The sequence below is a fragment of the Pseudoalteromonas aurantia genome (assembly GCF_005886875.1).
Lineage (GTDB): Bacteria > Pseudomonadota > Gammaproteobacteria > Enterobacterales > Alteromonadaceae > Pseudoalteromonas > Pseudoalteromonas aurantia_A.
Window position 1 is genome coordinate 1 of sequence record NZ_PNBY01000018.1, and the last position, 57,671, is coordinate 57,671.

37 protein-coding genes and 2 pseudogenes (1 of these 39 running past the window's edge) are annotated in these 57,671 nt (G+C 40.7%); 6 read left to right on the forward strand and 33 right to left on the reverse strand.

What is annotated here, in order from left to right; all coding sequences use genetic code 11:
• Nucleotides 1–256 precede the first annotated feature (256 nt).
• The 16 genes and pseudogenes from CWC18_RS03840 to CWC18_RS03890 all read right to left on the reverse strand — a co-directional run bounded on the left by CWC18_RS03840 (nt 257) and on the right by CWC18_RS03890 (nt 27,841).
• The gene (locus tag CWC18_RS03840; RefSeq protein ID WP_138593682.1) at nt 257–814 is read right to left on the reverse strand and encodes a hypothetical protein; all 558 of its coding nucleotides are present in this window, start codon (nt 812–814) and stop codon (nt 257–259) included.
• 38 nt (nt 815–852) lie between these two features.
• Nucleotides 853–999 carry a hypothetical protein gene (locus CWC18_RS20965; RefSeq protein ID WP_171041029.1) on the reverse strand — a complete coding sequence of 49 codons (147 nt, stop codon included), beginning with the start codon at nt 997–999 and terminating at the stop codon, nt 853–855.
• A gap of 15 nt (nt 1,000–1,014) precedes the next feature.
• Nucleotides 1,015–1,179, reverse strand: coding sequence for a hypothetical protein (locus tag CWC18_RS20970; protein WP_171041030.1), 165 nt, complete (start codon nt 1,177–1,179; stop codon nt 1,015–1,017).
• Nucleotides 1,180–1,195: 16 nt separating this feature from the next.
• Nucleotides 1,196–1,360 (reverse strand): hypothetical protein, encoded by a 165-nt coding sequence (locus CWC18_RS20975; protein ID WP_171041031.1) that lies wholly within the window; start codon nt 1,358–1,360, stop codon nt 1,196–1,198.
• A 15-nt stretch (nt 1,361–1,375) separates the two neighbouring features.
• On the reverse strand, nt 1,376–1,540 hold the full coding sequence (locus CWC18_RS20980) for a hypothetical protein (protein WP_171041032.1): 165 nt from the start codon (nt 1,538–1,540) through the stop codon (nt 1,376–1,378).
• Between the two features lie 15 nt (nt 1,541–1,555).
• Nucleotides 1,556–1,720 carry a hypothetical protein gene (locus tag CWC18_RS20985; RefSeq protein ID WP_171041033.1) on the reverse strand — a complete coding sequence of 55 codons (165 nt, stop codon included), beginning with the start codon at nt 1,718–1,720 and terminating at the stop codon, nt 1,556–1,558.
• A 1,002-nt stretch (nt 1,721–2,722) separates the two neighbouring features.
• Nucleotides 2,723–4,852, reverse strand: coding sequence for a winged helix-turn-helix domain-containing protein (locus CWC18_RS03845; RefSeq protein WP_138674747.1), 2,130 nt, complete (start codon nt 4,850–4,852; stop codon nt 2,723–2,725).
• Nucleotides 4,853–5,387: 535 nt separating this feature from the next.
• Nucleotides 5,388–5,541, reverse strand: a pseudogene (atpC, locus tag CWC18_RS03850) (F0F1 ATP synthase subunit epsilon); the annotation flags it as partial.
• A 14-nt stretch (nt 5,542–5,555) separates the two neighbouring features.
• Nucleotides 5,556–5,851: pseudogene (locus CWC18_RS03855) on the reverse strand (ATP synthase beta subunit C-terminal domain-containing protein); the annotation flags it as partial.
• Between the two features lie 211 nt (nt 5,852–6,062).
• Nucleotides 6,063–6,266: a hypothetical protein gene (locus CWC18_RS03860; RefSeq protein ID WP_138589407.1), complete on the reverse strand. Its 204-nt coding sequence runs from the start codon at nt 6,264–6,266 to the stop codon at nt 6,063–6,065.
• 19 nt (nt 6,267–6,285) lie between these two features.
• Nucleotides 6,286–7,899: a cyclic peptide export ABC transporter gene (locus CWC18_RS03865; protein ID WP_138674748.1), complete on the reverse strand. Its 1,614-nt coding sequence runs from the start codon at nt 7,897–7,899 to the stop codon at nt 6,286–6,288.
• 47 nt (nt 7,900–7,946) lie between these two features.
• On the reverse strand, nt 7,947–8,960 hold the full coding sequence (locus CWC18_RS03870; protein ID WP_138674749.1) for a TauD/TfdA family dioxygenase: 1,014 nt from the start codon (nt 8,958–8,960) through the stop codon (nt 7,947–7,949).
• Between the two features lie 22 nt (nt 8,961–8,982).
• Nucleotides 8,983–16,284 (reverse strand): non-ribosomal peptide synthetase, encoded by a 7,302-nt coding sequence (locus tag CWC18_RS03875; RefSeq protein ID WP_138674750.1) that lies wholly within the window; start codon nt 16,282–16,284, stop codon nt 8,983–8,985.
• Nucleotides 16,281–19,658, reverse strand: a complete 3,378-nt coding sequence (locus CWC18_RS03880; RefSeq protein WP_138674751.1) for a non-ribosomal peptide synthetase — start codon at nt 19,656–19,658, stop codon at nt 16,281–16,283. The genes CWC18_RS03875 and CWC18_RS03880 overlap by 4 nt, the downstream gene beginning before the upstream one ends.
• 2 nt (nt 19,659–19,660) lie before the next feature.
• Nucleotides 19,661–25,420 (reverse strand): non-ribosomal peptide synthetase, encoded by a 5,760-nt coding sequence (locus CWC18_RS03885; protein WP_249930079.1) that lies wholly within the window; start codon nt 25,418–25,420, stop codon nt 19,661–19,663.
• Nucleotides 25,421–25,423: 3 nt separating this feature from the next.
• A complete protein-coding gene (locus CWC18_RS03890) occupies nt 25,424–27,841 on the reverse strand; it encodes a penicillin acylase family protein (RefSeq protein WP_138674753.1) in 2,418 nt (805 codons plus the stop codon).
• Nucleotides 27,842–28,008: 167 nt separating this feature from the next.
• Between CWC18_RS03890 and CWC18_RS03895 the strand changes: the two genes are divergently transcribed.
• A complete protein-coding gene (locus tag CWC18_RS03895) occupies nt 28,009–30,153 on the forward strand; it encodes a winged helix-turn-helix domain-containing protein (RefSeq protein ID WP_138674754.1) in 2,145 nt (714 codons plus the stop codon).
• A gap of 1,002 nt (nt 30,154–31,155) precedes the next feature.
• On the opposite strand, the gene CWC18_RS03900 is transcribed toward CWC18_RS03895, so the two are convergent.
• From CWC18_RS03900 to mnmE, 17 genes are all read right to left on the reverse strand, one after another.
• Nucleotides 31,156–34,245 carry an efflux RND transporter permease subunit gene (locus CWC18_RS03900; RefSeq protein WP_138674755.1) on the reverse strand — a complete coding sequence of 1,030 codons (3,090 nt, stop codon included), beginning with the start codon at nt 34,243–34,245 and terminating at the stop codon, nt 31,156–31,158.
• Nucleotides 34,242–35,303, reverse strand: a complete 1,062-nt coding sequence (locus CWC18_RS03905; protein WP_138674756.1) for an efflux RND transporter periplasmic adaptor subunit — start codon at nt 35,301–35,303, stop codon at nt 34,242–34,244. Before CWC18_RS03905 ends, CWC18_RS03900 begins: the two co-directional genes overlap by 4 nt.
• Before the next feature lie 580 nt (nt 35,304–35,883).
• Complete coding sequence (locus CWC18_RS03910) at nt 35,884–36,303, reverse strand: F0F1 ATP synthase subunit epsilon (protein ID WP_040698348.1); 420 nt, start codon at nt 36,301–36,303, stop codon at nt 35,884–35,886.
• Between the two features lie 11 nt (nt 36,304–36,314).
• Complete coding sequence (gene atpD, locus CWC18_RS03915; RefSeq protein WP_138674757.1) at nt 36,315–37,700, reverse strand: F0F1 ATP synthase subunit beta; 1,386 nt, start codon at nt 37,698–37,700, stop codon at nt 36,315–36,317.
• Nucleotides 37,701–37,732: 32 nt separating this feature from the next.
• On the reverse strand, nt 37,733–38,593 hold the full coding sequence (gene atpG / locus CWC18_RS03920) for a F0F1 ATP synthase subunit gamma (protein ID WP_138674758.1): 861 nt from the start codon (nt 38,591–38,593) through the stop codon (nt 37,733–37,735).
• A gap of 58 nt (nt 38,594–38,651) precedes the next feature.
• Nucleotides 38,652–40,193 (reverse strand): F0F1 ATP synthase subunit alpha, encoded by a 1,542-nt coding sequence (gene atpA, locus CWC18_RS03925; RefSeq protein WP_010366186.1) that lies wholly within the window; start codon nt 40,191–40,193, stop codon nt 38,652–38,654.
• Between the two features lie 14 nt (nt 40,194–40,207).
• Nucleotides 40,208–40,741, reverse strand: coding sequence for a F0F1 ATP synthase subunit delta (gene atpH, locus CWC18_RS03930; protein WP_010366188.1), 534 nt, complete (start codon nt 40,739–40,741; stop codon nt 40,208–40,210).
• Nucleotides 40,742–40,755: 14 nt separating this feature from the next.
• The gene (gene atpF / locus CWC18_RS03935) at nt 40,756–41,226 is read right to left on the reverse strand and encodes a F0F1 ATP synthase subunit B (protein ID WP_010366190.1); all 471 of its coding nucleotides are present in this window, start codon (nt 41,224–41,226) and stop codon (nt 40,756–40,758) included.
• A gap of 41 nt (nt 41,227–41,267) precedes the next feature.
• Nucleotides 41,268–41,501 (reverse strand): F0F1 ATP synthase subunit C, encoded by a 234-nt coding sequence (gene atpE / locus CWC18_RS03940; RefSeq protein ID WP_004335261.1) that lies wholly within the window; start codon nt 41,499–41,501, stop codon nt 41,268–41,270.
• A 52-nt stretch (nt 41,502–41,553) separates the two neighbouring features.
• Entirely contained in the window at nt 41,554–42,411 is an 858-nt protein-coding gene (atpB, locus tag CWC18_RS03945; protein WP_138674759.1) for a F0F1 ATP synthase subunit A, read from the reverse strand.
• Between the two features lie 15 nt (nt 42,412–42,426).
• Nucleotides 42,427–42,807 (reverse strand): ATP synthase subunit I, encoded by a 381-nt coding sequence (locus CWC18_RS03950; protein WP_010366214.1) that lies wholly within the window; start codon nt 42,805–42,807, stop codon nt 42,427–42,429.
• A gap of 135 nt (nt 42,808–42,942) precedes the next feature.
• A complete protein-coding gene (locus CWC18_RS03955; RefSeq protein WP_138589423.1) occupies nt 42,943–43,893 on the reverse strand; it encodes a ParB/RepB/Spo0J family partition protein in 951 nt (316 codons plus the stop codon).
• A 15-nt stretch (nt 43,894–43,908) separates the two neighbouring features.
• Nucleotides 43,909–44,694, reverse strand: a complete 786-nt coding sequence (locus CWC18_RS03960) for a ParA family protein (RefSeq protein WP_138589424.1) — start codon at nt 44,692–44,694, stop codon at nt 43,909–43,911.
• Nucleotides 44,695–44,710: 16 nt separating this feature from the next.
• The gene (gene rsmG / locus CWC18_RS03965) at nt 44,711–45,331 is read right to left on the reverse strand and encodes a 16S rRNA (guanine(527)-N(7))-methyltransferase RsmG (RefSeq protein ID WP_138674760.1); all 621 of its coding nucleotides are present in this window, start codon (nt 45,329–45,331) and stop codon (nt 44,711–44,713) included.
• A gap of 15 nt (nt 45,332–45,346) precedes the next feature.
• Complete coding sequence (mnmG, locus tag CWC18_RS03970; protein ID WP_138589426.1) at nt 45,347–47,236, reverse strand: tRNA uridine-5-carboxymethylaminomethyl(34) synthesis enzyme MnmG; 1,890 nt, start codon at nt 47,234–47,236, stop codon at nt 45,347–45,349.
• 432 nt (nt 47,237–47,668) lie between these two features.
• Nucleotides 47,669–48,115, reverse strand: a complete 447-nt coding sequence (locus CWC18_RS03975; RefSeq protein ID WP_138589427.1) for a flavodoxin domain-containing protein — start codon at nt 48,113–48,115, stop codon at nt 47,669–47,671.
• A gap of 786 nt (nt 48,116–48,901) precedes the next feature.
• On the reverse strand, nt 48,902–50,266 hold the full coding sequence (gene mnmE / locus CWC18_RS03980; protein ID WP_138674761.1) for a tRNA uridine-5-carboxymethylaminomethyl(34) synthesis GTPase MnmE: 1,365 nt from the start codon (nt 50,264–50,266) through the stop codon (nt 48,902–48,904).
• A gap of 583 nt (nt 50,267–50,849) precedes the next feature.
• Here mnmE and CWC18_RS03985 point away from each other — a divergent pair.
• The 5 genes from CWC18_RS03985 to CWC18_RS04005 form a co-directional block, all read left to right on the forward strand.
• Complete coding sequence (locus CWC18_RS03985) at nt 50,850–53,219, forward strand: winged helix-turn-helix domain-containing protein (protein WP_138674762.1); 2,370 nt, start codon at nt 50,850–50,852, stop codon at nt 53,217–53,219.
• 703 nt (nt 53,220–53,922) lie between these two features.
• Nucleotides 53,923–55,419 (forward strand): AMP-binding protein, encoded by a 1,497-nt coding sequence (locus CWC18_RS03990; protein ID WP_138674763.1) that lies wholly within the window; start codon nt 53,923–53,925, stop codon nt 55,417–55,419.
• On the forward strand, nt 55,419–56,843 hold the full coding sequence (locus CWC18_RS03995; RefSeq protein WP_138674764.1) for an anthranilate synthase component I family protein: 1,425 nt from the start codon (nt 55,419–55,421) through the stop codon (nt 56,841–56,843). Before CWC18_RS03990 ends, CWC18_RS03995 begins: the two co-directional genes overlap by 1 nt.
• On the forward strand, nt 56,834–57,454 hold the full coding sequence (locus CWC18_RS04000) for an anthranilate synthase component II (protein ID WP_138589440.1): 621 nt from the start codon (nt 56,834–56,836) through the stop codon (nt 57,452–57,454). The genes CWC18_RS03995 and CWC18_RS04000 overlap by 10 nt, the downstream gene beginning before the upstream one ends.
• A 12-nt stretch (nt 57,455–57,466) precedes the next feature.
• On the forward strand, nt 57,467–57,671 hold the 5' portion of the coding sequence (locus CWC18_RS04005; protein ID WP_138674765.1) for a class I adenylate-forming enzyme family protein. The gene runs 1,397 nt beyond the window's last position; only the first 205 of its 1,602 coding nucleotides appear in the window; its start codon is at nt 57,467–57,469; the stop codon falls past the right edge of the window.

The following is a 57,671-nucleotide window of genomic DNA, read 5'->3' on the forward strand; positions in this document are numbered from 1 at the left end:
TGTGCAGCTATTTGATGACACTATTTGGTGGTACTATTTGATGGCACTATTTGATGGTACTATTTGATGGTACTTTTTGATGGCACTATTTGATGGCGCTATTTTATGAAGCTATTTTATGAAGCTATTTTATGAAGCTATTTTATGAAGCTATTTGATGGCACTATTTTATGAAGCTATTTGATATAGCTATTTGAGAGAAGTACCCTAAAGTGTAGCAAATGCAGTTTAGTGTGTTGGTATGTAAAAAAAGTAACTATATATTACTTTTTTTACACTGGCCTTTTTCTAAAAACATACTCATTTGTGCTTGCTTGCTTGCTTTATTTACTCGTTCAAAATCCTTCTGATCCAAGCTTGCTGATAAAAGAACTCTATTATTTTTTATCTCATTAACTAAGAATTTCCAACTCCCTTGATCGTTGCAAACCCACACATGAGAACCAACTAATATAGACGGTAACCCCGTACCCTTGAGGGCTTCATACTTACCAAACACCTCATACAAAGTAACTATAAATAATAGCTGTCCTTTAGATAATGGTTCACCGGCTAATAAGCCTGAAGTCACAAACTCAATATATCCGTCAGATTTAGAATAAAGAGAGCGGCTTTCATTACTATCAAGTACGATATACTCTATTAGCTTTTGCCCTTTAAAAACTTTATGACCCTCTAAAGCCGCACTTTCACTTGTAACTTCACCTGCATCTCTTGCATAGTAAAAGTCACTTGCCGGATCCTGTAATTCTAGCTTTCCATATAAAGGCCCTGTCATCATAGATAACAAAAGGGGCACACTTACAATATTCAACAGTTAACCTCCAATACTCTTATAAATTCCGTTAGTTATTAATTAAGCCCCTGAGGTTTTTTTGATGTAACAGTATCAGTATTATAAGCAGCCCCTCCGATCCGCTTCGTGTGCTTGTTATCTAAGTCTTGAGCACCTAATAGCTTTTTCATTTTTTTTGTTTTTAGCTTTAATGTCAGTTTCATGAGTAAGTGTCCTTCTTATAAATTCTGATAGTTGTTAATTAAGTCCTGAGGTTTTTTTGATGTAACAGTATCAGTATTATAAGCAGCCCCTCCGATCCGCTTCGTGTGCTTGTTATCTAAGTCTTGAGCACCTAATAGCTTTTTCATTTTTTTTGTTCTTAGCTTTAATGTCAGTTTCATGAGGTAAGTGTCCTTCTTATAAATTCTGATAGTTGTTAATTAAGTCCTGAGATTTTCTTGATGTAACCGTATCTGTATTATAAGCAGCCCCTCCGATCCGCTTCGTTTGCTTGTTATCTAAGTCTTGAGCACCTAATAGCTTTTTCATTTTTTTTGTTTTTAACTTTAATATCAGTTTCATGAGTAAGTGTCCTTCTTATAAATTCTGATAGTTGTTAATTAAGTCCTGAGATTTTCTTGATGTAACAGTATCTGTATTGTAACCAGCGCCTCCGATCCGCTTCGTGTGCTTGTTATCTAAATCTTGAGCACCTAATAGCTTTTTCATTTTTTTTGTTTTTAGCTTTAATGTCAGTTTCATGAGTAAGTGTCCTTCTTATAAATTCTGATAGTTGTTAATTAAGTCCTGAGATTTTCTTGATGTAACCGTATCAGTATTATAACCAGCCCCTCCGATTTGCTTTGTTTGCTTGTTATCTAAGTCTTGAGCACCTAATAGCTTTTTCATTTTTTTTGTTTTTAGCTTTAATGTCAGTTTCATGAGTTAGTATCCTTAAGTAAGTCGTTTATTATTTTGTTTCGTTTTTTCGATACCAATACATTAAACAAATTTGACAAATTAAAGTAATTATCAAACCTTATATATTCCACCATAAGGTTTAACTTAAGTATCTGATTTTAAAGTTTATAAAATAAAACCTCGCACAAGGCGACGCTTCGTAATATTCAGATATTGTTTGCGTTCAGAAAAAAAACCTTCACGCTAGAGTTTTGATTGATTAAAGACGACTTAGTATCCATTCAATGTTCTATATGGAGGGGCGTTTGGTGTAATGGCAGGTGATAATCGCTGATAACAGGTTTAATAAACGGTATTTATACGTTACTTGAAGCCTCCTCGGTTTGGCTATCACCTCGCACAATTCACAAAAAAATATATTTATCAATATTTTACAAGGCACTTTGAGCAGTTAACGAAGAGCGTGTCATAAGCAAACAGAGTCCAACTTTACATGCTAAACATCAAATAGCTTCAATTGTACCTTGTAAAATTATGCCCAAGCCATCCCGTTCAAAAGGGGGAATAACCTGCTTAGCAAGCATACTGATGTAACTCCTCCTAAAAATGAAACAGTTCATAAGTAGAATTTTTAGGGGGAGTTATAAATTGGGTGGAGTTACATGAGGTTATAGTGCTGATTAATCGTTGAGCGGTTTTCTTTGACGAGTTCGAGATGAGAAAATAAAGACACTACGATAGATAAATAGGAAAAACCGATGCTATTAGATCATAAATTTGCCTTGTTTACAAAGTGTGATCCCGCCATGCATGTTGACCGCAGCTGTAATTTGACAACTTGTCAGTCTGTGAAAATTATTTTGATTAAAGATATTACCTATCTTCTCTTTCTGGTTCACGTTAGTTCAAGTTGCTTTACAAAGCTGGGCCAAATTAGCCACCGACTTCTCTCACTCACAGCGCATGGTACCCTTTAAAACATATTTCGATCCCGATAGCGCGATTTACTTAAATCGAACTAACTCAGAATATATCAACTTGAAGAAGTTGGTTCTCAGATATTTCTATCATTCCTAAGATAATTTTATTTGTTTTTTCTGAGTATTGCATACTAGCGATATAGTGTTCAGATTGATTTATTGTAAATACCTCTTCAATCATTCCCAAACCATCTCTATTGACTTGGTATACTTTTTCTCCATCAGAGTGGTATATATTGCCTGAACCAATAGTAATAGAGTGTGTGTATTTAGCTTCTGGTAAATCAAACTTCTGTCGTTCTTTACCAGAAAATATATCGTATAGAACGATTTTGTCGTTTGATGCCAACGATACCAATGTAGACTCATCAAGTTGACCTATCCAAACAGACGTAAGCGCAGGCACTTCAACTTGTTTCTTACTCACTATTGAGTATTTAAACGTTTTTGTTTTTATCTTCTTTTCATCAATTACCACATAACCAACTTCATTGTCTCCAAGGAATTCTGCAGATATCACAGCCCCTTTTACGTAAATAACATCCTCTAAGCTTAAATCTGAGTAATTATAAACTTCAATTTTATCGGAATACTGTACTAATAGTTGATTCGTTTCAAAGTTATAACGTATTGATGAATAACGACCTTTAGGTATAGGTAATGGTGTTCGATTTGAACTACCATCGATAAGGTTAATGACTTTTTCACCTCGCTCTCTAGTTAAAAGAAGATATCCGTTATCCACCTCGATACCCATATGATCTTCATGTTCACTTTTTACAATAGGCGTAATTTTGTTGCTATCTAAATCAATCTGATAAGTGTCTAATAAAAACGGGTAACTAACCAATAACAACGATTTACTGTCTATAGCCTGAAAGTTTGCATAGCTTTTCTCAGTTTCAAGTCTCGTTGCCTTTCCGAACTTTCTTTGCGCTAAGTCATATGCATAAACGATATTTTCAGTATTGTCCAACCACACAAGCTGATCAGACACCTCATCATAATTAAGCGCCCAAATTCTGCTCGAAATTTCAAATAATTTCTCTTGGTTTCCCCCATCGGGATCTGTTATGTATAATTCATTTGTATCGTATTGACGTCTTTCAAATAAAATTAGCTCTTTGCTGGGGATATACAATAAAAATCTATCACCATAAGAGTTTAAATTAGGTGATGTAATTTGGAACTCTTCCCCAGTCAACAAGTTCCTATTTGTTAGTGCAGCAAGCTCATCTCTATTTCTATAACCTGTCTTCGAGTAAATAAAGCGACCATTCCCAGCGCCGCCACCTGTCATACTATCGGCCAAGCTACAATCGAAAAGGAACTCATTATTTGAATTAAAATCAGCGTTTAAGCGCCACACTTGGCATTTATCATCAGTGATGGCCCGATAATAAATAGTATTTGAATCGACCGACCACCCTAAAGGTAAATAGTTTATCCCCGGCTCACCAAGCCGCTTTTCATGACCATTTTCAAGGCCTTTAACAACCAAAGAGTTATTCTTGCTTGCATTGGGAATAAACGAAAATGCAATTAATTTATTATTAGGAGACAAAGAAAGCAGTGAATAACGACCAGGTAACCAAGATAGAACACTCTCTTCAATTTTTTTATTTTCTATCGATATATCACTTCTCGGGTAATACTGCTTATAAAAAATACTTGAAATAGCGACTAATGCTAAAAGACCAACAGAGAGCTTGGGCAAAATACCACTCAACTTTGGTCGTGTGATGAGAGTTTCTTCTGTCACTGTACTTTTTTCTACAACAGTGTCCACCGATTGAATTTCAGGTGCAGAAGTTAAAAGCGGTTCTTGATGATAAATTATAGAAGGTTCTAAAAAAAAGCTGTACCCTTTCCTATAATGGGTTTTTACTACTTGACCTTTTTGATTTTCAGACTTTAAAATTTTTCTCAGCTCTGACATTGCTCTATTTATTGCATTGTCATCCACATAATTTTGACACCAAACGTCATCAACTAAGTTTTGCCTAGTGACAATTTTTTCATTATTGATGATAAAATAACACAATAACTTAAATAATAGCGGCTCAAGTTCCCTTTCCACATCACCATCAGATATAGTTTGTTTGGAAAGCTCCAAAACCCAACTTCCAAACTTTACTTCTTTTGCTTGTCGTAAAAATATCACTTCGTTCATGATGAATTGTGCGCAGCCTCAAAAAATGAAGTTAACTCCTTTTATATCAAGTTATATCATAAAAATTTTAAACTATTCCTAATAAAAAAATAAAAATAAAACAATAAAAAATCGCGCTTACCCTCAGTTTACTGGTTATAAATCCGACTACTTATTGTCCTACTTTTGAGACAACACCCAACTATTCTAAATCCGTGGAGCATTAACTACTTATATAGGAGCCAAAAGCTTAGTCAATGCTCAGGACGTAGATATCATAACACCACATTTCATAACAGAAAAGTTGTCACTTTATCAATATTTGCTCTAAAGTGAATAATGTACCCGTAACTCGACAAAACATAATGTATCACTTCTATTAAAGTAGACACAGCATTAGTTAACTATTTTTATCTTAAGAAATATTATTAATGACGAAATTACTTCTTATTGATGACGAAATAAAAAAGCCCACATCAAAAGGTGTGGGATTTTTAAACCAGATATGTTTTTACTTATTTACAAAACTGACGGATAACACGTCGCTGCAGTCTACTTTAGCTAAACAGATCATACTAGGTTTTAGGCCTGTCAGGAGCGAGGCGTGACCTGGGTGAATACCCAACTCATCTTCACTACCTGTTAGCGACGCTACCAGAGAATACATTCTGCTCAGTACTCACTACGTCAAGTCGCCCTGTCATTGCCATAATAACCCCCTAAATTACATGTTTTTTGCTTTATCCACTGCTTCGTCGATAGAACCAACCATGAAGAAAGCTTGCTCTGACAGGTCATCATACTCACTATTTAAGATGCCTTGAAGCCTAAGATAGTGTCGTTCAGTGAAACGTATTTACTTGACTCGCCTATAAATACTTCAGCAACGAAAAACGGCTGAGATAGGTAACGTTGGATTTTACGTGTACGAGATACAACTTGCTTATCTTCACCAGAAAGCTCGTCCATACCTAGAATTGCGATGACGTCTTTAAGCTCCTTATAACGCTGAAGAACTGTCACCCATAAGCAATCTGGAAATACTCTAACTTTCTCTGCCTTGAATATACCGAACCTTGCTATATTGCAACTTTTAACGACTTAAAATAATGGAAGACTATACGTATATTAAATAACATGAGAGTCGTAAATTTTGCTTAAAGTGGTAACTCACCACATAATTTCCACAAAACCAAATGACTCTCAAAATTACCTCGGCGATTTAAAACACTTACACATCCGGGGGGGTTGGGGTTTTTGGTTGTTTTCTTTTTACATCTCCCCCGACAACGACAGAACGCTCCTTAATGACTTTACCCCCTTGCTCAGTGATTGACTCTGTTATCACAGCCTTTTCGTCTGAAACTGTATGCTGAGCCTTAGTGTTTCTTGGAGTTTCTGGCGTTTCTAGTTTAGATTTTATAAATGTAAACATACTTATTCCTTAATTTATATCAGGCAGCTTGATCACTAAGCAACTCTTTAGCGTTGCCTTGGTCAAACTTAATATGGCGATCTGCCAAATGAAAATACTTATCATCATGCGTCACAGCTATCACCGTTTTCCCTTGTGCTTTCAAACGAGGCAATAATTCTTTATAAAACATTGCTCTAAAGTGCGGATCTTGGTCTGCAGCCCACTCATCTAAAACATAAATATCTTTATCTTCAAGTATTGATGAAATAAGTGCCAATCGTTTTCTTTGTCCTTGAGAAAACTTAGTAGCAGTAAATCCAGTCTGGTCGATACTTAATTTGTGACTCAGTTGGAATTGCTCTAAAAGCATGTTCGCTTTTTTAAGGTCAACCGGATGCCCATCACCATCCAATAATTCTTTATATAAATAGAAATCAGGTAAGACCATGGTTATTTTGGATCTATAATCATCAAGGTTTGACTCCGTAACGGCAAAATCATCAACCTTAATAAAGCCATTACTTGGTGAGTACAGGCCTAACAGCAGATGTAAAAATGTCGATTTACCACTGCCATTTCCACCAGTAATAAATAAAACTTCCCCTTTGTTGAGTGTTAAGTTGAGCTTAGGTAAAGAAAAAGCAGCCTCTTCACCATCTGAATCATATGTAAACGACACATCTTTGAAAGTAATATGATCCCACTCTTTAAAAGATTTAGCTTCCAACTTATCAGATTGTTCTACCTGCTCTGCACTCAATTGCAGTGACTCAATCTTTTGCAGCGAGACCTTAGCTCGCGCGATGTTTTGCCATAAATTCATCACATAACCGAATGGTGCTGAAATATATGTCACAATTAAAATATAGCTCATCACCAACTCAGTACTTTGCAAGTACTGATTTACGGCTACGATTGTTCCTAAAGTGATAAAAATAAGCACCTGACTGATATTTCGGTTAATATCCCACGCAAACCCATACTCACGTTCACTGACTCGAAGATCAGACATAACCGGCTGTAAGCGTTGCTCATAAAAATGCTCGCGCCTAACTTTATTCACAGTTAACTGTTTAGCACCATCCAAAATCCCTTTATATCCCTCTATAACATCATCTTGGTGCTCCCTCATAGTATTGGCAGCCCGAGTGATCTTAGCCATTACAACCCGAGTAACCAAAAACGAAACTAGCGCGGTTACCACCAAAATACCAAACATCAATTCCGACAATACAAATAAGTAGCCAAAACACGCTATCAATAAGAAGCTGTTATAAATAAATGCTGGCATTTCTGCCAATGCACCTGAAATCGCATTCACATCGTTTGTTAAAACGTTGTATAGCCTAGCTCGTCCAGCTTTTTCAAGCAGGCCATAATCAGTCCGCAATATTCGTTTAATTAAACTTTGACGCACACTATTAACTGTTCCAGAGCTATACTGCGACAGAAAATAACTTGTTGCCATAGACGCAGCCAATAAAAACACGACTAAAATACCAAATACGACCATCTCCAGTGGTTGAAACCCTGTATGACCACTCTCTCCGATCATATGAAATAAGGCTATTGATGCACTTGCTGTAAATAAGCTTGCAACACCAGATAGAAGCATAATTTTTTTAAATTTCTTAATATAATAAAGCAACATAATCGACCTGCTATTTGGGGCTCGCTAACGCGAGCCTCATGAATAATTTATAGTTCAACTGGCTCACCCATTGATACAACCACTCGTCGATCTCCCTTAAATGGATCTCTCCCATGAGAAACAAGCATATTATCCATGAGTAAGACATCGCCTTTTTGCCATAAAAAGGTCACTGTTGCCTGCTTATAAGCTTCATTTATATGTTCAACAACATCATCAGGAATAATATCGCCATTACCGTATAGGGTATTATAAGTCAGAGCATCTTCACCAAACTGCGACACAAGTTCTTTTCTAATAAGAGGACACAAACTTGATGGGTGCCAAAATGCAGCATGGTTAAACCATACAGCTTCGCCAGTGTGAACGTGCTTATGAATAGCAGGACGAACCTGTCGAGTGCGGATTTGTTCTTCACTAATAATTTCTAACTCAACGTCAGCTTGCTGACAATAATTTTTAACCTCTTCTATATCATCTGTATTGAACGCTTTTTGCCACGTAGGCCCTAATCCATTGCCATAATTTCTAACTAACATCCAACCATGTTCTGCAAATTTAGCTTTCACTGAATCATCAATGAGCTCGTACACTTTTCGCACATCCGCAATGGGTGTAGCGCCCTGCTCTTGGGCAGGAATAAGACAACTAAAAGTAATCCTCATTGGCCACTGTTTAATATAAGAAAGCTCATTATGCTGGGCAATACTTAGCTCTGGTGGAAACTCAGTAGAGGTGTAGGCGCCTTTTCCTAAGTTAGTTCGGGGTGTGGCACCTTCCATATATTTGGCAAGGTTAGGAATAAATGTATTTGCAACCTCTCGAAAATCATTTTCATCCTTAACGTCAAACCCTCGTAACAATATCGCGCCATGTTGTTTAAGGTAAACATCTATTAGCTCAGCATTGTTTTCTACCCACTGTGCAGCACTGTGTGTATGCTGAATATCTTCTACAACAATAGGGAATTGAGGTCCTTCAGGTAAAAACATCGTTTTAAATTCTGATGTTTCATTGGCTGAACTAGGCTGCTCGTTGAAGATGATTGTATCTTTTAACATTGGAATTATCCTTATTAAGTATTTAATTTAGTTTTTTATTTATTAATAATTTAAGTTTGTTAGAACGTAAAATAGAGTGATGATCTGTATTTGCTATACCATGCGCATCACATTGAGATAACAACGCTGACCAACCATTCAATGCCGTAAAATCTTTGGCATAAATTAGATGCGCAATAGACTGTGATGGAGTACATGTATGTGCTACAAACAACGACTGATTTTGGGTGAGTATTTGCCACTGTGCTTGGAGGTCAGCCAAAGTGTAATCTTCAGATACTCGCCCTTGTGATAGACACAATGAATGAACCAGCGTTAATAGCTGTTCGCTTTGCAGGTGTCTTATATCCTCTAAAGATATTCCATCCGTCGAAATGCCGAGCTCAGCAACAAATGCTTCCATGCGCGTCAATTCATCATCGACTATGTTCTGAATTTCAGGCACATAGGAGTCAATCATGATCAATTTTTGTATTTTATTAGGTGCTAAGCCTTGCATGGAATGCCCAATTACGCCTCCCATAGACCAGCCGATTAAACGGTAAGCAGCAGCACCCACTTTAACGTCGAGTAACGCTAAATAATGCTCTGCAAGTGTGGTGATAGATTCAAACTGTTGATTGGTGGACTGCAACCCATAAATTGATGCGTCACTTTTTATGCCTGCCGCTATTTCTGTATAACAAGTCAACTGTCCACCAACGGGGTGAATAAATATAATGGGAACCTGCTGGCTGTCTCCCTCGCGTAAGCACACAAGTTGAGGATCCTCATTCTCATTTATTTTAGAGAGAGTGACTTTGGCAGCTAATGCGGATAAAGTTTGTTGCTGAAATACATCTAACGTACTGACTGTTGTCTCGAAAGTCTTTCTAATAACTCGCGCTAAAGCAACAGCCTGTAAAGAGTTACCTCCCAAATCAAAAAACCGAGAGTCTCTAAATAACACCGTGTTACTAGGCAGCTTTAAAACTGTTCGCCAAATATCAGCCAGTGTATGCTCAGTTGTTGTACTGAGTTCTTCACCAGACATCTCAACCTCGCGCTGCGGTAAAGCTTGTATATCTAGCTTTCCGTTTCGGGTCATAGGCCAATGACTGATAGTGACAAACTGTTGCGGTACCATATAACTGGGTAATTTTAAGCTCAACGCAACACCAATCTCTGAGTAATCAAGTGATATAACGCCTGTAGGTTGTAAGTAAGCTACCAATACTTGCGTACCACCAGCTTGTTGCGAAATAACCACATGTGCTCTCGTGACTTCCGGTAGTGCCATTAATTGTTGTTCTATTTCAGCCAACTCAATGCGATAACCGTTCAACTTTACTTGCGAATCTGCTCGGCCTAAATACTCCAACACCCCGTCTGAAAAGCGAACAATATCGCCCGTTTTATAGAGCAGAGGGTGGCTCTTTTGCCCATGCTTAAACCCATTTTCAATAAAGCTTTGTGCACTAAGCTCAGGCTTTCCAACATACCCTTGCGCGACGCCATCACCACTGATGTAAAGCTCTCCACTCATCCCTTGTGCAACTGGCCTCTGATGTACGTCTAAAACATACAAATTATTATAAGAAAGTGGCTTGCCTATATTAGGGCGAGCACCACTTATGAGAGTCATGGTGGCATTTACAGTACACTCTGTTGGTCCATATACATTAAGAGCAATTCGATCATTGCGACGTTGCCAATCAACCAAACGATGCCATAGCGATTCTGAAATGGCCTCCCCCCCTATGATCAGGTTAGGTAGTTGCTCATCGAGCCCTTCATCTAGCCACATATCTACTAAGCTAGGAGTACAATCCAAAACTGTAACCTGATTAGCACAGAGGTATTCACCAATCAAATGAGGTTCAACCTTTAGGCCTTCCGGAACCGGGGTCAGCGCCGTGCCAGCAATTAATTGCAATAACCCTTGCACCGAAGCATCAAAGACATAATTAGCATTCCATCCCCAATTTTGTTTACCCTGGCAAATCGGCCATGCCTGCATTTCTGTCATTAGCGCCACAGCATTACGATGTGAAACCATTACCCCTTTAGGTTGCCCTGTGGTCCCTGAGGTATACATCACATACGCTAAATCGTCAGCTGATGGCATATGTAATATTGTCTCTTCAGCAATACGTGTTGCTGCGAGTGCTGCCATCGTAGTCGAAGGGCAAATATCATCGGTGTGCTCACACAAATAAAACGGCTGCGAAATAAGTAAACACGCTTTCGCATCAACTAACACATACTCAACACGCTGACGTGGTGCCTTAGGGTCAATGGGTAAATATGCTGCTCCTGAAGCTAAAATAGCCAGTAAAGCAACCACCATATCAGCGCTTTTTTCCATCTGTACTGCAACAGTACGACCTCGGCCAACGCCATGTTCAGAGTGTAATACCTGTGCGCAACACGTAACTTGATGTGCTAATTCCTGCCAAGTCCACGTGTTACCCTGCCAAAACAAAGCGATATCATCAGGTTGGCGAGCCACCGTTTTTGACCAAGTATCCAGTAAGCTCTCTTCTCGCACACCCGTTAATACTGTCGACTTATTTAAGCTGCTAGCCAGCGCCTCTGTCTGAGCAACACTACAAATAACCAAGTCACTCAATGCCGTTGTCATGACATGGCTTTGTGTTGAACGCTCAGCTAACTCACCTAACACTTGTTCCATCTGCTCTGCCAATCGTTCAATACTGCTGACGTTAAACAAGCTGGTATCATATACCCAATGGATCGTTAACTGCTGATGTGAAAGGTCAAAATGAATATCAAGATCGAACTTCGTTGAAATACTTGAACTCGTCTTAGATATAAACTCAACATTGGTAGAATCATCAACTGGCTGCGCCGCGCCAATACGGAAGCTTTCTTCGCTGTCTGTGGTCAACATAATCTGAAAAATAGGACTTATTGCCGCAGTTCTTGTCACATTTAACGCATCAACGACCGAGTCGAATGGCACTAAGTTGTGTGCCTGAGCGGCAATATTTACGTCACGAATATGGGACAAATAGTCACCCAGCGTATCAAAGTCTGTCTTTGCTGTGAGCGCGACTGTATTAACAAATAAACCAACTAAATTTGCTAATTGCTGTTCATGCCGACCAGCTACTGGCGTGCCAATGACACACTGTGAATCACGACCATGCTGAGCAACCACCAAAGACAAAGCTGCATGGGCCAGCATAAATGAAGTCAAATTATGCGCCCCAATAAAGTGCTTAAGCTTCTCTGCTTGCGCCTTAGGTAAGGTCCGAGTTAAGACTGCGCCTACATGGCGTTTCATCTTAGGTCTAGGAAAGTCCAGTTGAATATCATGCTGTGCTGGTGCTTTGCTTAATTGCTCCTTCCAATAAGATAGAGATGCCCGACATGCCTCACTCTTCTGGTACTGTGTTTGCCACACGGCATAATCAATATAGCTAAGGGAGTTGGCTACCAAAGGATTATTTTCCCCTGCTAGTTCGCTGCGATACAGTGACACAAACTCATTAAATAACACGTTCATGGACCAGCCATCAGTGGCAATATGATGTAGGCATAATAGCAATGTGCCGGTACTTTCCGCGGCCACATCAATATATGCTACCCGTAACAGTGGCGCTTTAGTTAGATCAAACCTTCGGCCTAGCCGAGCCTGTACTTTGTCGAGTTCATCGGAGTAATCATCTCTAGTAACACAGCTGTGCTCCAAAACAAAGGCAGACACAGGCTGCACCAATTGAATTTCATCCGTGTCAGTTTCATGGTATGACGTTCTCAATATTTCATGACGTGACAACAAAAGGCTAAATGCTCGTTCAGCCATTGCTACATCAAACTCACCCCGTACTTCAAACTGATAATTTAAGTTATAGTGCGTACTCTCATTATCCAGTTGATCAATAAACCACATTCTGCGCTGTGCTGCTGACAATGGATAACCATCTTCGCAGCTTGATGCTTTGGGTACTGTTAGTGAACTATCAGTATGCTGATATTGTTCTACCAATGCGACAAACTGGGCTAATACGGGGTTTTCAAACAAACACTGGACAGGCACTTGTGACTTCAGTGTACGGTGGATTGTATGTACAACGTTCATGACTAATAAAGAATGTCCTCCCAACTCAAAGAAATTGCTTTGCATCCCAATACAATCAGGAGAAAGTTGCATACTCTCTTGCCAAATTTGAGCGATAGAGTGAGCCAACGGAGAAGTTGGTGGCGTGAGTTTTTCAACTTGATTCTGGGTTTCTCGTACCAAACGATTGCGATCGATTTTACCATTGGCATTGAGCGGCATATCTGCCAACACCACGATATGAGCTGGGAGCATATGGATTGGTAAATAGGATTTCAAAGCAGATTTGAGCTCTTCTGAGCTGCTAACTTGCTGACAAGTAACATAAGCGACAAGTATTTTTTGTGTCGCCTCAGACTCAACCTGAACGGCCACTTCTTTGATATCGGACAACCTCAATAAAGCATGCTCTATTTCACCAACTTCGATACGAAAGCCACGGATCTTAACTTGGTTGTCAGTCCTACCTATGAAGCAAATGTTACCCTGCTCATCCCATTTCACCATGTCTCCAGTGCGATAAAGCCGGGTATGATTGGCTGATGGCACAGCAACAAAACGCTCTGCAGTTGTGTCTACTTTATTCAGATAGCCCCTTGCCAACCCCAAACCACTTAAATACAGCTCTCCAATAACGCCTACAGCACACTTTTGCTGATTTTCATCCAAAATATAACAGCCCGTACCAGATATTGGCCGCCCAATGGGGTATTGAACATCACCTACTTCTTCAATATCAAAGAAAGTACTAAAGGTTGTATTTTCTGTCGGGCCATAAACATTAATTAGATGTTTGGGTTTCCCTATTGACATCACTCGGTCCACACTGCTTTTGTCGAGCTTATCCCCCCCAACTAACACATAATTAAACATGGCAAAAGCGTCAGGCCTTATCGCAACAATTTGGTTGAACAAAGCCGCTGTTATAAATGTTGTCGTAATATTAAGCCGAGTAACTTCTTCAATAAATTTGTTTGCATCCAACAAGTAGCTATTATCCAATCCATGAAGCGTGGCACCATTAGCCAACGCCCCCCAAATTTCAAAAGTAGCCGCATCAAATGCCGTATTGGATATAAACAACATATTATCGGATGGACTCAGTGATACATAGTTTGGTTTGCAGACTAAGCGCTCTATGCCAGCATGCTCGATCATGACCCCCTTAGGCTGACCTGTCGATCCTGACGTATAAATAATGTAAGCAAGATCACCACTTTTGATATCTAGATCTAGATTTTGTGCAGCAAGAGACTGAATAATTAACCCAACGTCACGCGCATCGATAGGTAAAACATGAATTTTATACTCATGAAATAAATGAGCTAATTTATCAACGGTCAAAACATACTTGAGGGCCGTATCCTCAATCATGTAATCCAATCGAGCACTCGGATAATTTGGATCCAAGGGAACATACACAGCTCCAACTTTCACGGCTGCAAGCATGGCTATTATCAACTCCGGCGAGCGTTCGAACGCCACACCAACGTATGTACCTTTTGTAATACCAAGATTCAGCATATACCTTGCTAACTGATTGGCTTGCGTATTCAATTCGCCATAACTCAATATACTACCAGCTACGCTAACGGCTTTGTTTTCTGGTGATGACGCAGCCCAACTTTCAATATAACGCTGAATAGGTAGATTATTAGCCTGATAAGCAGGAACCTGCTCCATGGCTGTGATCTCTTCTCGTTCTGATGCATCACTTAACTGCAGGCGCAATAATGCAATCTCAGCATCATCAGCTACTTGCTCACACAAGCTCTCAAGTTGCTGGGCCATTCTCGCAATCGTTTCCCCTTTGAACAAATTAGTATCAAATGCAAAGCTCACTTGAAGATTATTGGCATGTTCAACAAGGTTGATTTGGATATCATATTTTGCACTTAACTCTGCAGTGTCAAATGACTCAAATGTCACGTCGCCAGCAAAGGGGGTTACCTTTGCATTACTTACGTCTAGATTATTCTGTACTAACGCAATCTGAAATAATGGATGATAACTATTGCTGCGCTCAGGCTGCAGTGCCTCCACTAAATATTCAAAAGGTATGTCTTGATGCTCAAGCGCAGATTCATTTGTTTGTTTTGCTGCTGCTAGCAATTCAGCAAAATTAATCCCCTCTGGGGTGCGTAAACGCAATACCAGCGTGTTTATAAAGCAGCCAAATGTTTTTTCTAACTCTTTTTGTCGACGTCCAGCTACTGGCGTCCCTATAACAACATCATTGCTGTGTGCATAACGGCCGACTAAAATCGAAACTAGTGCATGAAATAACACGAACAGCGAAGTTTTATGGGTAATAGCAAGCGCTTTAAGACGCCTCGTCAAAGATGGAGATAATTCTGCAACCCGGAAGTCACTTCTTCCACCCGTCGATGCGGGTCTCACGTAGTCTAATGGGATGCTATTTACCGCTGGTAGGTCCTGTAACTGCTGCAACCAATAAGACTTTGAGTGTTTAACTTGTTCACTATCGAGTAACTGTGATTGCCAATTAGCATAATCTGCGTATTGTAACGGAACCGCAGGTAAAGTTGGCGACGTCCCATTAAATAACGCACTATAAAAATACTTAAACTCTTCGAACAGCAACGCCATTGACCAACCATCTGCGGCAATATGATGGACGTTGAAAAACAACGTCCCATTATCCTCAGAGTGCCTTAAAAACCCGCCCCGAAGCATCAAGTCATTTTCAAGATCAAAGGGTTTATCGGCGTCCTGCCGTAAAAGTTCTAGCGCCAAAGCCTTACTCTGAGCTAAATTCAAGTGGCTGAAATCTTCAATTATAAAGTTCACATCACCGGCATCTTTTACTATTTGCACCAGCTGGTTATCTTCATAATGAAGAACTGTACGTAATATCTCATGTCGAGCAATAATCAACCGAGTAGCTTGACGAGCAAGGTGCTCGTCAAAATTACCAAGTACATGCATACCATTTGGCATGTTGTATATTGAGGCCGAACCAGGTATTTGTTGAGATAACCAAATACGATTTTGTGCAGAAGAAACGGGCAATGGCCCATTTCTATCCACAAGGTTAATATTATAACGCTGGCGCTCATTTTCGAGCGCTGAGAACTGCTTTATATAAGCAATTAATGAAGCTTTATTCTCCTTCAGCGTCACCATAAGCTCTGAAACCAGGTTACTTTTATCACCTGTAACATTTAGGTTCTGGCCGTCTGTAGACAGCCTGAGACCCAAAGAAGAGCACTGTTTTATAATGTGCTCTGCATTCATATCACCATCCTTTCATCGTCGCTTCCTGCTGAGCCACCTGACATTACTAATTTCTGCTTTTCGTACCACTCACAACGCTCAGCAAGCGCTTCAATTGTTGGATTGTCCATCAGTACTTTTAACGGTATTTCGATGCTTAATTGCTCTCGACATGCGCTCGCAACTCGGATCCCGAGTAATGAGTGGCCTCCAATCGAGAAAAAGTTATCGTCCATGCTAATGCGTTCTTTGCCCAACAACTCCTGCCAAATTGATAGCAAGTGTGTTTCCATCTCAGTACTTGGCGCAATATAATCGTCGACCACCTCTTCAAGCTCAATATTCAACAGAGCCTTACGATCTTGCTTGCCATTTTTCGTTAATGGTATTTCATCGACTTCAATAATGACTGCAGTCACCATGTATGCTGGCAGCTTTGCTTCCATCATGTCAGTCAATCTGATTTTGTTAACATCTGAGCCAGCTACATACGCAATAAGTCGCTCATCTTTCACCAGTACAGCCGCATCTGTGATGCCTGAGTCCTCTAAAATAACCGACTCAATCTCATTTAACTCAATACGGTAACCACGTAACTTCACCTGAAAATCACTACGCCCCAAATACTCAATAGCGCCATCAGCCAGCCAACGGCCCAAGTCACCCGTCTTGTATATGCGACCAAACTGTGTTGACTCGACAAAACGATCTTCAGTTAATGTCTCATTGTTGTAATACCCACGAGCAACTCCTTTGCCGCCAATATAAATTTCACCTTTAGCACCTGCTGCTAATGGTTCCATGGCATCATTCAAAATAAACGCCTGACAGTTTGGTAATGGGCTACCTATATTTGGTATAGAATCGACGGTAATATCTGCATAAGTCGCATTGACAGTGCATTCTGTAGGGCCATATACATTTAGAGCAAAATGAGCATGTTCTTCAGCATGCGCTGCAATTTTTTGCCAGAGTTCGGTGCTTATCGCTTCCCCACCAATCAACAAGTTAGGCAATGCTAAATTTTGTTCTTCTGCTTCACGTAGCACCAAATCAACCAGCGCAGGGGTCGTATCTAAAACATCTATCTTATTATCAGTTAGATAAGTCAGTAGCTGACTCGGATCCTTTCGTAACTCATCTTTCAGTAAGTTTAACTCCACACCAAATGCCAATTGAGTGAGAGCTTGTACTGATGCATCAAATATCATCGGCGCATTCCATGCCCAGCGATATTGACCAGAAACCCCACGTTCAGCCAATAATAAATGCATGCTGTTCGCCAAGTTAGTGAGATTTTTGTGCTGTACCGCAACCCCCTTTGGTTTGCCCGTAGAGCCTGACGTATATAGAATATAAGCTAAGCTATCAGGGGATAAATCTATTCTTGATGCGCTTATAACGCCCTGACCATTGAGCTCAGAATGGTCAATGGCGACCGTTTCACAATTGATCTGTGCAAACTGAGAAACATATTGTGTTTGAGCAACCACAATGCGAAGCTCAGTATCCGAAATTATATATTCCAGACGATCTTTCGGAGCGTCTGCATCCAAGGGGACATAGGCACCACCGGCGTGCATAATTGCCAACTGAGCAACCAATTGTTCAATACTGCGCTCAACACAAATACCAACAGGCGACCCTGCTGCTACTCCTGCCAGTGATAATTTTTGAGAGAAGTCACTAACTTTAGCCGCAAGTTCACCGTAACTAATCAACTCATCTTCAATACGCAAAGCAATCGCGCTCGGGTTTTGCTGCGCAAATGTAAATATAGACTCAACAAGGTTCTGCTCATTTTCAAAAACTTGCTCATTTTCGATATGCCAAGGTTGCTCTGAATCTTGGTTAACCCCTGAAATTTTTGAGATTTTATCGTTGCCATTAGCTATCGCATTTTCCAGTAATGCCTCAAATGACTGCGCAAAGCGCTCTATCGTAAGCGTATCAAACAGCTCCGTTTTGTATTGCCAAACAAAAACTAACTGTCCTTCTTCGACCATCGCACTCAAAGAAATATCAAAGTTTACTACGTCAACACCCGTTAATATTTCATCTGGGTTAGACATTTCTAGGCCTGGTAGTTGGAATGTACCTCCATCATGGTTTTGCAAAACAAACCATAATTGAAACATAGGCTGATGACTGCTGCTGCGCTCAGGGTTCAGGTCTTCAACCAGTGCATCAAATGGTAAATGTTGATGTTCAAATGCTTCAAGTAAGGTATTTTTGTTGCTAGCAATAAGCTCATTGAAGCTCGGATCACCAGATAGATCCGTACGTAAAACTAGGTTATTTAGAAAGAAACCAATCAGAGGTTCAACATTCTGGTGTACACGACCTGCAACAGGTGTGCCCATAACAACATCTTCTTCAGCACTCCACTGACCAACAAGCAAAGCATAAATAGTTTGCAGTGCCATGAACTGCGTCACACCCTGATCTCGGCAGTATGCTTCTAGGTTTGAAGTTAAGGTTGCACTCAATTCTCGGCGAATTGAGTTACCTAAGAAGCCTTGTTGAACTGGTCGATTACGATCTAACGGTAAGCTGTGTGTTGCAGGAAGATCTTGAAGTTGATCGCGCCAATACCCAACCTCATTTTCAAAAACATCACCTTGTAGCCATTCACGCTGCCAATGCGCGTAATCTTTGTATTGTACATCCAGATCGGCAAGTGGATTTGGTTGACCTTGACTATACGCCGTATAGATTTCCAAAAACTCTTTGACTAAGACACCAATTGACCAACCGTCGGATGCAATATGGTGCATATTGAATAGAACGTAATGTTCAGAGCCTGAAGCCTTGATCAACTGCACTCTCAGCATCGTGTCATTTTGTAAATCAAACGGCTTAAGTGCGTCCTCTTCTGCTAATGTACGAATTTCATCGTATAAGTCGTTACCTTGCAAATGTGTAAAGTCGATCATCGTTACGGCGCTGTCAAAATGCTCACGAATAACCTGCTCACACTTGTCATTTGTTTCTTTATAAACAGTACGCAGAATTTCATGGCGCTCTATAACGGTGTTAATCGTTGCAATAAAAGCTTGCTGATCTAACTTACCGTCCAATTTAAAAGCTGCTGACATATTGTACTGGGCCGACCCCTGTTCAATTCGATCAATGATCCACAGACGTTGTTGAGCAAAAGACAGCGGAATAGGTCCGTCAATATTTGAAGGTTTTAGTTTTTGCTTTTCAACCGCGGCTTCCTGTGCTGAAAAACTCTTAATAAAGGCAATAAGCTGAGCTTTATTTTCTCTCAACGTGGCAATCATTTCATTACTCAGCCCGCCTTTTGGCGCGTCGATTTGTAAGTTTCCATTCTCTACTGAGAGTCGAACGCCTTGATCAAGACATTGATTTATTATTGTTTGTGTATTCATGATTATTTCCTTACATTGTGCGCTGAAGTGGTGGCAGTCATATTTGTACTGGCCACACTTTGATTTATAAAAATTGATGATATTAATTCTGCTAATTGACTGATTGATGGTCCTTTTTCTAATACTGATTTACTCAATTCAGTCTTAAAATGTTGTTCACAGTATGAACTCAACCCATTGATTTGTAGTGGACTCCCCCCCAGCTCAAAAAAACCTGTATTGACATTTATATGCTCTTTTTTCAGCAATGATGCATAAATACTATGTAATACACCTGCGATACGACTACGCAGCTGTGTCATCCGACTTTGCATCTCTTTGCTCATACTAATCTGTTGTTTTTGTGATAAAGGCAACTCTAATACTGGTCTCCTTAGGTCCTCAATAAGCGTATTCACCGCGATTACTTTTGCATTAAAGTGCGCTTGATGCTGAACCAAGACGTCAACCAAGTGACTGTTCATTTCATGACTGTTGATAAGAAAATTTGTCTTATCGTCAAATCGAAGTGCCTGTTGACTATCCAGTAAATTAAACCCCCCAGCGGCTAGCTCAATGAGGCTTATACGGTGAGATGATATATATTCATTAAACTTTGAATTTGAGCTTAGAGTGTTGTCATCGACTATATGCAGTTCAAATCCAAGACTCATTAAACATAACCCAGTCGCAGAGCCATCAAATGACTTAGATGTGCTCCACATAAACCTACTTTCTCCCCCTTTGTATACACCTAGTTCAGCAGCTAATTTGCTAGACAAAATAAGCAAATCTTGTTGTGTTAGAGCTATTTCTTTATCTGTTGCTGGATTAATAATGCAAACCGTTTGAGTTGGCACTGCGGGGTCACAGTCATTAAGTCCTATAGGCACCTGACACCCCCACGCATCTGTGGCATCCAAAAGGGTGAGTGATGTACCCATCAGAGCGGCGCTTAATTGGCCGTGAGTAACTGTAAATTTTAGATTAAAACGCTTAATGATTTCGTCAGGTTTATCTGCTGGATCAAATTCAACAAAAGTAATATTGCTAAATAAACACGCTAATTGAGTTACTAATAACACTTCACTGTGTTCAAGGCTGATACCAATCGTAGTACCAGATTCAACTCCTTGCTCATTCAAGTAAGCACGCATATGCTTAACCTTCGAAAGCAGTGCCTGTTGCTCAACTTTGGCACCATCATCGACCATAACAACAGCCTCTGGGCATGCTGTTACATTCGCTAACACCTGTGCGGCAAAAACTCCGGAGGCAACTACTGGTTCATCAATACTCGGTAAGGCGTCACTTAGCGAAGGGAACAGAGTGTCTGGCTCAGTCAATAACCATTGCAAAATACTCTTGAAACATGTGGCATATTTCGCAATCGTTCCCTCAGTGAACAGCTCAGGTAAATACTCCCAATCTAAAGTCAATGTGTCGCCTTTTTCGAAGACAGATAGAGAGAGATCAAACTTAACACTTGGGCTATGAGCCTCGACCATCTTGACTTGCAAACCATCCAATTTCATTGGGTTAAATTGCTGGCTGTGATATACAAACCACAGCTGAAATATTGGGTTGTAACCTTTATTTCTCGTAGGGTTCAATCGCTCTACTAACAACTCAAAAGGCACCTCCTGATTGTCAAAAGCAGACATAACAGAGTGCTTAGTCTCTGTGAGTAACTCATCGACTGAGCGACTTAAATCTATTTGGTTTCGCAATACAATCGAATTCGTGAAGCACCCGATTAACTTTTCAATATCAGGATGATTTCTGCCTGCAACGGGGGTGCCTATTAGAATATCTGACTCCCCACTTTGCTCCGACACTAACAAGGCATACACTAATTGCAGCACCATAAACGGTGTCATACTTTTACGCTGACAAAAAGCAGTGAGGTCTTTATATAAACGGTTTTCAATATCAAACTTATAACTACGACCTTCTGAAGACCGCTCGGGAGGTCGAGGAAAATCTAACGGTAAACTATGTACTTGAGGGTGATCAGCTAAAAAATCTAACCAATAAGTAACTTGTTCATCTAGCAGACCATCCTGAATATTTTGATGTTGCCAATGTGCGTAATCTTTATACTGAATATCAAGCGTCGGTAACTCCGCCGCTTCATTTTTTAAAGTGCTGCGATATAAAGCTTCAAGTTCTTGCGTAAGAATATTAATCGACCAGCCATCGGCTGCAATATGATGTAAGGTAAGTAATAAAAAATGATGCTCGGGCGCAGTTTTTATAATTTTTGCACGTATTTTCAAACCCGCATTCAACTGAAAAGGCATATTCGCTTCAGCATCAATAAAACTTTCAACACACGACATAACGTCATGTTTAGCAGACAAATCTACGACTGGTACGTCTAGGCTGTAATCTTCTAATACATACTGCTTAGCTGTGATTGCATCATCAATTAAAACGGTGCGTAACACTTCATGACGACCAACTAATTGAGCCAGTGCATTTTGTAAAGCGGTGATCTGTAATGCTCCAGTGATTGAAAAAACACCAGGCATATTATATTGCGCTGTACCATAACTCAGCTTATCAATCAGCCACATCGAAAGCTGAGAGCGGGATAATGGATGACCCCTTTCAATATCTGATTGAATAAGGTGACGGGTTGTCGAATTAAAAGAGCGCTCTTCCAATAACACATCTATTTTGGCCGCCAGCTGAGCAATTGTCGGTAATTCGAAGATACTGGCCAGGGGGAGATCTACTTGAATCTCTTTTCGTAACTGGCCAAACATCTTCATAGCCAGTAAAGAGTGACCACCCAGCTCAAAAAAGTTATGCGTTATACTTACCTTATCTAACTCAAACAACGACTGCCAAACATCACATAACAAGCGCTCCGTATTTGTTGAAGCTACAACACATTCGACTTTCCGCTCTCTGGGTGCAGGTAAAACTTTACGGTCGACCTTTCCACTGGAAGTCAACGGAAAAGCATCCATTTCAGTATAAAAATGTGGGAGCATAAAATTAGGTAAATCGGCAGCTAATTCAGCTCTTACCGCGGCGATATCTAACGTGATACCGGGTTCCATAATGACATAAGCTGCTAGTTTCACATCGGAACTTTGATTGCCTAGTGTTGTTACCACCGCCAATTTAATGCCTGATAGTTGTACTAACTTCTCTTCAATTTCACCTAACTCAATACGGTAGCCACGGATTTTTACTTGATGATCTATACGCCCCAAATACTCTATCTCACCTTGTCTATTCAAGGTCACTAAATCCCCAGTACGGTAAATCCGTTCACTTGCAACAGCGGGTAAACTTACAAACTGAGCTTCCGTAATATCAGGTCTGCCAATATACTCCAGCGCCAGGCCATCACCGGCAATGCAAAGCTCCCCTGTCACACCGATAGGCGACAACTGCTCACGATTATCCACTACAAAATGACGGTAATTGGGAAGTGACCAAGCCAAACGACAGCTAGGCACCCCAGTTTTATCTCTGTGGACAACTTCAACCATCGAATAAACCGTTGCTTCAGTTGGACCATACGCATTAACAACACGCAGTGAACGTGCCATCATTTGCTCAGCAAGTGCGGGATAAAGCGGTTCCCCAACAGTGACTAATGTAACTTCATCATTTCCCTGCCATCCAGCTTCTACCAATGCTTGCCACATAGTTGGCGTACACTGAAATAAGTTATATTTTCGTGCATCTGCATAAGCCGCCAATTTAAGTGCATCTTTGCCTACTTGTTGATCAACTAATGTGACCTTGCCACCAACAATCAATGGGCCATATATCTCCAAAGTAGAAATATCAAAACCGATTGTCGTTGTTGCCAAACAATCACTTTTATTGTTTAAATCAAGGCGGTGCGCCATAGAGCAAATCAAGTTATCTAAACTGTGTTGAGCAATAAGTGTTCCCTTAGGACGACCAGTAGATCCTGAGGTATACAATATATAAGCCCCTAGCCGCGCTCGGTCTGTTGGTACTTCTAATGGATGGACAACTGAAGTTGCTGTCAATGAGATATGGTGGTCAATTAATAAAGTCTGCTTAGCATTTAGGTTTACAGCTTGTGCACTCTGCGAGTCTGTTACCAACATCGCAGCCTGACTGTCTGAAAACATAAATGCTAAACGCTCAAGCGGATAAGATGGATCTAAGGGAATATAAGTCACTCCCATAGACAAGCACGCAAGTAAGGTGGCAACCATATTTTCATTACGTTCTAGGCATAACCCAACACGATCACCCCGCTTCACATTGTTAGAACTCAAGACAGTAGTGACCTGAGAAGCAAGAATACTTAAGTCTTGATAAGTAAATACTAACTCACCAACTTGCAAAGCAATACGAGTTGGATCCTTTAATACCTGTTCATTAAAACGCAATACTAAGCTATTGATTTCACAATCTTCAGCACGGTTGTTCAACAACTTATATGCTTGATAATCCTCTTCGTTGAAAAAATTAAACTCACTAATTTTTTGATTTGGGTTATCTCGCATTCCCGAAATAATGGTAAATATACGCTCAAACATCAGTGCGATATCTGATTGTTCAAATAACGCTTTATTTGCCTCTACTTGTAAAATGACATCTTGATGATCACCGAACTCACACAAGTTAAATAACAATGGAGTGGTTTCCACACCAGGTGGAATAAACTCAGATTCAGCATTAATCAGCCCATCGGCTAATTTGTAATCTAGTTTTTGATAGTTAAACTGAACATCAAACAAACGCTCAAGGTCTGGTTTTACCTGCCGCGCATGCTCTACAATTTTACTAACTGGATAGCGCTTATACTTCGTGACATCTCGCATTTGCGTGCGGATCTCTGCGGCCAGTTCTGCCATGGACCATTGTTGGTCAACATTAAAGCGCATTGGTAACACGGACACGATTCCGCCAATTGCACGCGCGGTGACTTTGTCACGATTATGAAAAGGCAGAGCTAAAACAATGTCTGATGTTTGATACTGAAGATTCAGATAGCAGACGATTGCCGACATAAAAAGGTGATGTACGCGCACTCCCATACTTTTTGCCAATGCACACAACTTTGAATAATCAGTTTGTGAAATCGCATGCTGACTCAAAAAGCTTTCATGCTTAATTGGCTGATTGATTTTTTTAGGTATAAATACTCTATCAGGCAGCGGGCGACTGAATTTCTGTTGCCAATAAGTTGTGGCCTGTTCACTGGTGTCTGTACTTTGATTAATATACTCAACAACACTATCGAACTGAGTTAATTCAATAACTTGTGGATCACTCTGTTGTCGTACATTACTTAGGTAATACCTAAATAGCGTATCGAACCAATTACTGTAACCAAACCCATCGGTGATCAAATGGTGTGCAACTGGAATGTACCAATATACTTGATCAGCCAATTTCAACAAAAATGAACGATATAACCCAGCCTCAGCCAAATTAAATGGCTGATTTAGCTGTTTTTTTACAAATAGTTGTGCTTTCTCTTCAGCATCTAGCTCATCACTGAAATCAAGGAACTCAAATTTGCACGGCACCGCTGTACGGTATTGAACAGGCCGTTCCACTGCGTCAGTAAAATACAAGTGAAATACATCATTCTCTGCAACTAGTTGCTCCATAGCTCGATGAAAAGAAGGCACACAAACCGATTCTCTTATCTTCATACGCCCACCAATATTGTAGATGGGGGAGCTTGGGTAACGCTTTTGATCCAGATAAATATCAAGTTGTGCAGAAGTCAGCAGCATCCCATCATTTTCTGCCAGTTTATTATTATTCATGATTTACTCCTTAGGCTCAGACGGTAGTAATTTAAGCGAATACTCTGTTTCCTGGGGTAGGAACGATGAGAAGGCGCCTTCTTGCCAATCTTTATGCCCAGCCATCCAATAGGGCGACATAGGATTAGATGCTTGACCAACTGGCATATGGAAAAACCCACTTTGCTCATGGCCAGGGGTCACACCCATTCTCATTGATGCACCAAAGCTTTGTTCCTGTACTAAAGGCATATTAATATCGCCATCAGCGCCATATTCAGGGATATTGAAAAAGCGGCCTATCAGTGGCAATGAGCCAGCAACAGGATGAGCAATAGAAACCTTGTTGTAATCTTTCCACTTAGCATTCGCTAGCGAGCCATGCGTATTGATAAAGTGGTTATTCAAAAATATCAGTGCATCTGCGTATAATGCCTGCCATGAGTCGTAGTGAGGGTTCAATAGGTGTGCAGGCTGTTCATTCACAAGCTGCCAGAGCGGTCCTTCCCATTGACTGGTTAAATTGAAGTAATTAAAAATGTTTGAGTCAGGATTTTGCGTATGGACATCTTTAAGAATGCCATTAAATACTCGGCGAGCTACCTGAGTACGGAAAGCTCTCACCAGTAAGTAACCTGTAGAATCTTTCTTAGCTTGCCCATTCCAATTACTCACCATAGTGCGATACTCGATAAGCTCAGGGTGCTGAGCAATAAACTCATCACTCAAGATAGACAACAACATATACTGCCAACGCTGTAGAAATAATGCTCGACTATCCAGCTGAGTACGCAGCATTTGAGTTTCACTGGGTTCGTGCATAATTTTTAAACCACTTTGAATCTGGCGAGCTCTGGCACCTAAGGCATAATTTTCTCGGCCAATAATATCCAACTCATCACCCGAGACAACTCGAGCATTTGCTGTAAATAAAAAGCCTGATTCAGGATTGACTCGCTTTGGATATTCATCCGGTGTCAAATACCCAGACCAATTATATTTGCTGTCATCATAGTTAACTGGCGTCCATACTGAATGCGCTCGTTTGGGTAAAGCTCCCAACATAGTCCAACCGATATTGCCCTTATCATCGCCAACAACAACGTTTAGGTGAGTCATATTTGATTTATTAAATAGCGGAAGTGAAGCTTCTACATTTGTGGCAAGCTCAATATCTAATAGACCTAAATTAACAGCCTCTGAGGAGTGGGCAACCCAACGTAAAACAAGTACATCACCATTTTCTTCATGCTCCACAACCGGGCCATGAGGCGTTACTTCTATTACGTGTTGAACTGGGTTTCCATCTTTTACCTGGATATTTTTAGTGATCTGCGTCACTAACTCTTGGCTTTTTCCTGCTGGAATGCGCAATAAATCAGACCAGTCTCCCATTGAATTAGTAAACCCCCATGCGATATGCTGATTACTGCCCGCAATCATCAATGGCAAACCTGGCAAAGAGATCCCTGTCAGCTTTCGACGTTTGGTCGCCTCTTTCCAACTATACTCAACCCGATACCATATATTAGGTACGCTGAGATTAAGGTGCATATCATTGGCAACCAGCGCCTTACCCGATTCCGTATTATCCCCAGAGATGGCCCAGTTATTACTACCTGCAATTGATGGTGTCCCTTTCAAGCTCAAATCATAGAGACGGTTATCTAACAATGCTAAATCTTCTAGTCTTTTCTCCTTTAACTTATTTAATGAGTAAACATCAGCTGTCGGCATTGGCACAGGCGAAATAAACTTGTCGTCTAATGGCTGATCCCATGAAGTTCCTAAAGGCACTAAGAAGTTAACTAAAGGCTCTGGCAGAGTTTGCTGTAATTTATTTAGGTAAAGCGTGTTTTGGTAATTATGGCCCTGCATTTCCATAAACATGGAAAACGACACTAAAAATGAATCTTTAGCCTCCCAAGGCTGGGGTTCTGCCTCTAATAATGTGTATTCAAAGGGGGGAGATTTTAATTTTTCTAGTCCAGTATTCACCCCTTCAACATACGCATCCAACAATGCTTTATGTTGATCACTGAGATTTTTGTAGGCTTGTTGTGCACTGCGGGTAAACTGGTGAAGTAAAGCCTCTTTATCACGATTAATAAATGATTCACCAAAAAGCGCACTCAATTCACCTGATGCTCTGCGACGCAGATAATCCATCTGGAAAAAACGTTCTTGAGCATGCAAAAATCCCATAGCCCGTGATGCATCAATTCTTGAGTTAGCAACAATAGAAGGCAGCCCACTTCTATCTCTGTTTATAGTGACCTCATATTCCATACTAGAAATATTTATTTCACCATTTAGTAATGGCAAAGAAGCGTTCAACTGCGCCCATAACCAATAGCTCACGCCACTGGTAACAGCCATTGCAGATATACCACTAAATATTAGTGCCTTTTTTATTGTGCTATTCTTGGTCTTTATAGTCATCTTCAATTTCCAATACCTGTACCCAGTGCACGACACTCGGTGAACAAAATTAAACTGATGAAGATAATTAAATAAGTCGCCTAGAAAAACAAAACACTTCCCATTATTATGTGTTACATTGAAAAGTAACAAATAATATAAAAACAAAAATAAAAATAAAAATAATCATGAAAGGTAACAGTGTTAGCAAGGAAGTATGGCTAGAAGATAAGCAAGTAACAGTTGGTCAATTTCAAGTTGATTTCAAAAAAACCCGTTTATATAACAACGATACCTCTATAGATAATGAATCGAAAGTCATTAAGCTAGAACCCCTTACTATGGAGCTACTGTGCTATTTAATTAAACGCCATGGCCATTATGTTAGTCAAAAAGAACTTTTAGATAATGTCTGGGACGGACGAATTGTATCTGACAACGCAATTCGTAGAGTAGTAAAAAAGCTCAGAGATGCACTGGGGGACGACGTCAAATCCCCAACTTATATAAAAACAGTTCCCAGTAAAGGTTACCTACTGATTGCAGAAGTCAGTGTTGAAGTGGTAACACAAGGTCACAGCCTTGATCACACCAGTGAGCAAAGTGAGCTTTCATCTAATAAAAATATTAATAAAAAACCAAAAAAAACACTCAAACATCTGTTTTTTATATTAATAATAGCTTTAATCTGTTTTGCAATTTACTCCTTTTTCCCATTTAAAACTGAATTAATGGTCAAACAAGTTCAAGCAGTGACCACAATGTCAGGGGAAGAAGATTGGGCTGACTATCACCAACAAAGCGATATGGTTGTTTACTCTCATCGTAAAGATACATCTGGTGTTTTTGACTTGTATATAAAGTCACTTTCAACCAATGTAACGAAGCGTTTAACTGCCGGTGAAGCCAACAATTATTCCGCCCAGTTTTCCAAAGATGGAAAAAAGATTGCATTACAAAGGCAAAAAGGTAATCAAGCTGAATTAGTTATTTTATATTTAAATGACACTATGGATGTGTCTAGAGAAGAAGTTATCTATCAATACGATACTTTACAACCAAACTTATCCTGGTCTCCAGATGATAACGCTCTATATTTTTCTTTAAAGAAACAATCCGATTATCCCAACACCATCTTTAAAATAGATATAAATACAAAACGCCTCACTCAAGTAACTTACCCCGACTTCAATCCCCATGGTGACTATTTTTCGGCATTATCTCCCAATGGTGAGCACCTGGGTGTGCTGAGATACTCAAGCTACCAACGGGCACATCTAATCATATTAGAATTAGAGTCGGGGAAAGTACAAAGTAATACTGTTTTAGATTTTATCCCTTGGAATATGGTTTGGGATGAAAGTAGCTCTGGAGTCTACCTGTCAAATGGTAATAACATTCACTTTTTTGACAGTAACAAAGATCATTTAGAATTACACACTCAGACTAAATTTGATCTTTATTCTATTTACAGTACATGTGGTAAAAACTGCTTATTGGTTGGTAAAGAAGAAAAAAATGCCCGTGATATTATAGAAATTAAAAACCCATTTATTACAGAAAAAACCTACAACTTATTTGAGTTTTCTCTGGCGGGAAAAGAGGGTCATCCAGATTATTTAGCCGATCCAAGTCAGGTTGTTTTTCGCTATGAATATGAAAATAAACCACAAATTGTTACGTATTCCACAACGGGTGAAATGGAACCACTCACGGAATTTACTCAACATCACAATATCAGTAACCTTGAATATCATCACAAATCCCAGTCTTTATTAGGTATTTTAGACAATCAATTGTTCACACTTGATATAAAAAGTAGAAAAATTAGATATTTAACAACTCAGCTAGAGGTAATTAAAAACCCAAGTTGGAGTAATGATGGCCGTTCTATCTACTTTTCCCGAAAAGAAAGTAATCAATTTTGGCTTATTCGTCATGACTTGTATAATAACCAATCAGAACAAGCTCTGCTCCCTAAGGTCATCAGCGCTAAAGAAGATGCACTTGGTGAGAACCTGTATTATCAACATGCAGATGGTCAATTATTTCGTGCGCCGATATCAAAACCACAAAATGGAACGCCTATAGCCAAGCTTCAACCTGCTTCGAACATCTCTTGGCACATTACCAGTCAATATGTATATTACTCTATAGCAAACGGATATCAGTACGACTTAGTCAGAACTGACTTAGAGTCTGGGGAGACTGAGCGTGCACCTTTACTGAAACATGCCTTATATGCCAAGTTTCAGCTTCACCCCAATGAACAGAAGCTCTTATTGTTGCAACGTGCAGCACCCAGTTCCGATCTCTATAATATCTATTTCTAAGTTATAAATCTCCTCACAGTGCAAACTTGCAACTGTGAGGCAGCACTCTAGAAAAAGTAAGAATCTCGGTATAACCCATATTTATATTTAAGCAGCCAATTCTAAATACATTCTTAACGACCATTCCTTTTAACTATATATCTCACTGACTAAGGTGTTTTCTTTTACTTTTTTACCGATTTTAAAAGGATCTAAATAATTGTTGTTAGCCTTTTTTAGAGTTGTTGTCAGGTTCACATCGAGGAAAACTCGTGCACATAGGGATAATAAGGTTTATACCGACATTAACGCTCTGCTCATTTATGTTGTTTTTCTCTGACGCGTTAACAGAAACTGTAGTGAAAGTTAATAATGCTGTAAATGTTAAAGTTTTTAACGTAGATAACATGATCAAATCCTATTTATAATTTTTAGTTTTCTCATGGCAACTCATATTTTTATCGCCATGCTCCTGATTGATGAATCTACTTTAAGCCTAATTTATCTATTTACCACGCCACTATTCATGACTACGTATCACTTCTCCCCTTTATGCACTATAAAAATTAAAAAACCAAAAAACACAATAGCTTAAGAAAAAAACTGTCTTAAGTTTATAAAAAGCATCTCGTACAACTCACTCCAATAACAAATAATCACAGTCTTTATAAGTGAATTAAGTTACAAACTTTCCCGCATAGGTATGAATAAAAAATTAAAGCACGATTTTAAATGAGTCGTATGACTACCTTGGATAGAAAATTCCACATATGACATGCTAAGCATAGTCAAAATGCACTTTTAAAAATGATATGTTCTTTAAACGAAATAACAATGTGTAAAGTCAGAGGCGATTATTTATAAATCTAAGTTTATAAGGTTGAAAATTACATACTTCAGCTTATGAAGATCACCATTTATTTTCCCCTAAACTTATATTAATGACAGGCTTTTCCTTCGACATAACAAATAAAAAGGCTACTGTGTTCAGTAGCCTTAAATAATTGCAGGTTAAGAAACGACTTACATCACAACATCTGATCGCGTCAAATAAGGTTCACTCTCCTTGCGACGTCCAAAAATAGGTAAACTTAACAAGGCAGCCATCACCGACAAAGAACAAAGAGCGCTAAATGTCATTCCACCAACAATCACAATAGCCAACCCCCGATAAATTTCTGAGCCTACACCAGGTATGATTGCCAGTGGCAACATACCAAAAATACTCGTTAACGTACTCATATAAATTGGTCTTGCCCGTGATTTAATCACTGATTGAATTTTTTCACTCACTGAGTAGGTACTCTTTTCTAACGCATTAAAGTGGCCAACAAACAAAATCGCATTGTTAATTACCAACCCAATTAAAATGATAAATCCCATCATAGAAATGATATCTAATGGCTGATAGATGAAAAGGTTAACGGTATTCAATGCCAACAAACCTCCAACCAAGGCTATTGGCAGTGATAACATAATCGCCATGCCATTTCGAAACGATTTAAACCACCCTGACACCAATAAAAATAAAATGAGCATTGCAAAGCTGAATTGTAGCAACATATTTGAAACTAACGCATTGAGTTTACTAGCACTCCCTCGATATGACACAGATACAGACTCCGGCATAGACTGTTTAATAATGGGTGAAATTTGTACCTTTAAATCTTCAATAAATGATGACAAAGGTATGTTTTTTGGCGGCGTCACATTAATTGATAATGTACGAAACCCATTTAAGCGATACAGTGAACTGGGCCCAACATCTAGTTCATAATCAACCAATGTTCTCAGCAACGTGGCTTTATTTTCAAGTGGAAAATAAAGCGGAGTATCCAATACATCATTTATTGCATGCCAATCTTCACCCTTGATATAAATAGGTAAGTTTTTTGTGCCATTTGAGTATTCACCAATATAGACACCATCGGTCAAAGCTTGCAGCTTTTGGGATAGATTATTCTGAGACTCACCCAACTCAAGTAGCTGATTGTTATTCGGAGTAAATATTATTTGTGGATCATCATTATACAAAGGCGTATTACTCCAAGGGTTTGCATACCCCATATTAGTATTCAAATAATCAAAGACTTCTCGCCCAATTAACTGTAAATCATCCAATGACATACCAGTGAAGTCTACTGTTACCCTGCGGTTTGTTGACAAACCAAAGCCTAATAATGAATTAAAACTCGCATACACATTAGTATGTGGAAAAGCGTCTTTAAGGGCATCTACAACCCAAGATTTCAACTGTTTTGCCTGTTCTGGATCTTCAGGATACAACACCAATTGCACGGAAGAGTTACCTGATACGAAGGATAAGAATTTTTCAATTGCTGGAGCGTCTTCAATATATTGATTATTCTCTATTAATTTATTTATAGGTGTTAACAATTCAAGCGTCAACGCTTCATTATTCATACTTTGATTAACACTCACTGAAACATTAACCCGGCTCCCTTCAACTTGTGGCAGTATATTGAGTTTAGGCACCAATAATATTAATCCTACCAGTGGCAGTAATACGAATAGCGTTAACATGATTAATCGATTACGTGCGCTGATTACCATTCCCGCTAACCTAGTAGCAATTCGATCAACAAAATTACCAGAGGTATCTTTCACGTGAATAACAGGAAGCAGATATCGTAATAACAGGGGTAATAATAACAGAGCAACAAACAATGATGCACCCAATGCTGAAGAGATGGTAATAGCTAGATCATGAAACAACTTACCTTCGGCACTTTTCATAAATAGAATGGGTGCAAAAACGATAATGCTTGATACTACAGAATTAACCAATGCACCTGACACTTCATGCATTGTTTTGCGAATAGCATCCAATACGCGTTCACCTTGCTCGCGATATCGCACGGCGGTTTCTACCACAACAATAGCCGCATCTAAGATCATACCCGTTGACAATGCAATGCCGGCCAAAGAGATCACATTAAATGTTCTTCCCAACATCTGCATAGCTAAAAATGTGGCCAAGATAGATATGGGTAAGCTGATAAATATCATGACGATAACAGGCAATTTACGGACAAACAAAAATAACACTAAAGTGGATAAAACAACCCCTAATATTAGATTGCTTTGTACCATATTGACGGCACTATTTATTGTTTGTGAGTCATCTTTCGTCAACTCCATTTGCACACCTAACTCAGGTAGCATCGTCGTATTTAGCTCTGATATCACCTTTTTTAATTCTGCCAATGACGTTAACGCATTAGACCCATTCGCGGCGTTAACACTAATATAATAAGCCTGCTGGCGCTTCCAGTACACCGGGGATGAATCCGTCACAAACCCACTTTCGACATAAGCAACATCGCCAAGCGTTATAATTTTCTGCTCATGTTTAGCAATAGCCAGCCCGTTTAACTCTGAGATATCACGGCGTCCTTCAAACCGTACCGCAAAATTACGAGTTCCTTGCTCAACAATCCCCACACTTTGGTCCAATGAATTACGAAGAATATGCAACATTTGATCTATCGTTAAGTCATACTTCACCAGTTTATTAGGGTCAAAAATCACGTCAATTCGCTGCTCAGTAGATGCCATTGGTGACAAATTACTGATCCCTGGTATAGCTAACACTCTTGGTCTAATAAACTTTTCAAACACTTCGGTGTACAAAGTACGATCAGCCTTTACTCCATGACTATTTGGAAATAAGACTAAACCTGCAATACTACCTTTGTTATCTTTTGACTTATTTTGAATAACGGGTTCCAGGGCTGTTTTAGGTCGGGTATTAAACTGGTTCATCTTATCAATAACTTCGATGTATGCTTCCTGCATATCCGTACCTGGTTGAAATGTCATATTAACCCAGGCAAACCCAGTACCTGTATCGGTTTCATACCTCAATACTCCTGGTACTTTACTTAATAATTCCTCGACGGGTTCAACAATTTGCCGTTCCATTTCCACCGGTGAAGCCCCTGGCCAAAAGTTACCGACAACAATGCGGTCCTCCCCAATATCAGGCAATAATTGAACTGGCAGTTTAGGAATAGCTGCAATGCCTAACAAAGTTATTATTAGGAAAAAGCTCACCACATAGTGCGGGCTTTTTAATATTGTCTGATTCATAATTGAGCTACCCGCTGTTCTACTTTAACCACCTCTCCAGATTTTAGTCCTAACCCACCACGTGTGATCACCTCTTCGCCGGCAGACAAAGTTCCTGTAACAACATAATCTCCGTTCACCCCTGCGAGCACTTTTACGTAGGCCTTTTCGACTGAATTATCCACTTTCAACTTATATACAAAACTATTTACCCCTCTTGGTATCAGTGCATCACCAGGGATAACAAAGCTATTAGGAATAGCAACACTTAGCTTGATCACTAAATTAGAGCCTAATACAAGCTCGCTTTTAAGTGCCTGCTCTGGCTCAACAAGTAATGTGATAGACCCTGTACCAACACTCACTTCTGGCACCAGCCTAGCAAATTTTGCCGTGCCTATTCGTCTTGGTACCTGTAATTCACTTTCAATGATAAACTCAGCTTGTTCATCAATGTAATCCAAAAGCTCAATAGGAAGCTGACTAACAAGCTCTATGTCGTTAAAGCTGTTAACCCGTGCAATTGCGTCGCCTTGCTGTAAATACTCCCCTTTGCGGACGAAAGTCTCGGCTACAAAGCCATTTTCAGTAGCACGAATAGTGCTCAAAGCAATATACCTTTGTATTTCTGTTAAACTGGCTCTTAACTCAGATAACTTAGTCTGAGCACTTTTCAGCTCATATGTCAGTTGATCTAACTCAGACTGATTAACACTTTTTGTTTTGGATAATGTTTCGATACGATTTAATTCAACAGACAAATAATAAACCTGTATTTCTATTTGCTTAATTTCAAACTGTTTTTTTTGTTCTGATAGCTGTAAAAATTGCGTATCCAACTCAGCAATTACATCGCCCTCTTTGACCTGCTCCCCTACTTTTTTGATAGCAACTACATGAGCACTATAATAACTAGAAAGAACCCTTGTATCTGAATCTATCACTTCTGCTACTAGCTCACTGGTAATACCTTGACTGTTTTCAATTACCGCAGCGGTGGTCACAACCCGCTGTGCTAAACTATGCTGGGGTACAATCAAGAGTAAAAATACCCAAAATTGATATGATAAAACTTTCATAATTATTGGTTCCTATTAGTCTCTCTTTACGTGAGTCTAGATAGGAGGAGATAGGTAGTAGAAGTGAGGTCTTGTTACCTCCCGCGATAACCTGTGACCAGAAAAAAGTTAGCATTATAAACATAGGGTTAAAAACTACACATACCTACTCGGCTAGTGAGATTAAGCAGCTTTGTTAATTTTTTCACCTCCTCCAAAATGAGAGGATCCCTATTCATACTATAATCAGCATAATAAAAAATACCTTAGCCATCATTAAAATATCACGTATTAATACCTTTACTTTACGCATTTCATAAATTTCAGCCGTAAGGAATTACTAACTCAGGGCAATGTCACATCATTATGCTGCTGTACAACAACTTATTCGCAAAATAGTTTACCCCTAACATTAAGGTGGAAATCACTGACTATCAAAACGTTATTCAAATGGTTCTTTAGACATTGAGTAACAAGCTCAATCGGATTTGAACTGCTTAGAAAAACATTCTCTCAAAGTAAAAGGTTGAACACTTAATACATACAAATAAAAAAGCCCATACCAAAAGGTGTGGGCTTTTTAAACCAGATAGGTTTGTATTTATTTGCGCAATTGACGGATAACGCGTAGCTGAGCAATTGCTTCAGCCAGTTGTGCCGCGGCAGCTTGGTGGTCAAGCTCTGAAGCTGCCCCTGATGCCATTTGAGTTTGCGCTTCACGCTTAGCTTCTTCAGCGGCTTGCTCATCTAGGTCTTCACCACGAATAGCAACGTCAGCAAGGACGGTTACTGTCTGTGGTTGAACTTCTAATGTGCCGCCAGCAACGTAGATTATCTCTTCGCTGCTGTCTGCTTTAACTAAACGTACCATACCAGGTTTTAGGCCAGTCAACAGTGGGGCGTGACCTGGGTGAATACCCAACTCACCTTCACTACCTGTCACTTGAATTGTAGCGACGCTACCAGAGAATACACTCTGCTCTGCACTTACTACGTCAAGTTGTACTGTCATTGCCATAATAACCCCCTAAATTACATGTTTTTTGCTTTATCAACTGCTTCGTCGATAGAACCAACCATGTAGAAAGCTTGCTCTGGCAGATCATCATACTCACCGTTTAAGATGCCGTTGAAGCCTGCGATAGTGTCTTTCAGTGAAACGTATTTACCTGACGCGCCTGTGAATACTTCAGCAACGAAGAACGGCTGAGATAGGAAACGTTGGATTTTACGTGCACGAGATACAACTTGCTTATCTTCATCAGAAAGCTCGTCCATACCTAGAATTGCGATGATGTCTTTAAGCTCTTTATAACGCTGAAGAACTGTCTGAACGCCACGTGCAGTATCATAGTGCTCTTGACCAATTACTTGTGGGTCAAGCTGACGAGATGATGAATCTAGTGGATCTACCGCTGGGTAAATACCAAGAGATGCAATATCACGTGAAAGTACAACTGTTGCATCTAAGTGAGCAAAGGTTGTAGCAGGAGATGGATCCGTCAAGTCATCCGCAGGTACGTATACCGCTTGGATTGATGTGATTGAACCCGCTTTAGTCGACGCGATACGCTCCTGAAGTACACCCATTTCTTCAGCGAGTGTAGGCTGGTAACCTACCGCTGATGGCATACGACCTAGAAGTGCTGATACTTCAGTACCTGCAAGTGTATAACGGTAGATATTATCTACGAAGAAAAGTACGTCACGACCTTCGTCACGGAACTTCTCTGCCATAGTAAGACCTGTCAGTGCAACACGTAAACGGTTACCTGGAGGCTCATTCATCTGACCGTATACAAGCGATACTTTATCAAGTACGTTTGAATCGTTCATTTCATGATAGAAATCGTTACCCTCACGAGTACGCTCACCAACACCTGCGAATACAGAGTAACCACTGTGCTCGATTGCGATGTTACGGATAAGTTCCATCATGTTTACGGTTTTACCTACACCGGCACCACCGAATAGTCCAACTTTACCACCTTTAGCGAACGGACATACAAGGTCGATTACCTTGATACCTGTTTCTAGTAGTTCGATTGAACTTGATTGCTCTTCATATGAAGGGGCTGCACGGTGAATTGACATACGCTCGTCTTCACCAATTGGACCTGCTTCATCGATTGGCTGACCCAATACGTCCATGATACGACCAAGGGTCTTTGTACCTACTGGAACTTTAATTGGCTCGCCAGTACCTTCTACTGTAGTGCTACGACGTAAACCATCAGTAGTACCTAGTGCGATTGCACGAACTACGCCGCCACCTAGTTGTTGTTGAACTTCTAGAGTCAAACCAACTAAGTCGCCTTCTGTAATTCTTACTGCTTCATATACAGCTGGCACGCTATCTTGTGGGAACTCAATGTCCACAACGGCGCCGATAATTTGGACGACCTTACCTAAACTCATGTCTATTCCTCTCGTTAAACTTTGCCGAAGCGTTATACCGCAGCCGAACCACTAACAATCTCACTGATCTCTTGTGTGATTGCAGCTTGACGTGCTTTGTTATAAATCAGTTGCAGCTCATCAATTAGGTCACCAGCATTATCAGTTGCGGCTTTCATCGCAACCATACGGGCAGCCTGTTCAGAGGCAGCATTCTCAACTACACCTTGGTACACTTGTGATTCAATGAAGCGTACTAACAGAGTCTCTAAAATAGCCTCTGGATTTGGCTCGTACAAGTAGTCCCAAGCGTGCGCTGATACTTCTTCTTCAGCTTTTGGCAAAGGTAATAACTGATCGATTACTGGCTCTTGCTTCATGGTATTTACAAAGTTGTTGTATACCACGAATAAACGGTCAATTTTTCCTTCAGCGAATGCATCAAGCATTACTTTAACAGGACCAATTACATCCTGAATTGAAGGTGCATCTCCAAGACCCGCTTTTTTAGCGAGTAGTTGACCACCGAAGCGTTGGAAGAAACCAGCAGCTTTGCCGCCTAGCGTTGCATATTCTGCGTCTACGCCTTTTTCTTTCCAAGCTTGTACGTCTTGTGTCACTTTTTTGAACTCATTCGTGTTCAAACCGCCACACAGACCACGGTCAGTAGAGATAACAATATAACCAACTCGCTTCACATCACGTTCTTCTAAGAACGGATGATGGAAGTCAAGATTAGCTTGAGCAACACGACCGATCACATTGCGTAAGTTCTCAGCATATGGACGGCTTGACGCCACACGGTCTTGCGCACGCTTCATTTTAGAAGCGGCAACCATTTCCATTGCGCTGGTGATCTTCTGAGTATTTTTAATACTCCCGATCTTGCTTTTAATCTCTTTTCCGCTGGCCATGACTCTCTCTCCGAATCAAGGTGAGTGTTAGCGATAACACCCACCATGCATAACTAAATTACCAAGTTTGCGTTGACTTGAACTTCTCAAGAAGTTCTTTCAACTGCGCTTCGATCTCGGCGTTGTAGTTACCTGTTTCATTGATTTGAGCCATTAGCTCTGCGTATGTGCTGTTTGCAAACCCAATTAGGCCTTCTTCGAAGTCACCGATTTTCGCGATTTCGATGTCTTGTAGGAAGCCTTTCTCAGCTGCAAATAGAGACAGAGACATTTCAGCAACAGACATTGGTGCGTATTGTTTCTGCTTCATTAGCTCAGTTACGCGCTCACCATGCTCAAGTTGAGCACGAGTTGCATCGTCAAGGTCAGAAGCGAACTGAGAGAACGCCGCTAGTTCACGGTATTGAGCTAGCGCTAGACGGATACCACCACCTAGTTTCTTAACGATTTTCGTTTGCGCAGCACCACCAACACGAGATACCGAGATACCCGCATTTACTGCAGGACGGATACCTGCGTTGAATAAGTCAGTTTCTAGGAAGATCTGACCATCGGTGATTGAGATAACGTTAGTAGGTACGAATGCAGAAACATCACCACCTTGAGTTTCAATGATAGGCAATGCTGTCAATGAACCTGTTTTACCTTTCACTTCACCGTTAGTGAACTTCTCTACGTAGTCAGCGTTTACACGCGATGCACGCTCTAGAAGACGCGAGTGAAGGTAGAATACGTCACCAGGGTATGCTTCACGACCTGGTGGACGCTTCAATAGCAATGAGATCTGACGATAAGCAACAGCTTGCTTAGACAGGTCATCATATACGATTAGTGCATCTTCACCGCGGTCACGGAAGTATTCACCCATAGTACAACCAGCAAATGGCGCTAAGAATTGAAGCGCTGCTGATTCTGAAGCTGATGCAACAACAACGATTGTGTTTTCAAGTGCACCATGTTCTTCAAGTTTACGTACTACGTTTGCAATCGTAGATGCTTTTTGACCAACCGCTACGTACACACACTTAACGCCTGTGCCTTTTTGGTTGATGATTGCATCGATTGCTAGTGCAGTTTTACCAGTCTGACGGTCACCGATAACCAGCTCACGCTGACCACGACCAACTGGGATCATTGCATCGATAGACTTATAACCAGTTTGTACTGGCTCGTCTACTGATTGACGCTCGATTACGCCTGGTGCAATTTTCTCAACTGGTTCAAAACCGTCGTTATCTAGTGCGCCTTTACCATCGATAGGCTGACCAAGTGTGTTTACAACACGACCAAGTAGACCACGACCAACAGGTACTTCTAGGATACGACCAGTAGATTGTACTTTTACGCCTTCTTTAAGGTCGGCGTAAGGACCCATTACTACTGCACCTACTGAGTCACGCTCAAGGTTTAGTGCGATAGCATAACGGTTGCCAGGAAGCTCGATCATCTCACCTTGCATACAGTCAGCTAGACCGTGGATGCGGATGATACCATCTGTAACAGATACAATTGTACCTTCGTTACGTGCTTCACTTACAACTTCAAACTGCTCAATACGTTGTTTGATCAGCGCAGAAATTTCTGTGGAATTAAGTTGCATGCTCATTTTCCCAATTACGATTGTAGCGAGGCCGCTAGGCGGTCAAGTTTGCCACGGACAGTTCCGTCAATAACGGTGTCACCAGCTTTGATCACAAGGCCGCTAACTACGGCTTCGTCGATGCTACAATTCAGCTTAACTTTGCGTGCGAAACGTTTTTCAAGTGCCGCGACCAATTTGTCTTGCTGTTCACCAGCAAGTTCAGTTGCAGAAATCACGTCAACGTCGATTTCTTTGTCATATTCTGCTTTAAATTCAGCAAAAATATCAGCAACTGCTGGAATGGCGGCTAAACGCTCATTTTCGGCCATCAGCTTGATAAGATTCTGACCCTGTTCGTTGAGTTGCTCAGAACATACTTTCAGTAATACATCAGTTTGTTCTGCAGCAGTTGGCATGCTTGCAAGCAAAGAAGCCACTTGCTCATCACTGGCCACTTGGCCAGCGAAGAACAACATGTCATTCCAAGCGTCAACATTGCCTTTTTCAACAGCAAGTTCAAAAGCCGCTTTAGCGTATGGGCGAGCGATAGTAGTCAATTCAGACATGCTCATACCCTCCGTTACAGCTCAGCGACAAGTTTTTCAACGATGTCACTGTGTGCGGCTTGATTGATTTCACGCTCTAAAATCTTCTCAGCGCCAACCACTGCCAGAGTAGCAACTTGCTTACGCAGGTCCTCTGTCACACGGCTTCGCTCTGATTCAACTTCAGAGTGTCCTTGAGCAATAATTTTTTCACGCTCTTGCTGACCACGAGTTGTCTCTTCGTCAACAATTAACGCTGCACGCTTTTTAGCTTGATCAATGATATCAGCCGCTTGAGTTTTTGCTTCTGTCAACTGCTCTGCAGCTTCTAGACGCACACGTTCAAGTTCTTTTTCGGCTTTATCAGAGGCAGCTAAACCATCTTCGATTTTTTTCTGGCGAGCTTCAATTGCACCATTTAGTGGTGGCCATACGAACTTCATACAAAATAATACGAAGACCGTAAACGCAATTAATTCACCGATAAGAGTGGCGTTTAAGTTCACAACCGCTCCTCCTTAAATAGTAAGCTGTTCAAAAAGTTAAATTAAAGTACGAACAACAATACCATCGCGATACCAACACCGATCATTGCTACGGCATCGATTAGACCAGCTAGGATGAACATCTTAACCTGTAGTGAAGGCGCAAGTTCAGGCTGACGAGCACATGCTTCTAGGAATTTACCACCCATGTTACCGAAGCCGATCGCTGTACCGATAGCACCGAAGCCGATAAGTAGAGCAACTGCGATGTACTTAAGACCTAATACTAGTTCCATTTTTTTCTCCAAAGTTTCAATTGTAAATTAAAGTTAAAATATAAAATAAAAATTAATGATTATCTGAGCTCGCCATGCTTAGGTATACGATGGTAAGCATCATAAATACGAATGCTTGCAGAACGATTACTAAGATGTGGAATACAGCCCAAATGAAGTGCAACGGTAGTTGCATTAAACCAACTGCGCCGATCAAGATGAAAATCAACTCACCAGCGTATAAGTTACCGAACAAACGAAGTGCTAACGAGAACGGCTTCGCAACCAGCGCAATCGTCTCAAGTAGCAAGTTAAACGGGATCAAAATAACTTGAACCAGTTTGTTATTTGAACTGAACGGGTGCAACGTAAGCTCTTTAATAAAGCCACCGATGCCTTTGATTTTAATTGAGTACCCGATCATCAATAAAAACACACCAATCGCAAGCGCAGCGGTCAAGTTGATATCAGTAGTTGGTACAATTTTCATGTACACATCATGTGAATCCATACCGAATGCGGTTTCGCCAACTAAGCCAGCAAATGCAGGTAGGAAATCGACAGGTATTAAGTCCATTAGGTTCATTAAGAACACCCAAACAAAGATTGTTAGCGCTAATGGAGCTATAAGTTTGCTACTACCATGATAAGTGTCACGTACGTTGTCACCAACGAACTCCACGATCATTTCAATGAAACACTGAAATTTACCCGGTACACCTGTGGTAGATTTAGAAGCGGCACTACGGAAGATCCATAAAAATATCAGACCTAAACCGATTGACCATGCGAGGGTATCTACGTGCCATGTCCAGAAACCACTATCCGCACATGCTTTATTGAAGGCAAGACCGGCGTCGGTCGAACACATCTTGGCATTGGTCAAGTGATGCTGAATATGGCTTGATAGAGTAACTTCTTCTGCAGCCATGTTTTATCCCAAAAGTTAATGATTAAAAAAAATCGGTGCCAACCATTGTGTGAACATCACCAGTATGTAACAGCAAAAAAATGGCAGTGCCATGACTGAAAAATACTTAAATACCAGTGCGAACAAACACACAGTCAGCAAAAACTTTAATCCATTGCCTCGTTTTATCGAGTCAAATACTTGCTCTGCTTTACTCGCCCCCATATATCTAAAGGCGTATAAAGCGAACACTAAGCTAGGCAGTACTGAGACTAGGCCTCCTGCTATTGCAGATGCCCCCGCATGCACTCCCCAAGCTATTAAAACTATTACTGCAGCGACGATTGCTACGATACCCTGAAGTAATACGCCTTTTAATGCGGCTCGTCTATACGGGCCAGCTAACGAATGAGTCACTTTTTATTAACCTTTATGACCTTAAACTTAATCAGGGTATGAAAACTGGCGAAATTATACTTATTTTTGGTGATTTTGCAACTTGAAGAGACGAATAGTGGCGCTTTTTCAGCACCACTATTGTTTATTTATTGGTCATTCTGGCGGTTGTTGCATGTCTGGATGAATGCGGCCCAAGATACCATCGAGTTCATTCAAGCTAGTGTAAGAAATCACCAGCTTGCCTTTGCCACGATTATTATAGTTAATTTCCACTTTAGCGCCTAAATTTTCGCCTAATTGTTGCTCTAACAATCTGACATCAGGGTCCTTTTCCTTTGTTTCTTTTTTGTCCACAGGCTCTAAAATACTGCGCACTAACCTCTCTGTTTCACGCACCGTTAAGGCTTTTGCGACAGCTGTTCGCGCCACCTCAGATTGCGCTTCGCCTGAGAGTGCTAATAGGCAGCGTGCATGGCCCATTTCTATATCGCCATGCTCCAACAATATTTTAACATCATCATTGAGATTATTAAGACGTAACAGATTTGTCACCGTTGTACGCGACTTGCCCACCGCCTCGGCAACCTGTTGATGTGTTAATTCAAATTCGGTGAGTAAACGATGCAGTGCAACCGCTTCTTCCATGGCGTTTAAATCTTCGCGCTGAATATTTTCAATCAATGCTATCGCCACAGCCGCTTCGTCAGCGACTTGCTTTAAAATACACGGCACCATACTTAGCTGAGCTAATTGCGCGGCACGCCAACGTCGTTCACCCGCAATGATCTCATAATCCGTATCACTAATGTGGCGCACCACAATCGGTTGTAAAATACCTTGAGAGCGAATTGACCCTGCCAACTCTTCTAACGCTTGTTCTGACATGTCTTTACGGGGCTGGTATTTACCTGGTCGTAAATATTCGATAGGTAACCGCTGCAACTCACCATCAACCGGCATGGTTGTTGTTGGTGGTTGGGGCTCACTTGTTTTACTGTCAGCCTCAGTTATTTCACTTACCACCGGCTCAGATGAAGGAGCTGGTTTTGCTGAGCTTAGTAAGGCATCCAAACCTCGCCCTAAACCACGTTTTTTAACCGACATGTTATTATTATCCTCTTAGGCAACCGCAGCAGATTGCTTTTCTTTTCGGCGTAGCATCTCTCCAGCTAACGCCAAATATGCTTTTGCACCACTGGATGCCCTATCGTAATACATCGCAGGTGCGCCAAAACTTGGCGCCTCAGCTAATCTCACATTACGTGGGATCACAGTGCGGTACACTTTTTCGCCAAAGTGTTGTTTCAGCTGTTCTGAAACATCATTGGCTAAACGATTGCGAGGATCATACATGGTGCGTAAAATCCCCTCAATCTGTAAATTCGGATTTACCAGCTTTGCCAGCTGAGTGATCGTGTCCATCAATGCCGTTAACCCCTCTAGTGCGTAATATTCGCACTGCATAGGCACTAAAATAGAATCAGCCGCAGCCATTGCATTGACTGTCAGCATATTCAGTGAGGGTGGACAATCAATAAAAATAAATTCATATTGATCTTGAATGGACTCGAGTGCATTTCTTAAGCGCACTTCGCGCGCAAAGAGCTCCATCAATTTAACTTCCGCCGCGGTAACATCTCCGTTGGCAGCAATTAAATGATATTCACCCGACGTGTCTTTACTGATCACATCTGCTATCGCTGCTTCTTCTATCAGCAAATCATAAATGGTGGGCACATCGCCATACTTATCAATACCACTGCCCATGGTTGCATTACCTTGTGGGTCTAGGTCAATAAGTAACACTTTACGTTTGGTCGCAGCCATCGATGCGGCTAAATTTACAGCCGTGGTGGTTTTGCCAACGCCACCTTTTTGGTTTGCAATTGCAATAACTTTTGCCACAGTGTCCTCGGAAAGCTTAGTCTTTAGAAAGAATAATTAAATGTCGCTCAGCATCCAGTTCTGGAACTTCTAAGCTAATCTTTTGCTCAAAGTGCACACCTGTTGGCAAGCTGTCTAACTCTTGCTCAGGAAGTTGACCTTTTAGCGCAATAAAGCGACCAGAATTATCAATTAGGTGCTCACACCACTGCACCATATCTTGTAATGATGCAAATGCGCGGCTAAGCACACCATCTAATTTAACACTTGGCAGATAATCTTCAACACGAGACTGAACAGGAGTGACATTATCTAAACCAAGTGCATGTTTTACCTGCATTAAAAAACGAACTCGTTTACCAAGGCTATCAAGTAATACAAAGTGCGTATCAGGCAAAGCAATGGCCAATACGATGCCCGGTAATCCTGGACCCGTACCAACATCAATATACTGTTTGCCAGATAAGTGAGGGGCAACCATGAGTGAATCCATAATGTGTTTAACTACCATTTCACTCGGATTGCGTACAGAGGTTAAATTGTAAGCTTTATTCCATTTGTCTAATAATTCAACATACTGCACTAGCTGCTGCTGTTGAAGTTCAGTAAGCGCAATATCCGTCTGCGCTAATAAAGAAGATAGTTGTCGATGTAACACGAGATCCCATTGCCGTTACGCTGACTTGCGCAACAGCCCTTGCTTTTTCAGATACACTAATAATAGCGAAATAGCTGCTGGGGTGATACCAGAAATACGAGAAGCTTGGCCAATGGTGTCTGGTCGAGCATCGGTTAGCTTCGCAACGACCTCATTTGATAGGCCACTTACTTGGCTGTAATCAAACTCTTTTGGTAGTAATGACTCTTCATGACGCAATTGTTTGTTGATCTCATCTTGTTGACGCGCAATGTAACCTGCATACTTGGTTTGGATCTCAACTTGTTCTAATGCTTGAATATTGGTCGCATCAGATCCTAATCCTTCAATCCCCGTCAGATCATGATAATTGATCTCTGGGCGACGGATAAGATCCTCCAAACTGGCTTCTCGTGTTAATGGCGTTTTAAGTAACGCGTTTACTTGATCGATGGCTGGATGATCTTTATGGATCCATGTTGCTTTTAAACGCTGCGCTTCTTGTTCCATTACTTCAAGTTTGTTGTTAAATGCAGCCCATCTTTCATCATCAACTAAACCAAGCTCTCGGCCTTTTTCAGTCAAACGTAAATCAGCGTTATCCTCACGTAATAATAATCGGTATTCAGCACGACTAGTAAACATACGGTACGGTTCTTTGGTACCAAGCGTCGCTAAGTCGTCAATTAATACACCTGTGTATGCTTGATCGCGGCGTGGTGTCCAAGCATCTTTACCTTGTATTTGTAATGCTGCGTTCATCCCAGCTATCAAGCCTTGCGCACCAGCTTCTTCATAACCGGTAGTGCCGTTTATTTGACCAGCAAAGAATAAACCATTAATAAATTTAGTTTCTAAAGATTGTTTTAAATCTCTAGGATCAAAAAAGTCGTACTCAATTGCATAACCAGGGCGACAGATATGGGCATTTTCGAAGCCTTTAATTGATTGCACAATGTGTAATTGCACATCAAAGGGTAAGCTGGTGGAAATGCCATTTGGATACAGCTCATAGGACGTTAACCCTTCAGGCTCTACAAATATTTGGTGCTTATCTTTGTCAGCAAATCGAACTATTTTATCTTCGATTGATGGACAGTACCTTGGGCCTATACCTTCAATAACGCCTGCATACATCGGAGAACGGTGTAAATTTTCACGGATCACATCATGCGTTTTTTCATTTGTGTAAGTGATATAACATGGGATCTGTTGTGGATGATCTGATTGTTTACCCATAAATGAAAATGTAGGGGTTGGCGTATCACCTGGTTGCGCTTGCATAACCGAGAAATCAACCGTTCGGGCATCAATACGTGGCGGTGTACCCGTTTTTAATCTATCAACACGAAATGGTAATTCACGTAACCTATCAGCAAGCGCTATCGATGGTGGATCGCCTGCTCTTCCTCCTTTAAAGTTTTCCATGCCAATATGGATTTGGCCACCTAAAAATGTTCCCACTGTCAGTACCACAGAATGTGCACTGAAACGCAGTCCCATTTGAGTTACAACGCCTTTCACTTTATCTTGTTCAACGATTAAGTCATCACAAGATTGTTGGAAAATCTTTAGGTTATCTTGATTTTGCAAAATGGTTTGAATTTCAGCTTTGTATAAGACACGGTCAGCTTGAGCACGTGTTGCCCTTACCGCTGGTCCTTTAGACGAATTCAGAGTTCTAAATTGAATACCCCCTTTGTCTATCGCTTTCGCCATAGCCCCGCCTAATGCATCAATTTCTTTTACTAAATGGCCTTTGCCAATACCACCTATTGCGGGGTTACATGACATTTGACCCAGAGTATCCATATTGTGTGTTAACAATAAGGTGTTCATACCCATTCTAGCAGCAGCAAGGGCAGCTTCTGTACCTGCATGTCCGCCACCAACTACAATAACGTCAAAATGTTCATGATAAATCATTTACGGGATCCTACTTAAAAATTACCGGTTCGATTTTGAAAGGATGCGTATTCTACCTAGAAATACTCAGAAGTGAAATGACTAAATAGTAACCAATGAGTAAAAAAGCTCAAAAGAGATCTTTTAATATAAATAAGATCTTTTTAAAGATCTTTATTAGATCTTACTACTAGTGATCCGCTTTTCTGTGAGTAAGGTGAAATACCTATTTAACAGCAAAGACTTAGATCAGATCAATTAGTGTGAATAGGATCGGATCAAGTGTCTGATAAGCTCTGATCAAAATGGCTCTTTATACACAGGGCGGGATCATCATATAATTATCCCAAGGATAACTATGGTTAGATCTGCAGTTAGATCAATGGTTATCCACAATATGATCTTAAAATCTATAAAAATGTGTATAACTTATGTGTAAAAGATCAATGAGAGCTACTGAGATACAGTAAGTGCATTACTAAATTGCGGTAACCAACTTAACGCAGTGTCTTCTGGAAGTGCTTCATCTAATACATTGATCTCTAAAACAGGCAACAAATTTGTTGCACCTTTATCTACCAATAACTGTGCAATATTTTTTGCTGCATGGTTATACGTGTCATAGCTGGTATCACCCAACCCGACGACAGCAAATTGCTTAGAGCTCAAACTACTTTGCTGATTTACTTGATCAATAAATGGCAATAAGTTCTCTGGATAATCACCTGCACCATAGGTTGAAGTTACGATTAACCAGTGATCATGTTCACACTGTGCCAAGTCAGGTTGCTCGTGTAAATTTGCAACAACCCCTTGACTTTCTAGGGCTTCTTTTAGTTGATCAGCAACATATTCAGCTGATCCCATTTGACTTCCAACGATGATCTCTAATTGTGTCATTATAATTGATCAAGTAATTTTAATGACGTCATCATATAGAGCCTGTGGAAGAAGTAAAGAGGTGCGTAAATTGATTGGATAAAAAATAGCGTGCACTTTTTGCTCAATTTAAAGGTGTTTTTCTTAACTTGTTGTATTTAAATAAATTAATAAAATATTCCAAGCATCTTTTTAGTGGGCTTTGTGTGGATAAACTGAGTAAATCTTTGCGATAAGTTTATTCCTCAAGCACCTACTAAACACCATTTTAGTGTGTTTTGGCTATTTTTAGCTAGGTAATTGGCTATGTGGACAACTTTGTTGTGAATAACGATCAAGTGATTGGTTTCGATCTATTTTTTAGATCTATAAAGTTAGATCAATATATTAAAATAATCTAAAAATGGCAGGATCTGATCTGTAATAACGATGCTGAGTACTCGGCTATAGAAAATTAGCCTGTTATTTACGCATGAAATATTGGTTTTTTACGTCCTGGAGCGCGTTTTTTCGCGTGTAGATCCAAAAACGGTGTTAATTCGAGCTGATATACATTTAAGTTATGGGATAAACCGGCCGCGTAAAAATAAGGTGTGGGCAGTACCGATTGTGTAAGAAACGAATGTCCGATAAATATAGCTTACTTAGTAAGCTATATTTGAATATAAATACAGAGGGTTACGGTTACTTTAATGCGGTCAAAGTATTTAGCTGATCATGTATCTAATGTTGTGTGTGAGTGGTCGAGAGAGTATTCGATGAGGTGTAAAAAAGGGGAGTGCTCCCCTTAATTTTGTTCGAAAGTGGTTATTTACCAATACAAAATGAGCTGAAGATCTTACCCAGTAAATCATCGGAGGTGAATTCACCCGTAATTTCATTTAAATATTGCTGAGTTAAACGCAGTTCTTCAGCAAGGATCTCGCCTGCGATATGCATCTCTAGCTGCGTTTTACCTATATCTAAATGTTCAGCTGAACGTTCTAACGCATCTAAATGACGGCGACGTGCCATAAAGCCACCTTCCGTAACTCCCTGAAAACCAATGCATGCTTTGAGATGATCCCGTAGTAAATCGATGCCATCGGTATTTTTTGCACTTAAGCGTAAGACAGGGTAGTTGTCTTGTTGACACATACCGACTGTTTCTTGTGATAAATCGATTTTATTACGCACTACGGTAACGGCCATACCTTGCGGTAAACGTGCCATAAACTCAGGCCAAATTTGCATCGGATCAGTGTGTTCGGTGTCAGTACCATCGACCATAAAGAGTACGTGATCGGCTTGGCTTATTTCATCCCAGGCACGCTCAATACCAATTTGCTCTACTTTGTCGGGGCTATCACGCAGTCCAGCTGTATCAATTATGTGCAGTGGCATTCCATCTATATGAATATGTTCACGCAGTACGTCACGGGTTGTACCTGCAATGTCTGTCACGATAGCGGCTTCTCGGCCAGCTAATGCGTTAAGTAAGCTGGATTTACCTGCATTTGGACGGCCCGCGATCACTACACGCATACCTTCTCGCATGATACTCCCTTGCTTAGCTTGTTTACGGACTTCATTAAGTTGTGCGATGATCGCGTTTAAATCCCCACTCACTTTCCCGTCAGATAAAAAGTCTATTTCTTCATCTGGAAAGTCGATAGCGGCTTCTACATACATACGTAAATGGATAACCTTTTCCACCAGCGTATTAATATGATTAGAAAAATCACCTTGTAAAGAATGAAGCGCACTTTTTGCTGCTTGTTCACTGGTCGCATTTATGAGATCGGCGATGGCTTCTGCTTGGGTGAGATCCATTTTGTCGTTTAAAAAAGCACGCTCTGAAAACTCTCCTGGCTGCGCTAAGCGCACCCCCGAAATTTGGCAAATTTCTTTGAGTAGCATATCAATAACAACAGGACCACCATGGCCTTGTAACTCTAAAACATCTTCGCCGGTGAAGGAGTTAGGGCCAGCAAAATACAGTGCAATGCCTTGATCTAATTGCTCACCTTGTAAGGTGTTGAATGGTAAGTATTCTGCATAACGTGTTTTTGGGCATTTTCCTACGACTTGCTCGGCGACTTGAGTTGCTAATGTACCCGATACGCGAATAATTCCTACACCGCCGCGTCCCGGTGCGGTGGCTTGAGCTACGATGGTGTCTTGTGTGTTCATAAGGCCATTTATTTAGCGTTTATATTGTCGCTAATTGTACAGCAAAGGGGCAAACTGAGCTATTAACAACCATAAGATATTCTCATTACAACCGCATATAACGAGCTAGGTGTTTGATGGTTATATTCCTAGCTCGCCTGTATTGATCAAGTAGAATAGGGTGATCCTTTATTCTTAGCTTCGTTTTTACACTGATGACTTTATATTATTGAATCTATAATTAACAGTATATGTGCATTACTTTTACAAAAAAGAACAATAGCTTGATCTGGCTCCCGTGCTAAATACGAGTTTAATGATATTTATTCTGTATGCGGCCATATCAATGATGATGCATTGCGTTAGCCATCATTATATTGAATTGGTAGTGGGAGCTTTACTCAGTGTATTGATGTGCTGTTTGATAAACTGTCTATGGTCGGTTATATCCACTAAAACCAGAGAATTGTGGCTATTAAAGCGATAATGTAAACCTTTTGTCTCATTTATGTAATTTTTAGCACGTGTTACTACTACAATCTGGTCGGATTATTTTATCTATTAATAATATTTAATTATTTTTAACGTAAGCTTTGAAGGAATTATGTCGTACACGTTTAATAGTTATTCATTTGACCCTGTATTGGGCGTTTTGTATTTTCAAGAAAATACCGTACAACTGCGACCTAAACTCGCTCAATTATTGGAATATTTTTTACTTAATGCTGGAAGGATCATTACTCGTGAAGAGTTGTTATCCGCTTTGTGGGTGAATGGCGAGTATAGAGAAAGCTCCCTGACCCAAAGTATCCGGGAGCTACGTAAGCAATTAAGCGACAGTGTGCAAAATCCATTGTTTATTAAAACGTACCCACAGAGAGGGTACATTTGGATCTGTGAGGTCGACATGCCTTGTAATGTGCTCTCGGCTGATGAACCAGCACCTGAGCCAACGCGCACCATGGCATTTTTTAGTGATAGTCCGCAAAGACTGCCAGCCTTGGTGTTAACTTTATGCATTTTTATTGCCGGACTGTTTTTGATGATCGGCTTTACAATGGTTGATCCGCCGTCGAAAAATGTGAGTGAAGCGCATCACAACGAACGATTGTTGATCGCCCCATTTAAAAATTTAACGGGGGAGACTGAGTTCGACTGGCTTAACTACGGGTTACGACATTTGTTAATACAAAACTTGAAAGAGTCGGGGGTGGTAACAGTCATTCCTAATCAGCCTGCTTTTCATTTGTTGTCTCAAGAGCAAGAAGCACACGATGACGTTGGTTCTACATTACAATCTTTGGTTGAACAAGGGCATGCGGAGCGCTGGCTAGAGGCGACAGTTTCACAAGAAAGTGGTCGTTTCGTGTTCCATTACACTTTATCAGATATCCAAGGGAAAATTAAAAAAGGGGTGATTTATAGTGATGATCTGAATCACCCTTTACCTAACTTAGCAACTACTTTTGCACAGCAAGTCATTGGTAAAACAGGCATGGTGAGTACCTATCATGTGTCTGAAAGTGACTTTTCTACCAAGGACTATTTAGAAGGGCTGTATGCACTAGAGACTCGAGGTGTTGGTCTTGCTATGCGCTACTTTGAAGCCTCGGTACTACACGACCCCAACAATACTCATGCCCTGGTCGAACTGGCTCGAACCTATTGGCATACAGGTCGACTTCAACAGGCAACAGACATATTTGAGCAGTTATCAGAAAGTGCAGGGTTATTGGCGAACCCTTCTTTGAATGCCCGCATGCTGGAATACTGGGGTGAAATGAAAATTGCCAAAGGAGAATATACGCAAGCGAACACCTTGTTAGAACATGCGTTGGTGATGACAGATGAAATAGATAATGATGTTTTACGCTCGAAGATCTATCGAAAGTTGGCGACGATAGCGTGGCAAAAACAGCAGTGGAGTAAATATCAACACTTTGTTTCTCAAGCTAAAAACTTATTTGAGATCCATGATATGACGGAGTCTGAGGCGAGGCGTTTATATTATATAGGCAACCCTCCACCAGCGGGGCCTGAAACGGATCAAACCGTAGATCTCGAAGATAGCTTACAAAGCTTGTATAAATCGGTGCGTTATTATCGTCAAAATGGCAACTTAAGCTCATTGATGAAAACGTATTTTGCGCTAGGTCAGAATTACTTGGCACCGTTAGAAGAGCGTTATCAGGCTTTATTGAGTGCATTAAAGTTGGCGACCGATCAACAAGAATTGGTGTACCAAATTAAAATAGCAAATTATCTCGGTTTTTACTTCATTCAACTGCATGAAGGAGAAAAAGCCATTGAATATATTGAACTGGCTGAGCAAGTATTAAATGATGAGTTAGATATTGCCCCTTTACGCTATCGAAATCAGTTATTACTGAGTATGGCTAAAATGGATCATGGCATTGCGAATAATGATAAGTCTGCGTTACATCAAGCGAAGGCTAGTTTTGCACAATTGCTGGGGAGTCTTGAGTCTCTAAACAGCCATGACAATATTAAAGCGGATGCGTATTTGTTATTAAGTTGGACAGAGCTTGCCTTGCAGCAAAACCAGTCTGCATTACTTAACCAGCAAGCGGCGTATAATTTATATATGCGTTTAAATATGCACGATTCATTAAGCTATGCGGTTTATTCTCTTATGTATACCCATCTTACACTTGGCGATGATCGAAGTGCGATAGAATTAGCAAATTCAGGTCAGTTTAATAAGAAGCTGATCTATGATTATACGGCATTGGCGTTCTACCGGCTCGGTGATGTTGACAATGCCATTGGACAACTGGATAAAATGAGACAACAGTTCGCGCATTACTGGCAAATAAGTGATGAGCGAAGGTATAAACAATTGGCGGACCCGGCACTTCAGCAAAACGAACTCATGACGTGGTTCTCCTCATTACAAAAACCTTACTCAGTATATTGTGAATCGGAGTGGAACTTTCAAATAGACGTGAACTAATACAATTAAAGGAGAAAACTACCTCTGATTTCATCCTCAAATATGCGCATTACTTGGCATCTTATGTTGTGATGCGCATTCATATAAGGCCCTGATAAGCTGCGCAGGTATTGCCACTTATCCTCCATATTGTCGAACCCACGCTTCCTAAAGCTTGGTTGAACATGCGCTGATGAAAGATAAATAACATGCAAAATCAAGTCATTGTCGCTTTCTTATTAATATCCTAGTAATACATATAATGTGCTGTTTTGTGAGCATAATATCAACGCTTATCCAATTCTAAAAATACGTATACCTTGTATACAGTCTGCTGTACTTTGGCTTACTTTTTTTATCCGCTTGCAACCATTTTTTTCTATCGTGTTATTTGCGTTAGCCTTTCGAAATAAATATAAATTTATTCATACTATTCAATTGTTTGATTAAATTTTCATGTGTGAAATTCTTATCTAAATTTATGTTTTATTTATCTTTTATGTCTTTTTTGTCGCTATAAAATTAATTTTAGATATAGGGTACACCCAGCTAAAGCAGCCTAGGAATGAGGGATCTTTTACTGACAGATGAAGTAAAAGTAGAGGCTGTATATATTTTGCTTTTTGCAGTAATTACTCATGAAAAGGGAGGGTGAAGGAATGATTGATATAGGTAACGATGGTACCCAATGTATTGATACACGCACAGTGCCAAGGAGTAGACGATGGGTTTCATAAACTTAGCGGCACGTTGGCTTGTTGAGCCAAAATCACCAGATAAAGTCGTGATTTATTCGCAACAAGGGAATGTCACTTATCGGGCATTACAGCAACAAGTATGTCAGCTCGCATCTGCGTTTGAGGGATTTGCTGTGCAACCAAATGATCGAATTGTCATTGCGATGAACGACAGTGTGCCTCTCTATGTTTGCTTTCTCGCAAGTTTAGCATGTGGCGCTATTCCCATTGTGATCAACCCTAAGTTATCACTGACCAATCAGCAGTTTATTCTCGATGATAGCGATGCGCGTGTGTTGATACAGCACACCATAAAAGGGATATCTTGCCACGTTTATCATGAGGGAACGACGCATGATACATTTGACTATCAAGCCCTGTTAAACACAGGTTCAGATAGCTGGTCAGGTTTTCATTTTAAGCAAGGTGATGATATTGCCTTTATGCAATATACGTCTGGCACCACAGGTAACCCTAAAGGGGTAATGCACTCTTCTAATAATGTATTACAGAGCTTCAAAGCATTCGCCGACAAGACGTTACACGTGACAAGTAATGATAGATTCTACTCGCTGGCAAAATCATTTTTTGGTTATGGATTGGGCAACAGTGTTTTCTTTCCGCTTGAGTGCGGTGGCAGCGTGGTTTTAGATGCTAATTGGCCGACTCCAGAAGCAGTGGTGGCTAACGTATCTTGTTATAAACCAACCCTATTTTTTGGGGTTCCTGCAATATATCAAGCACTTTTATCTCAGCTACATGTCACGAGGGCATTTAATTCGGTTCGTCTGGCTATTTCTGCAGGGGCTGCGCTACCAGAGCAACTTTTTCAACATTGGCAGACAACACTCGGTACCACAATTTTAGATGGCTTAGGGTCTACTGAGTTGTGTCATATATTCTGCAGTCATACCAGTGACACCGCGATGGCAGGCACGATTGGTAAGCCACTGGAAGGGTACGACATTGATATTCGTGATGCCGCTGGACACAGCGTGGCAGAGAATATATGTGGAAAAATGTGGGTTCGGGGGCCGAGCGTTGCACAAGGCTATTGGCGAAACCCTGAAGCGACGGACGCTAAATTTCAATTGGGGTGGTATGACTCTGGAGATTTAGCGCTGCGCGATGCGCAAGGACATATTCATTTTAAGGGCCGAGCTGATGATTTATTTAAAGTGAATGGTCGCTGGGTGATCCCTGCTGAGATTGAAGTACGGATCATGACCGAATTCTCAAATATTACTGAAGTAGCATTAGTGCCGACTGAGGACGAATACGGTCTAACACGCGCAGCGCTCTATTTGGTAACACATGATGGTAAAACTGATGACTTAGTGGCTGAAGTTAAGGAGTGGTGCACCGCACAATTATCTAACTTTCAACGGCCTCTTTATATTGAAGCGCTTAATGCATTACCAAGAAATGACAATGGCAAAGTGATGCGTCGCCAATTGTCACGCGTCAGTGAAGGAGTGGCGTAATGCACTCATCCTTAACTTATAAAGTACAAGCGTTACCGTATAAAAATAATGATGTGATTGAACTCTACAAACGTTATGCAGACCCACATGACTCATTTATTTTTGAATATAACAATGCAGGTCAAAAATCGATGCCGCCACGATTTAGTGTGATTGGGTTATCTATTCTTGCCCGCATTAGCGTTAAAAAAAATAGACTGTGTTTGAGTATACAAGACACTGAGCAAACACAGCACTTTGAGGATCCTAAAGTGGTATGGGCTGCGTTAGAAAGCATGCTATCTGATTTTTCGGTGCCGAATATTGCACAGATCCCGTGTTTTAGTGGCGGTTGGTTTGGATGTTTCGGTTATGAGAGTGTGCGCTATTTTGAACCAAATAAATTGCCGGATCCACAACTACAGGATTTAACCGGCTCTCAAGATATCACCATGCTACTGCCAAAACAGTTATTGATTTTGGATCATCACACACAGCGCATGTGGTTAGTTGCCTATGCATTCGACGATGAGGTTGCGTCATTGACGTTGTCTGAAAATGATCAGACGTGGGATAAAGATACAACGTTAGGTGATGTGCAGTATCAATTTAAAAAGCCTGAATTTATAGAGGCGGTTGATAAATTAAAGCAGCACATTAAAGAGGGCGAAATTATGCAAGCTGTGTTGTCACAGCGCATGTGTGTAGAGGTTTCAGGCAGTGGTATAGAGTTTTTTACACGCCTTCGTAACATGAGTCCATCACCTTATCAGTTTTATGTACGTACTGATGCAAGTTGTTTATTTGGGGCCTCTCCAGAAACACTGATACGTAGTGAAAAAGGGGCGTTAATTTCTTTTCCAATGGCGGGAACACGACATCGCAGTGCATGTGAAAAAGAAAATCAACAGCGTGAAGTTGAATTGCTTAATGACACAAAAGAGTGCGCAGAGCATTTAATGTTGATTGATTTAGCACGGAATGATTTGGGGAAAGTGGCAAAGTTATCTTCCGTCTCTGTGCCAAAAATGATGTCGGTTGAGCATTTCTCCCATGTTATGCATATCACGTCAGAAGTGAGAGCTGAACAATTACAGCATATTAGCCCCTTAGGATTGATCCGCGCCACATTACCTGCTGGCACACTCAGTGGTGCACCAAAAATACGAGCAATGCAATTAATTGATCAATACGAGCCAGTCAGAAGAGGTTTGTATGGTGGTGGCGTTGGCGTGATATCAGGGGGGGATGTTGATTTGGCAATTGTGATCCGAACCGCACTGATCAAAGACGGCTGTTTACATCTTCAAGCTGGTGCGGGTGTGGTATCTGACTCTATTGCTGAAAGCGAATGGCAAGAAACCTTAAATAAGAGTAAAGCTTTGCTATTGGCACTGGGCATTACTGACTCGTCACACAATATGGAGATGACAGCATGCTGTTAATGATCGATAACTACGATTCGTTTACCTATAACTTAGTACATTATGTGGCTGCTTTAGGTCACACCATCCAAGTGGTTCGCAATGATGAACTGAGCTTGGCTGACATTGTTGCGCTCGCTCCGGATGGGCTCATTATTTCGCCGGGGCCTTTTGGGCCTGAACAAGCGGGCATATCGTGCGACGCTATCCGTTATTTTGCTGGAAAGATCCCAATTTTAGGCGTGTGTTTGGGCCATCAGTCTATTGGTCATGTATTCGGTGCCAAAGTGCAGCATGCGGCAGAACCAATTCATGGCAAATGTTCACATATATCTCACCATGGAACGGGGTTATTTGACGGCTTGGTATCTCCTTTACGTGTTGTGCGTTATCACAGTTTAAGCCTTGCTCTACCATTACCCTCTTGCCTTGAAGTCACCGCTATGACGGTCAGTGAAGGGGAGAAACACGCCGAAATAATGGCGATAAAACATAAGGAATTTCCAATTTATGGTGTGCAATTTCACCCAGAGTCTATCGCGTCAGAGGGGGGGATGAGTATGCTAAAAAATTGGTTACTTGAAACTGGCTTGGCATGTATGAGTACGCCCGCCAAGTCCGAAGCTGCCTAATATAAGGAGTATATGATGTTTTCGAAAAGTTTGATCGCGCAAATTCAGGCCGATGACTCTATCGGTGCAGGTAATTTTTATGAAGCAATAATGGCATTGCCTGTGGATTTGCATAAAACAGTGCTCAGTATTGATAAAACCATCCCGCTTTATGCTGGACAGCAAACACATTTTAGCTTTAATGATATTCAACAAATAGTGTATCAAGTAGCCAGTA

Excerpts from the sequence above, each read along its gene's own strand:
- CWC18_RS20965 (WP_171041029.1), bottom strand. The coding sequence starts at position 999 with ATGAAACTGACATTAAAGCTAAAAACAAAAAAAATGAAAAAGCTATTA.
- CWC18_RS20970 (WP_171041030.1), bottom strand. The coding sequence starts at position 1,179 with ATGAAACTGACATTAAAGCTAAGAACAAAAAAAATGAAAAAGCTATTA.
- CWC18_RS20975 (WP_171041031.1), bottom strand. The coding sequence starts at position 1,360 with ATGAAACTGATATTAAAGTTAAAAACAAAAAAAATGAAAAAGCTATTA.
- CWC18_RS20980 (WP_171041032.1), bottom strand. The coding sequence starts at position 1,540 with ATGAAACTGACATTAAAGCTAAAAACAAAAAAAATGAAAAAGCTATTA.
- CWC18_RS20985 (WP_171041033.1), bottom strand. The coding sequence starts at position 1,720 with ATGAAACTGACATTAAAGCTAAAAACAAAAAAAATGAAAAAGCTATTA.
- CWC18_RS03845 (WP_138674747.1), bottom strand. The coding sequence starts at position 4,852 with ATGAACGAAGTGATATTTTTACGACAAGCAAAAGAAGTAAAGTTTGGA.
- CWC18_RS03860 (WP_138589407.1), bottom strand. The coding sequence starts at position 6,266 with ATGTTTACATTTATAAAATCTAAACTAGAAACGCCAGAAACTCCAAGA.
- CWC18_RS03865 (WP_138674748.1), bottom strand. The coding sequence starts at position 7,899 with ATGTTGCTTTATTATATTAAGAAATTTAAAAAAATTATGCTTCTATCT.
- CWC18_RS03870 (WP_138674749.1), bottom strand. The coding sequence starts at position 8,960 with ATGTTAAAAGATACAATCATCTTCAACGAGCAGCCTAGTTCAGCCAAT.
- CWC18_RS03875 (WP_138674750.1), bottom strand. The coding sequence starts at position 16,284 with ATGAATGCAGAGCACATTATAAAACAGTGCTCTTCTTTGGGTCTCAGG.
- CWC18_RS03880 (WP_138674751.1), bottom strand. The coding sequence starts at position 19,658 with ATGAATACACAAACAATAATAAATCAATGTCTTGATCAAGGCGTTCGA.
- CWC18_RS03885 (WP_249930079.1), bottom strand. The coding sequence starts at position 25,420 with ATGAATAATAATAAACTGGCAGAAAATGATGGGATGCTGCTGACTTCT.
- CWC18_RS03890 (WP_138674753.1), bottom strand. The coding sequence starts at position 27,841 with ATGACTATAAAGACCAAGAATAGCACAATAAAAAAGGCACTAATATTT.
- CWC18_RS03895 (WP_138674754.1), top strand. The coding sequence starts at position 28,009 with ATGAAAGGTAACAGTGTTAGCAAGGAAGTATGGCTAGAAGATAAGCAA.
- CWC18_RS03900 (WP_138674755.1), bottom strand. The coding sequence starts at position 34,245 with ATGAATCAGACAATATTAAAAAGCCCGCACTATGTGGTGAGCTTTTTC.
- CWC18_RS03905 (WP_138674756.1), bottom strand. The coding sequence starts at position 35,303 with ATGAAAGTTTTATCATATCAATTTTGGGTATTTTTACTCTTGATTGTA.
- atpD (WP_138674757.1), bottom strand. The coding sequence starts at position 37,700 with ATGAGTTTAGGTAAGGTCGTCCAAATTATCGGCGCCGTTGTGGACATT.
- atpG (WP_138674758.1), bottom strand. The coding sequence starts at position 38,593 with ATGGCCAGCGGAAAAGAGATTAAAAGCAAGATCGGGAGTATTAAAAAT.
- atpA (WP_010366186.1), bottom strand. The coding sequence starts at position 40,193 with ATGCAACTTAATTCCACAGAAATTTCTGCGCTGATCAAACAACGTATT.
- atpH (WP_010366188.1), bottom strand. The coding sequence starts at position 40,741 with ATGTCTGAATTGACTACTATCGCTCGCCCATACGCTAAAGCGGCTTTT.
- atpE (WP_004335261.1), bottom strand. The coding sequence starts at position 41,501 with ATGGAACTAGTATTAGGTCTTAAGTACATCGCAGTTGCTCTACTTATC.
- atpB (WP_138674759.1), bottom strand. The coding sequence starts at position 42,411 with ATGGCTGCAGAAGAAGTTACTCTATCAAGCCATATTCAGCATCACTTG.
- CWC18_RS03955 (WP_138589423.1), bottom strand. The coding sequence starts at position 43,893 with ATGTCGGTTAAAAAACGTGGTTTAGGGCGAGGTTTGGATGCCTTACTA.
- mnmG (WP_138589426.1), bottom strand. The coding sequence starts at position 47,236 with ATGATTTATCATGAACATTTTGACGTTATTGTAGTTGGTGGCGGACAT.
- CWC18_RS03975 (WP_138589427.1), bottom strand. The coding sequence starts at position 48,115 with ATGACACAATTAGAGATCATCGTTGGAAGTCAAATGGGATCAGCTGAA.
- mnmE (WP_138674761.1), bottom strand. The coding sequence starts at position 50,266 with ATGAACACACAAGACACCATCGTAGCTCAAGCCACCGCACCGGGACGC.
- CWC18_RS03985 (WP_138674762.1), top strand. The coding sequence starts at position 50,850 with ATGTCGTACACGTTTAATAGTTATTCATTTGACCCTGTATTGGGCGTT.
- CWC18_RS03990 (WP_138674763.1), top strand. The coding sequence starts at position 53,923 with ATGGGTTTCATAAACTTAGCGGCACGTTGGCTTGTTGAGCCAAAATCA.
- CWC18_RS03995 (WP_138674764.1), top strand. The coding sequence starts at position 55,419 with ATGCACTCATCCTTAACTTATAAAGTACAAGCGTTACCGTATAAAAAT.
- CWC18_RS04000 (WP_138589440.1), top strand. The coding sequence starts at position 56,834 with ATGCTGTTAATGATCGATAACTACGATTCGTTTACCTATAACTTAGTA.